Consider the following 56,829-nt stretch of genomic DNA (forward strand, 5'->3'; position numbering starts at 1 on the left):
TGGGTTTGGGTGGATGGCATAGCGGCTGAGCTGCATGGCAAGACGATTGACCTGACGAAGTTGAATGCGAAGATAGGGTTATACTTTTACTATTTTAATGGTGATCATAATATATTCCTCCTGAACTCCGCCCAGGGGCAAGTTTTTGATAGCGGGACTCTCTACACCTCGGTAGACCCCAATACGCGCGACACCGAGATCAACCTGACCAACGGCAAGCTAACCTACGAGGGCAAGGAGCACACCGTAAGCCTCTACTACAAGGGTAAGGCAGACAAGATGGTAGGCGACTAGCGATCGCCGAGGCCATAGTACCGCTCCGTCCTGGGGCTTGGTGCTCATGTATTCATTAAGGGGGAGAAGTGGCTGAGAAGCATCAGCCACCTCTCCCCCTTCATTATGGCGCAGGAGAGAGGGCCTCAGGCGTGCGGTGGAGAGATCCGTAGGGATGCCGTCGAGGCCTCTTCTAGAGGCTCCCTAGAGACCCAAATAGGATCGCAAGTGAGACCCAAGTAGGATCGCCATCTCGAGCCTATCTAAGCCTCGATCGAGATATAAGTAGGATCTCCACCGAGACCTCTTCTAGAGGCTCCCTAGAGGCCCAAGTAGGAGCGAAAATTCTTATAAGTTACTAGTGGATAGACTGCTAACTTACAAGGAAAAATCTTATAAGTTAGTAGCCAATGAACTATTAACTTACAGCGAAAAATCTATAAGTTAGTAGTCTGTAGGGCTACAAGTGGTTAAGCCACGAGGCATCAGTTACAGGTCGAGCTAGAGCATCCGTTGGGATGTAAATGAACACTGAATAGGGAAACGAAATCCCCGATAGAGGCCTACCAGCTGGGCTTCTATCGGGGATCTCTATTCCCTCTAAATAGCTTAGGCTACGAAGGTCAAGAGAGAGCTAGGCCTCCTCCTCGGCCCCGACCTCTATAGGGCCTGAGGTAGAGCTCTCGGGGAGGCTCTCTCGATCGACAGAATGATCGACTCTGGCAACCTCAGGCATGGTCTCTGTCCGAGCCTTGCCCTTCTTGAAGGCCAGGACTGCCACATAGATAGCCCCCACGATGAGGGCAATCTGCACGACGAGGCGCAGCAAAATGAGCACCAATCCATAGACAGCTACCAGCGAGGCGATCATATACACCAGGGCAAATGCTGTGAAGGAGAGCCCCCTATTGCGCCCCATGGCCTGCACATTCCTCCAAGTAGAGAGGAAGAGGCCGACCCCCAGCGAGAGGGCCAGCGTCAAGATGGTCAGCACCTGGGTCAGAGTCTCAGAGGCATTGATGGCAGAGCAGAGCATCACCATACCAGCCGTAAGGGGGACGCAGATCGCAAGGCTGATAGCCATCGGCTTGAGCGAAGCCCTCCGCCGAGCATGATCGCCGAGCAAGAGCCTCTCATAGAGCCTAATGCTGACTAGCTGGTAGGCTACAAAGAGCACGAAGGGAATGGCCCTAAAGAGAGAGCCCCAAAAGCCATAGAGCTCCTTGTCGCACCACCAAAAGGCCTCGTTGCCCATGATCCAGAAGGCCCACACCTCGAGCAGAGAGGCCAGCAGGATGCACACAGGGACGACGTAGAGGGCTATGCGCCTGAGTAGCGTAAAGGTTAAGCCCAAGAACATGAAGGCAATAGCCGCCACAAAGAGGGAGGCAATGATCCAATAGGGGGTCATCGTGCCGAAGAACCTCCCCAGGGTCGTATGGTTCGTCCTGGAGCTCGTATCCCCGAGTATATCCTCCACTCCCTCGGGATTGTCAGGGCTGAAGAGCAGGTAGCGGCTCGAGATCGCATAGAGCTCACCCAAGTAGTAGAAGGCAGTGTAGTCGGAGTTTCCTCTCAGGGTGCGTTGTACCTGAACAACATGGCCCATGGGTAGCTTGAAGGCCTCCTCGCCTGGGACTTCGATGGTCTGATCCTTAGACCATCGGATCGTATAAACGCTAGCCGAGTCGATGAGGTTATCATCGACGATATAGCTCTGAGCCTGGGCCAAGCTCAGAGATAGGATGCACAGGGCAAGCAGAGTAATTATTCGCTTCATATCGACCGAAAGTTAATGTTTGTACGCCACTCCAAAGGTAGTGAAAAGAAAGTTGCACCGGGACGAGACCTAGATCGATCTCTCATGCCAACTGGTCATCCTCCTCGAGCTCATCCACATCCCGATATAGGGCGATTTGGATAACTTTGCGACGAGTTTGCTTGCCTCCCCATCCGGGATGAGGAGTAAGAGGCGAGCCCAACCAAACGCTTATCCCCTTTGACGATGGTTACACTACTGGCATTACTCCCTATTGCACTGCTCATTGTCCTCATGCTTGCCCTGAAGATGAGGGGGGACAAGAGTGCCCTCTGCGCTCTAGCGACAGCTGCATTCCTGGCCCTCATGGTTGTCCCTAGACTGGAGGGCTTCGCCCCCTACCTCCCGCAGGGCTACTCCGCCTCGGGGGTCGGATGGGCCTTCGTCGAGGGTGTGCTCAAGGCCGTGCTCCCCATCCTCCTGATCATCATGATGGCTATCTACAGCTACAATGTGCTGCTCGAGAGCAAGCAGATAGAGGTGATCAAGGCACAGTTCACCCGTATCTCGAGCGACAGACGGCTACAGGTTTTGCTCATCGTTTGGGGCTTCGGGGGGCTACTCGAGGGTATGGCAGGCTTCGGGACAGCCGTTGCCATCCCTGCTGCGATCTTGATCGGCTTAGGCTTTGCTCCAGGATTCTCTGCCCTAGTTTCCCTCATAGCCAATAGTGTGGCCACTGGTTTTGGGGCTGTCGGAGTCCCCGTCATTACTCTAGCCAAGGAGGCCTTTGGCCAGGAGGTTACGACGCTAGAGATCCAGGCTACAGCGGGGGATGTGATCCTTCAGCTCTCGGCCCTGATGTTCCTCGTCCCCTTCGTTATCCTCTACCTCACCGACAGCAGGCGGTCAATGCTCTTGTCGAACCTGCTCCTCTCGCTCTCTGTCGGGGGGATCTCCCTCGCAGTACAATTTGCCTCGGCCTACTTCATCGGGGCGGAGACGCCTGCGATACTCGGTAGCCTTGCCTGCATCCTCTTCATCCTCATCTATGCTCGTCTCAGAGAGCCCAGGCGGAGGGAGGAGGGAGAGGTTAGGCCTCAGGGCGGGCTACGTGCCTGGGCAGTGTACGGCTGCATCCTCCTCTTCATCCTCATAGCCAGTCCCCTAGGCGGAGGGGTAAGCCTATGGCTCAGGACGCACGGGGTCTCGGAGATCAAGCTCCCTATCTACACCTCGGGCGAGATCTTCCGCTTCGGGTGGCTCTCGAATGCAGCTCTGATGCTTCTGCTGGGTTCGTTCGTCGGAGGCCTACTCCAGGGACTAAGGCCGATCCAACTCCTTCGTCTTCTGGGGCAAACGATATGGTCGCTTCGCTTCTCGGCGACGACGATTGTCAGCCTCGTTGCCATGAGTGCGATCATGAGCTATAGCGGGATGATCACGGCTATTGCCCACACACTGGTCGAGACGACTGGGGGCTGGTATCCACTCTTCGCCCCTTTGGTCGGAGCTCTAGGCACTTTCGCCACAGGGAGCGACACCTCGTCTAACATCCTCTTCGGGAGGCTTCAGGCCCAGGTTGCCGATCAGCTCTCGATGGATAGAGCCTGGCTTGCTGCGGCCAATACTGCGGGGGCTACTGGGGGCAAGATCATTTCGCCACAGAGCATTGCCATCGCTACTGCCGCTTGTGGTCAGGGAGGGAAGGAGGGAGCAATCCTACGCTCGGCCCTACCCTATGCCCTCCTCTACGTCCTCATCGTGGGGATTACAGTTTACTGCTGCGCAGCCCTAGCCTTGCCTCACTAGCCCTCTACAACTGGATTAGAAGATACAACAGGGGCTGCCCACAATGTTATGGGCAGCCCCTGTTGTATCGAGAGCGAAGAGGCTCTTAGAGGGCGAAGATGAGCGAAGAACCAACAGACCAATTCGAGAGGGAGAGGCTGGCAGGGGCTTCACCCCCCAGCTCGCTAAGCTTCAGCTGCCTTGAGCCCAAATAATATCCACCGTCTAAGCGAAAGCCTAGTCTCTCGGTGAAGCACCACGAGGCAGAGAGCTGCGCTCGAGCGACGATCCTATTCACTGCGCTAAGGCTCGGCCCTGTCTGCGGCTCTTGACCCTTGCCGAGAAAGGCCTCTAGGGCAAGCATAGGCTCTAGCCTCAGCCGTCTGTCGATGAAAGAGAACTCTCGTCCCACTGCGACCCCAAGGCTCATACTGGCAGCCTGCACAGCAGTAGAGCCTTCACCCTCGGGATACTCCAACCGATGTCGCTCAGCCCGAGCCTCTAGATGAGCGGTGTAGTGCCGTTGGGGGCTTGCATAGCGTAGGCCTAGCCCAATGCCAGCCGAGACCAAATCGGCCCGTAGACCTCGAGAGGGGAGCTGCGGGGAGTGGGAAGCATAGCGCACAGGCACTAGGAGACAGAGGTCTAAGTCGTCGAAGAGCCTTTGCGACCCAGCCATCGCCCCCCTCCTCTGCTCCCTCGGGAATAAGAGGTCGGAGAGCCAATAGCCGAGATGTCCGCTCAGGATGCCCACACCAGCCCCCGTTACTACATCGCCAATCCAGTGGCGATTGTTGAGGATACGCCCTACCCCTGCTGCACTGGCTGCAGCATAGGCAAGGCTCGAGAGCCAGGGATACCTCGCCCCATACTCCAGGTGTAGGAGCGTGGCAGAGGTAAAGGCCATAGCCGTATGGCCCGAGGGGAAGGAGTTGCGAGACGAACCGTCGGGGCGTTGTACAGCCGTGAGCTCCTTGGTCGTTGAGACAACGATCAGCATCGCCCCACTAGCGAAGAGGTCGCCCAGCAGCATTTGCCTGAGACTTCGGCTCGAGCCCCCGACCTTCGCCAGGCGAAGGCCTAGCTGCACAGCCAAGGGGGCAAACTGAGTGTAGTCATCGAAGTGGTGGCGAAACTTCGGCACATAGGCTTGGCGTATATCTCGCACATGGGAGTTGTATAGGTTGTACCCCAAACCAATACCAATGAGTGGCAAGCCGCTACGAAAGGCATGATGCATAGGCGAGCCCTCGAACCCTGCCTCTCGGGCTATGCTGTCGAGGGGCTGCTGTGCCTGGGCCATAGGCCAGGATAGCATCAGTGCCGCAAGAATTGTAAGAAGTCGCCTCATCGCTCTCATCCCCTCTATCTAGTATCCCCTCGTAATCATCCCACTGCCGAAGCAGATCCGCCCCTCAGGGTCGTAGATCACGGCATACTGCCCAGGGGCAATGCCTTGTAGAGGCTCTCGGCTATCAATGCGGTAGCTGCCCCTCTCTACATCATAGACGAGGAGCCCGTGAGACATCTCTGGGGTATGGCGGATCTTGAAGCAGATCTCCATAGGCCGACGCTCCTCGGCTGGCAAGACTGCATCCGAGGGGCTATTCCCCTCACGACGCAGCTGCCAAGACCATGGATCTAGACTGATGAACTGGCAGCCCTGCATCTCTACGTGCTCTCCGTACTGATCCTTAGGGTCATAGCCCTGGCTAACGAGGATGATATTTCGCTTAATATCCTTCTTGACCACGAACCAAGGCCCTCCACTGAGGCCTAGCCCCTTACGCTGACCAATGGTATGAAACCAGTATCCGTTGTGCTTACCCAGTACCCGCCCAGTCTCTCGCTCGATGATACGCCCAGGCTTAGTGCCTAGAGCTCGACGAATGAACTCATTATAGTTCACCTTACCCAGGAAGCAAATCCCCTGACTATCCCTGCGCTGAGCACTAGGCAGCTGCGCCTGTGCAGCGATCTCTCGCACTTGGCTCTTGAGCAAGTGCCCCGTAGGGAAGAGGAGCTTCGAGATTTGAGCGAAGTTGATCTGAGCCAAGAAGTCCGTCTGATCCTTAACCGGATCGGGAGCGGTAGAGAGGTAGAGCTGATCACCGACATAGCAGGTCGTGGCATAGTGCCCTGTAGCGATGAAGTCGTAGGCATGCCCCCACCGCTCCTCGAAGCAGCCAAACTTGATCAGCTTATTGCACATCACATCGGGGTTGGGGGTGAGGCCTTTGCGAACCGTATCGATCGTGTACTGCACCACACGCTCCCAGTACTCATCGTGCAGCGAGACGACCTCGAGCCGACAATCATACCTATGCGCCAGCATCTCCACGATGGCGAGGTCATCCTCCCACGAGCAGTCCTCAAAGCCATCTTGATCCATCCCGATCTTGATGTAGAAGAGGTCGGGCTTGAAGCCCGCCTCGCAGAGCAAATGCACGACGACGGAGCTATCCACGCCTCCAGAGACGAGAGCAGCAATGCGGGGATGAGAAAGGCCTGAGCGACGAATACGCTCGAGTGTGGGGGAGAGTTCGTTCATAGAGCTATGGTCTAATATGCGGGACAAAGTTAGCCTTTTCTACCAGCACCTAGGACAGGCACTTCTACAAACCAGGGCAACCGCCCTAAACATTGCGCCAGAGATGAGAGAGGCTTTATGCTTCGTCAAAGCCTCTAACGGCGGAGGGTCATGTAGTGCCGACGATCCTCATCACTGAGGCGTTCGATAGCATAGCGCAACGTCGTGCGGGGAAGCTCTAGGGCATAGAGGTAGAGGGTATGCAGGAGAAGGGCACGATCTCTCTTGCCCACCTCTCGCAGCATCCACCCAGAGGCCTTGTGTATGAGGTCATGGCGATGATTCCGCAGCCGAATAGACAGCTCAATAGCTTCCGAATAGCTGCCCCGTCGGATAAGGCCCAGTGTCGCTACGACAGCGATCCTTTGTCGCCAGAGATGATCCTCCTTGATTAGTTCCAGAAGCCGCTGAAGCCTTTCGTCCGAGGGTAGATCAAGCAGATGCAGGCCCAGGATAGTGGGGGCGGAGCTATCGACCAAGTCCCAGTTGTTGCAGTAGTCTACACGATCGAGGTAGTACTGACATAGTTGCTCCCTCGTCTGGCTCGAGGTAGCCCCACAGGCTCGCTGGACTAGGGCTACGAAGCCCAGCCATCTGGCATCGTGCAGTGGGTTCGTAATGAGGCTCTCAATAGTGCCGAGAGAGAGCGGCCCGAGCTCCTTGAGCAGAGCCCTAAGCTTGGGTACGGAGATGCCTGCGAAGCGATCTCCATGGGCATACTCTCCCACCCCAGTCTTGAAATACCGTCCGAGCATCCTAGCCCGCTCCTCATCCCCCTCTTCTTCCAACCATGCGAGGATCTCTGGAGCTCTATCCCCAGCCTCAAGTAGGTCTTGCCAGTCAAGCCTACGGATGGCCATGCGCTCGACATAGCTACACACAGGCTCGAGCAGCACCTTACGCTCTCGGCAGAGGGCAACGAGAGCCTCAACCAGCTCCCTAGCTAGACCTTGCCCCTGATAGGCATCCTCCACAACGGTATGCTCGGCCATGAGGATGTACCGATCCCTAAGCTTGTAGCTGAGCCACCCTGCGACACAGCCACGAGCCATATCCCGACACACGAGGCGGCCATCGGCGAGGCTACCCTCTCGAGCGATCTTCATTATGGAGTGTCGGTTACAGTGAAACTCCCTTCGCCTCTTGCTCCTGGGGCAGTACGGAGGCAATCCGACTAGCCCCCTCTCGGGAGGCATAGAGGATATTCATAGGGGCCTCACCGAGGTCGCTGACCCGATAAGCAGGATGGATGGTAAGGCGTATCTTGTGAGGGTGTGGCAGGAGCTTACCACGCTGCAGGATGTCATACGCTCCATCAATACTGATTGGGAGCAGAGGTACATCAAGCTCCGAAGCCATGAGGAAAGCCCCCTTCTTGAAACGATGCATTCGCCCTGTAGGGGTACGACTTCCTTCGGGGAAGATGAAAATGGAGTACCCTCGAGAGAGTGCCCCTCGAGCCTCCTGCATCGTTTGTGTGATGGACGAGGGCTTGGTGTCATCAACGAAGATGAAGCCAGCACTCTCGCAGGCCCAACCCACCAAGGGGAGCTTGCGCAGGCCCTCTTTGAGCACCCACTTGAACGGCAGTGGGACATAGCCATATAAGGCAAAGATGTCGAAGGCACTCTGATGGTTAGCGATCACGACATAGTTCCCAGACCGAGGCAGATGCTCCCGAGAGCGGATCTCGATCGGGCACAGATGCAGCCACAGAGAGACTCTCGACCAAGCCATTCCCACATAGCGACTGGCAGCATCGCCTAAGCCTATACTACAACCAAGGATGATGAGCAGTGTGGTGAGGATGGTCACCAAGAGGAAGAGGGGTAGACCAATGGGGAAATAGTACAGGAGAAAGAGTGTACGCCAGAGGGGGTTCTTCTTAGTAGTGGTCATTGTATGATGGACATATAGGGGTTAAAGGATAGGGCTACAAAAGGGGGATTATGCCTCCAGGAGGTATTGGGCTAGGGCCTCCACGGCTCGGGCACGATGGCTGATGCGATTCTTCACCTCTTCACCCAGATCGGCGAAGGTCTCCTCGTAGCCCTCGGGGCGGAAGACGGGGTCGTATCCAAAGCCTGCCTCACCCGAGGGGCTTTGGGTGATCTCACCCTTGACCTCGCCTGTGAAGCAGTGTTCTCCCCTCTCGTCGATGAGTGCTATCACCGTACAGAAGTGTGCTTTACGGGGCGACTCTAGCCCCTGGAGCTCATGGAGGAGCTTGTCAACATTGTCCTTGGAGCTACAGTGTGCTCCTGCGTAACGGGCCGAGTACACGCCTGGGGCTCCGTCCAGCACATCAACCATAAGCCCTGTATCATCTGCAAAGCAATAATACCCATAGCGTTCGTAGACGAAGCGAGCTTTGAGCAGGGCATTCCCCTCGAGGGTGTCGGCTGTCTCAGGGATGTCTTCATGACAGCCAATGTCCGACAGACTAAGGATCTCTACCCGCCCCTTGAGGATGGAGCGAATCTCGGAGAGTTTATGCTGATTATTCGTGGCAAAAACTAGTTTTTTCATTACTTTTGTTCGGATGGTTCATTCGTCATTTCTCTGCCTCCAGCAGGGGCATAATCCCCACTTCGGACAGAGCTTGGCAAAAATAGTGATTATTATGTACATCGAACGACTGAGAGAGTATTGCCTCTCTCTACCCCATGTCTTGGAGAGCTTCCCCTTCGACGAGACAACGCTCGTCTTCAAGGTCGGGGGTAAGATCTTTGCTCTGATTGGCTTGGAGCACTCCCCAGGGTATATTTGCCTCAAATGCGATCCAGACGAGGCCATTCGACTTCGAGAGCATTACAGTGCAGTCGAGGCGGCTTATCATATGAACAAAACTCACTGGAATGGCATCACCCTCGGCCGTGATATGCCCCTCGAGGAGGTTAAGAGGTGGGTCAAGCACTCTTACGACCTAGTCTACTCCCGACTAAGTAAACAAGCCCGACAAGCACTCATCGACAACACTACAACACAATAGATCTATGGACACTCAACACATCTACCACATCCTCACTCTAGAGGCTGTCCCAAGTACCAACACCTACCTGCGTGAGCTCGTTGCTCGAGACCCCTCGCTCCCCAACCTCTACAGCGTCCACACTCTCGAGCAGACAGAGGGGAGGGGACAGAGGGGTAATCAGTGGTACAGCAGACCGGGACAAGACCTTGCTATGTCTCTCCTGCTGAGATCTAATTGTCTCAATGCCAAGGAGCAATACGCTGTCTCCGAACTCGTGGCATACGCAACGCTCAAGACCATTGCTCGCTATCTGACTGAGGAGCAAGCTGAGCAGCTGAGCGTCAAATGGCCGAATGATATTTACTACGGCGAGAGGAAGATCGCAGGCATCCTCATCGAGCACAGCATTACGGGTAGCAAGGTAGACTACTCCATCGCTGGCATAGGTATCAACCTCAATGGCACAGACTTCCCGGAGGATCTGCCTAACCCCATCTCCCTGCGCATGATCACAGGCGAGAGCTACGACAGCCGTGAGGTACTCGAGAGGCTACTTAGACGCTTCGGGTGGATGCTCGAGGAGTTTCTCATGGGGCACTATGCAGAGGTTCACCGCCTCTATATGAAGCGGCTCTACCGTCGTCATGGCCTCTACCCCTACCACGATGCCCAAGGGAGGTTTATGGCCTCGATCAAAGATGTCCTGCCCAATGGCTGTCTCGTCCTCGAACGAGAGGATGGTCAGGTCGTCGAGTATGCTTTCAAAGAGGTAGTCTTCGATGCTCACTAATGCAGATATTAAGTTCATCCGAGGGCTAAGCAAGGCTCGCTCCCGAGCTGAAGAGGGGCTCTTTGTTGCCGAAGGGCCTAAGCTAGTGTCAGAGCTCCTCGGGGCATTCCCCTGTAGGCTGCTGATTGCATCCGAGAGACTCCGCTCCAGCCTCTCATCATGGCTCTCGGGGCTTCCCCCCGAGATGTATCCTCAGCGCATCGAGACTGTCCCCGACAGCTTCGACTTCTCCCGCATCAGTGGCCTCGTAGAGTCTCAGGGAGTAGTCTCCTTGATGGAGATCCCACGAGAGGGTCTGCAGAGTACCCCATCCTCTCCTTTGGCCCTACTGCTCGATGAGGTTCAAGACCCTGGCAATATGGGTACAATCATCCGTACAGCGGACTGGTTCGGGGTAGAGACGATCTACCTCAGTCCTGGCTGTGCCGACCCCTTTGCGCCCAAGGTCGTACAGGCCACTATGGGAGCGTTGGCACGTGTTCGCCTCATCAAACTAGACGATGTAGCCGCCTGGCTCGACAAGTATTCAGGGATAATCTGTGGTACTTTCCTTGAGGGGAGCTCGCTCTACAGAGCGAGCCTCAGTCCAAGCCCGGCCTCCCCTGTCCTCGTCGTTATGGGCAATGAGGGTCGAGGCATTAGCCCCACCGTCGAGAACCGAGTACACAGACGCCTCACCATCCCTGCCTATCCCAATGAGGGGAGGCATACGGAGTCTCTCAACGTAGGCATAGCTACAGCCATTATCTTGAGCGAATTACGCCGCCCATCCTTCGTACTTGGACTACAAGGCGAGCAACCAACCAGCCGATAGTACTATCTTTGCCAAAGACTAAGCCTGCCCACCGACAAAGCCTTGGCAGCCTAAGCCTCTAGATATGACAGATCCTAAGCTTATTAGCTACATCATTGACTTCCTCATCGGCCCCATCTACCCCGCAGAACAGGCCGAGGATGGGTATCGCAAGCGGTTTAACCTCGTCGGTTATACTCGAGACCCCGAGGAGATGAAGCAGTACCCGATCGTCATCTATCCGAGCACCTTCTTCGACTTAGGGGTCTACGGCTCCGAGCGTTCGATGCCTAGCCTCCCCCTGAGCCAATGGAGGGGCATCCCTCTGCTCTTCGGCTCAGCAGAGGAGGGGCAGCTAGGGCCCGATGGACCCATCATCATCTACGCAGACCTTATAGCTAGTTGCTTCTTCTTGATCAGCCGCTATGAGGAGATGTACAAGCGATCGGAGCGGAACCAGTATGGATGCTTCCCTGGGGTCTCTTCCCTAGGCTATAGGGCGGGCTTTGCCGAGCGGCCCATCGTAGACGAGTATGGAGCTGCCCTCAGGGAGCTCATCCTCGAGCATAACCTCCTGGAGCGATATGGAATTAGCTGGGAAGCACGCCCCCACACTTTCTCGAGGGTTTTCTTGACTCACGACCTCCTACGGCCTGCTGTCGAGGCACAAGACCTCAAGGGCTGGCGCATCGCCCTGCGCCCACTACTTAAACATTTCCCTCGCCTCTTGGCACATCTGACCCCTGCCTCCCTCGAACGCACCTGGGTACTTCCCCGAGGTTTAGAGCGCAACCTCAAGCTCCAGCGGGCCAGTGCGGAGGAGGTCGTGCGAACCATCTTCTTCGTCCGATCGGCTAGCAGGAGACATTCCCCCCTACCGACCTATCACATCGACAGCCGCTTCATCGCACAGCTGGAGCAGGTAGCCCGCAGGCATGGAGCTAAGGTAGGCCTTCTATGTAGCCATCGCTCGGCAGAGAATCCCGAACAGCTAGAGGTCGAACGTCGTCGGTTGCGCAAAGCGATCCCTGGCAGCGCAGAATGCTCCCGCTTCGCGCAGCTAACCCAGCGAGAGCCAGAGGATATGACGATGCTTTACTCGGCAGGGATGCGACATGACTTCTCCATGGGCTATAACGACGTAGCGGGCTTTCGCCTAGGCACTTGTCGGGCTGTGCGCTTCATCAACCCCAATACTAGACTGCTCACGGATCTCATGCTGCACCCTATCTGTCTTCGTGATGAAAGCCTAGCGGAGTACCTCAAGCAAGAGGAGGGTATCGAGGAGGCCAAAGCCTACTGCCTCAAGATGATCGAGCTGGTTGCTCGGTATCATGGAGACCTCACGATCGCCTGGTCTGCCCCACATTTGCATCCGCACAAGCATACAGCCTTCTATGATCTCTATAAGTATATCATCGAAGAGGTAGAGCGCATTACCCTGAATGACCCGAGGCTCCATACCCCTCGAGGCAGTCGAATGCGTAAGAAGAAATAGACAAGTATTTGCATGAATAGAGACATATTCCCCCCTCTCCAGCTTCGTAAGCCCTCCTGCCTACCCTACATCCTCATTGCAGGCCCATGCAGTGCCGAGACCGAAGAGCAAACCTTCGAGACAGCTCGAGCTCTCAGCCAAATGGGGGTCTGTCTCTTTAGGGCTAGCCTATGGAAGCCCCGTACTCGACCTGGAGGCTTCGAGGGAGTGGGAGAAGAAGGAATCCCCTGGCTCAAGCGTGTGCGAGACGAGCTGGGGATGCAGGTAGCTACAGAGGTGGCCACGGCCGAGCATATATCGCTGATGCTCGCATCGGATTTCGACACCTTTTGGATCGGAGCACGCACAACATCGAGCCCCTTTGCGATGACCGAGATCGCCCAAGCCCTAGAGGGTAAAGAGGTTACCGTCATGGTCAAGAATCCAATCAACCCTGACATAGAGCTGTGGGAAGGGGCTCTGCTCCGTCTCTGGCGAGCAGGTCTGCGCAACATTGCAGCCATACACAGAGGCTTCAGCCTCTACGAACGAGGCCAGTATCGCAATCCCCCTCTATGGCAGATCCCCCTCGAGCTCAAGCGAAGACACCCTCAGCTCACTCTAATAGCAGACCCTAGCCACATCACTGGAGCTCGAGAGCAGATTGCCTCCATGTGCCAAATGACTCTAGAGATGAACTACGATGGGCTCATCATCGAGACGCACCCGACCCCTGAGAGAGCCCTCAGCGATGCAGCCCAACAGATCACCCCTAAGGAGCTCGGAGAGCTTATCTCTCACCTCAAACCTCTGCAGAGCAGCGATACTGACAGCCTACCTCTGAAGTATTGGCGTGCAGAGATCGACCTCATCGACGAACAAATACTTGGCTTACTCGGTAAGCGTATGCAGCTCTCTAGAGAGATCGGGGCATTTAAGCGAGAGCGAGATCTCTGCATCGTCCAGCCCAATCGCTTTAGAGCACTGCTACAGAGACGTCTAGAGATCGGCAAAGGGCTGGGACTATCGGAGGAGTTAGTCCTCAAGCTCTTCAGCCAAATCCACGAGGAGTCGGTTCACCTGCAGCATCATCTCGGTCATGACAAGGCATAAATGCTTGATATCGCTGGGGAGTAACTATCGTCCCAAGGAGCAGCTCGAGCAGGCTCGTCGCCATTTGCTCCCCCATCTGTTGTATGTCCGAATTAGCCAAGAGGTTTATACAGACCCGATCAACTTCCCCTATTCATCAGCATTATTTCTCAATCAAGTGCTCTATGGAGAATGCGACCTTCCCCTCAATGAGCTCCAAAAACATTGCAAAGCTCTTGAAGAACATCTCGGGCGGACTGATGCTGGGCGTAGAGAGCACCCCGAGCGCATGCCCATGGATATAGACATCGTTATATGGGATAATGAGATCCTCAAGCCCAATGACTTCTCCCGAGGCTATCTGCTCGAGGGGATCGCCTCTCTTGGCTTTAACGCCTCTCGCCTGGAGTGTGAGGGATTGCCTCTAGATCTCTAGCAGGAGCCCTAGATGAAGAAGGCGAAGGTCATCGTCCAAAGCATGCCGAGGGCACAAGAGAGCGGGCAAAATACCCTCTGAATAACCCTACAACATAAGCAGTCTGAGTTACTTCGATGTTTAATGAAATAATTAGACTAATTGTTGTACCTTTGCGCCCATAGAAGCTCAGCAAATTACACAACATAAAACTTCTAAGAAGAAATGGTAAACTACAAAGACCTAGGGCTAGTAAACACTCGTGAGATGTTTGCTAAGGCCGTTAAGGAGGGGTATGCTATCCCTGCCTTCAACTTCAATAACCTCGAACAGCTGCAGGCAATCGTTGGCGCAGCTGTCGAAACCAACTCTCCTGTGATCCTGCAAGTCTCCAGCGGTGCTCGTAAGTACGCTAATCAGACGCTCCTGCGCTTCATGGCACAGGGGGCAGTAGAGTACGCTAAGGAACTCGGCTGTAAGAACCCTCAGATCGCACTGCACCTCGACCATGGCGATAGCCTCGAGCTCTGCAAGAGCTGCATCGAGATGGGCTTCTCATCTGTGATGATCGACGGCTCTCACCTCCCCTATGATGAGAATGTTGCTCTGACTCGCTCTGTGGTAGACTATGCCCATCAGTATGATGTAACGGTAGAGGGCGAGCTAGGTATCCTGGCAGGTGTAGAGGACGAAGTGGTAGCCGAACACCACACCTATACACAGCCTGAGGAAGTTGTGGACTTCGTTACGAAGACTGGTGTAGACTCTTTGGCTATCTCTATCGGTACTTCTCACGGAGCGAACAAGTTCACTCCCGAGCAGTGCGAGCGTGATGCCAATGGTATCCTCGTACCTCCCCCTCTGCGCTTCGATATCCTCGAGGCTATCGAAGAGCAGCTGCCAGGATTCCCCATCGTGCTGCACGGGTCATCATCTGTACCCCAGGACGAGGTAGCCAAGATCAACAAGTATGGCGGTGCCCTCAAGGATGCCGTAGGTATCCCCGAGGAGCAGCTACGTCGCGCCTCTAAGAGCGCAGTCTGCAAGATCAACATCGACTCCGATGGTCGTCTAGCCATGACTGCGGCAGTACGTGAGGTATTTGCCAACAAGCCCGAAGAGTTTGACCCTCGTAAGTACTTGGGCCCAGCTCGCGACTCCCTCAAGAAGCTATACAAGCACAAGATCGAGAGCGTACTAGGGTCGAACAATCGTCTCTAAACCACTCTCACCCAATAGGTGTCAGCCCCAGCCCCATCAAGGAGCTGGGTCTGACGTTTGGATGGACTCTAACCACTTCCTCCTCACTCCCGTACGAGGGATAGCCTAGAGGGGATGACTGAGCCCTAGACCAGAATGATCGAGGGCCTCTCCATTCACTGGAGAGGCCCTCAATCGTTAGATCATACAGATCTGCAAATAGAAGGCTAGAAGCCTACTGCGTCCAAACTACACGAAAATACTGAGAGAGAATCCCTACGGCTCTATCTACCTCCTCAGGCGATGGCTCATGCGTATCCTCCAAGGCATAAGGCTGCCCGAGGGTTTCATACTTGTGCTTGCCGTAGGTATGGTAGGGTAAGACCTCGAGTCGCTCGATATTATCGAAGCCTCCGAAGTGTTGGCCCAAAGCATGCAGATCCTCCTCTCGGTCGCTATAGCCAGGCACAAGGACATAGCGTAGACGAACAGGCTTGCCCATCTCTGCCAACTGCTGAGCTGTTTCGAGCGTCCGTTTATTATCGAGCATCGTGAGGAGCTTGTGCCGCTCGGGATTGATCTGCTTACAGTCCAGCAGGACAAGGTCTACAAGCCTCCAGAGCTCTCGAACGTATTCGTTATGAATGCTCCCATTCGTATCGAGGCATATATGTATACCTTCGCTCTTGAGATCTCGACAGAGTGGGATCAACTCCTTTGCCTGTACGGTGGGTTCGCCACCACTAAAGGTGATACCTCCTCGCTTACCGAAGAATGGCTTCTCATTCAGTGCTCTACGCATGATCTCGGCAGGCTCGACGAGTTTGCCATCTCGACCAATCGGGATGGTGTCGGGATTGGCACAGTAGAGACAGCGGAAGTTGCAGCCCTGCAAGAAGACGACGAGCCGGATACCCGGCCCGTCGAACGTTCCCAATGATTCGAATGAGTGGACTCGAAGCATTGTCTTTGATCTATCTAATTCGCTTGTGGAACGACCTAGAAATCACTTCGAGCTGATGCTCACGGCTGAGTTTGATGAAGTTAACAGCATACCCAGACACACGGATCGTCAGCTGAGGATAATTCTCCGGATGCTCCATAGCATCCTCGAGCATCTCTCGGTTCAGCACATTAACGTTGAGGTGATGTGCACCCTTGGTGAAGTAGCCATCCATCATTGCGATAAGGTTCTCGATCTGCTCCTCCTTGTTCGATCCCAGTGAGTGAGGGATGATACTGAAGGTATTGCTGATGCCATCCTCAGCATCGCTATAGTCCAGTTTAGCAACCGAGCTCAGCGAGGCAATAGCACCGTGATTATCACGTCCGTGCATGGGGTTTGCACCAGGAGCAAAGGCCATGCCAGCAGCACGCCCATCGGGTGTAGCACCAGTGTTCTTGCCATACATTACGTTAGAGGTAATCGTGAGCACCGACATGGTTGGCTCAGCTCCCTTGTAGATAGGCAAGTCTCGCAGCATCCCAGAGAAGAGGCTGGTCAACTCCATTGCAATGCTGTCTACACGGTCATCGTCATTGCCATAGCAGGGGAATTCGCCCTCGATTGTGAAGCCCTCGGTCAGGCCCATCTCATTGCGCTTGGGTGTAACGGTCGCATACTTGATCGCCGAGAGCGAGTCGGCAGCAATAGAGAGACCAGCGACACCGTAGGCGAGGTTGATGCGTGGGTTCGTGTCTATAAAGGCCATCTGAGCACGTTCGTAGTAGTACTTGTCGTGCATGTAATGGATGATGTTCATCGACTCGTTGTAGATGCGTGCAATCTCCTTCAGTACAACCAAGTAATTGGCCCATACCTCGTCGAATTTGAGGACCTCTCCCTTGAGCTCGGGTATCCCCTCGAGCATGACTGTACCCGTTGCCTCACAGCGTCCGCCGTTGAGAGCGAGCAATAGGGCCTTCGCAAGGTTTGTTCGAGCACCAAAGAACTGGATGTGCTTGCCGATCTCCTGAAACGATACGCAGCAGGCAATCCCATAGTCATCACTCTTGCGGGTCGAGCGCATGAGATCGTCGTTCTCATACTGGATCGAAGACGTGTCGATCGAGACTTGAGCGGCAAACTGCTTGAAGCCTTCGGGTAGGCTAGGCGACCAGAGAAGCGTGATGTTAGGCTCTGGACTTGGGCCTAGATTGTAGAGGGTATTGAGGAAGCGGAAGCTCGTCTTCGTTACCTTGTGGCGACCATCGAAGAGACGACCACCAATAGACTCCGTTACCCAAGTGGGGTCTCCAGCGAAGATCTCGTTGTAGGCATTCATGCGCAGATGACGTACCATGCGCAGCTTGATGACAAACTGGTCAATCAACTCCTGTGCCAGCTCCTCACTCAGTCCATAGTGCGTCTGATCGTAGTGAATGTAAATATCCAGGAAGCCTGATACATTCCCCAGCGACATCGCTGCGCCGTCTTGATCCTTCACAGCGGCCAAATAGGCAAAGTAAACCCACTGAACTGCCTCCTGGGCTGTATAAGCTGGTCTACGTACGTCGAAGCCATGATCAGCAGCCATCTGTATGATCTCGTGCAGGGCTTTGATCTGCTCGGCAACCTCCTCACGCAGACGAATGCGCTCCTCCGTCATAGGCCCTGTCAGAGCAGCTAGATCTGCTTGCTTCCAAGCGATCAGTCGGTCTGCACCATAGAGGGCCAAGCGACGATAGTCGCCGATGATGCGGCCACGGGCGTAGTTGTCGGGCAACCCAGTCAGATAGCTCAGCGAACGGAACTTACGGATCTCATCCGTGTATACATCGAATACCCCGTCATTATGTGTCTTTCTATAGTGGGTGAAGATATCGGTTACTCGAGGATCAACCTCGAGGCCGTTCTCTTTGATGGCCTTCTCAACGACCTTATAGCCACCAAAGGGCTTCATCGCACGACGCAGCACCTGGTCGGTCTGTAGGCCAACGACTACTTCGTTCTCCCTGTCAATATAGCCTGGTGCAAAGGCGGTAATGCCCGAGATCGTGTGTGTATCGATGGAGCGCACCCCATTGTTGTCTCTCTCTTCCTTGAGTGCTTCAAGGCATAGAGACCAGATCTTCTTTGTCTTCTCTGTTGGGCCAACAAGGAAGCTAGCATCCCCATCGTAAGGGGTGATGTTTAGGGCAATAAAGTCGCGAACATTGAGCTCGTGCTCCCATGCACCTCCTATAAAGATTGGTTTAGTCTGTTCCATCATCTAGTCAGGTTTGATTATCGGAATAATTGAATGAAAATTTGAAGACAAAGATAGTATTCAGTCTAAAAATATAGCGAACTACACTCATATATACCTATTTTTAAGGAATAGTTCTCTATTCTTTTCTGAGCTCAATCCCTAAACTTAGGTATCCCTCTTGAGGAGCATGGCGAGCTATCTAGGCCTTATATGTAGATAGATCCTCTATACGTCTCACTTGGATTGACCATCTACACCTTTCTGTGCCTCTAGTTATACCTCCACCACGATATCTATTGGCAACTCCATTGAGATCCTACTTACATCTCCATTGAGGCCCTACTTAGACCTCTATCGAGATCCTACTTACATCTCCATTGAGGACCTACTTAGATCTCCATCGAGATCCTACTTACATCTCCATTGAGGACCTCTCTAGGGTTAAGGTAATGAAGCATCCATCAGATCTACATCCGGATACCTCAGTCCCCGGTCATGATACCTAGCCTAGATAAGCACAAGCCAAACGATACTCGCAGACAGATACAGGCGTGGTCAAAAAAGATTATCTTTGCTCCCCAGCCTTACAGGCTAGGCAATGGGGCCTAGAAGCCCTCATCCCTTAGGCTTGCCATCGATAAGGTTTCGTGGCAGCCACTCAGTATATAGATAGAATTTCAATGAAATATAAGACTACGTCTAGCAATCGAGGTTGCTGTGCGATGAACCAGCAGGGCTGTCGAGGTTGCTCATCCAAGAAGCAGAGCGTGTACGATTGGCTGAGTGATATTCCCGAGGCACTTAGAAGCTCTGATATGGTCGAGGTACAGTTCAAGAATACTCGCAAAGGCTATTATCTCAACAGCGAGAAGCTCGAGATCAGCAAAGGAGACATCGTCGCCGTAGAGGCATCACCTGGCCATGACATCGGCGAGGTTACCCTAACAGGCAAACTCGTAGAGCTAGCGATGAAAAAGCATCGCTTCCGCACGGACAGGGGCGAGATCCCCCGCATCTATCGCCTAGCTCGCCCCAATGACCTAGAGCGATGGGAAGAGGCCAAGTCTAGAGAAGAGGGTACCATGATCCAAGCTAGACAGATCGCAGCCGACCTCAACCTCGAGATGAAGATCGGCGACGTAGAGTACCAGGGGGATGGCAATAAGGCTATCTTCTACTACATCGCAGATGGGAGGGTGGACTTCAGACAGCTCATCCGAGTGCTGGCCGATACCTTCCACATACGTATTGAGATGAAACAAATCGGGGCTCGCCAGGAGGCAGGGCGTATCGGAGGTATAGGCCCCTGCGGACGAGAACTATGCTGCTCTTCATGGATGAACAACTTTATCTCGGTCAATACCAGTGCGGCTAGACTCCAGGACCTCTCGCCCAACCCACAGAAACTCACTGGAATGTGCGGCAAGCTCAAGTGTTGCATGAACTACGAGGTCAATACCTATGCCGAGGCACAGCGATGCCTGCCCAGTAAGGAGGTGATCCTACAGACCAATGCTGGTGAGTATCACCACTTCAAGACCGATTACCTGCAGCGTCTCGTTACCTACAGCACTTCACCACACCAAGCCTCTGGGCTCGTTACCATCTCTGCACGTAGGGCATTCGAGATCATCTCGATGAATAAGGAGGGTGAGCGACCTGAAACCCTAGAGAGTAATGCGGCTGATGGCAAGGCGAATAAGCACTCGGCAGATATCCTCTCGGACAATAGCCTCACCCGATTTGACAAGAAGCGTAAACCTGCAGGCAAGCCTAATCCGAAGGGTGCACGAGGTGCATCCTCTGCCAAATCCTCAGAGCGGATGAATGGCAGTGCCCGACCTATCAGACGAGAGGCCTCGTCTACAAATCCCAATCACCCCACCCCACCCCCTGGAGGCATCCGAGAGCACAACCGCCGTCAGATGCGTGAGCGTACTGAGGGGGGGGCTGTGCCACAAACCTCAACCGAGAGGGCAGTTCGGCCCAGGGGGCAAGGGCGTGCCCCTAGAGCCTCATCGCTTCCTCGTAGTGGGGCGAACAGCAGCGAGGCTGAGAATTAGAGATGCTAAGTTTTTCTTTCAGCCCAGTCTTATGCTCTGCTTGACCGCTCACCCTCGTCCATTCCGTAGACCCAAGAGAGCCCTAGCATGCGCCCTACTCCTCTTGGCTCTGAATGCCTGTACCTCTACAGCCACTCGAGCCAAGCACATGGATCTCATCTCTATCCCCCAGGGGGCATGGGAGGAGGATAGCCCCGTAGGCCTAGAGCTTCTACTCGAGCGTCATCGCCCTCCGAGCTCTTGTCTATTAGGCATTCGCTATGACAATCGACTGGACTATATGCACCTCGACCTCGAGGCGAGGCTGGTACGGGATGGGCGATGCTTCATGATCGACACCCTACGCCTATCCCTCGCCGAAGAGCCAGGAGTGAGAGCCTCTCGAGGGCAGACAGTCCTCGAACATAGCCTACCCCTAGGGCACAAGCTTGAGGTACCCGTTACTGGATTATATCGTCTCGAGGTTCGCCCCATCGAACCCTCGCCACTGGTAGGTGTTATAGCTCTAGGAATAGAGCTATCCCAGTAATGAGACAACCCAGCTATGAGTTATCAGCCTGCGAACTTAGACGATCAGCCCAACCATTCGGACGAGGTATATTACTACATCAGTGAGAGCCATGACCCCTTCTACAACATCTCGCTAGAGGACTATCTGTATCAGGCTCGTCGAGATTGTGATCGGATCTACTTCTTTTGGATCAATACTCCCTCTGTCTTCATGGGTCGCTATCAGTGTGCTCAGGCCGAGACCGACTGGGTATATCTACAGGCACAGCACATCCCGATCCTGCGCCGCAGCTCCGGAGGAGGCACGGTCTATCACGACACAGGCAATCTAAACTATACCTGCATCCTCAATAGTCCTGAGAGGAATGGCTTCGACCTCAAGGCTTTCCCTCGACCGATCATCAATGCTCTTGCCCATGAGGGGGTGGAGCTTACCCTATCGCCCCGAGGCGATCTGCGCTTCGAGGGGCTCAAGGTCGGAGGCTCTGCCGAAGCGACCCGCCAGGGACGAATGCTCTATCATATGTCCCTACTCTTCAACGCTGACCTCGACCAGCTAGAGCGGGTATTGAGTGTCCCAAAGCAGGAGGTCGCTCGCTCTCGGGTCTCCTCTGTCCGCTCTCGGGTGTGCAACCTCAGCTCTGTGCTTCCACGTCAGAGGACAATCCTAGAGTTTAGGGATCTCATCCTCGAGGAAATCCACCGCCAGTACCCTGAGCTTAGACCCTTGGAGCTAGATGAAGAGGAGGCTAACGCATACATCCATCGAGTACGTGAGCAGCGGTTTGCCAATGAGAGCTGGATTCATTCATCCATCGGGCGCAAGGCATAGGCCTATCGCCCCTCAGACAGGATCATTATGTGGACAGACTTTGCTTCTCTACTCAAACGATATTTCCCTAATGATAAGGTGCAGAAGATCACCATCAGTGCAGGCTTCAGCTGCCCGACCCGAGACGGCAGCAAGAGCTTCGGCGGGTGTACCTACTGCAACAACAAGAGCTTCTCACCCTCGCACGCCATTAGACAGAAGAGCATCACCCAGCAGTTGGACGAGGGAATTGCCTTTTTTAGGCGTAAATACAGCTCTATGAAGTTCTTGGCCTACTTTCAGTCCTATACCAATACTTACTCGGATGTAGCAGACTGCATCGCCAAGTACGAGGAGGCTCTCGCCCACCCCGAGGTCGTAGGGCTGATCATCGGCACTCGCCCAGACTGTATGCCCGACGAGCTACTCGCTTACCTCTCGAAGCTTAGCCAGCGCACCTTCGTCCTCGTAGAGTATGGCATAGAGAGCACCCTTGATCGGACCCTCGATCGGGTGCAGCGTGGCCACAATTGGCAATGCAGCGTGGAGACGATCTGGCGCACACATCGCTCAGGTATCCTCACAGGGGCACACCTAATCCTAGGCCTACCTGGCGAGAGCCGAGCCGAGATGCTCGAGCATGCCGACAGGTTGAGTACCCTACCCATCACTACGCTCAAGATCCATCAGCTGCAGATTATCAAGGGGACTATCATGGCTAGAGAATACCTGCAAGACCCGAGCGACTACCACCTCTTCACCGAGGCTGAGTATGTGTCCCTCTGCGTGGAGTTTATCAAGCGTCTGAGGCCAGATATTGTGATCGAACGCTTCGTCTCTCAGTCCCCTCCCGAGCTCATCCTCGCACCCCAATGGGGCTGGAAGAACTATCAGTTTACCGAAAAGATCAGAGCACAACTGCTCTCAACCACCCAAGCTAATGAGTAGAATAGTTACCAAGACAGGAGACAAGGGGAGCACAGGCATCTTCGGCGGAGAGCGTGTTCCCAAAGATCATATACGCATCGAGGCCAATGGCACGATGGATGAGCTCAATGCTCATCTAGGTCTCATCCGTTCGATGATGGAGAGGCAAGACCCTAGGCATAGCTTCCTCGGATCACTTCAGATGCAGATCATGCAGATGATGAGCCTCATTGCTACCCCCTCGCATCGTCGAGGGGAGAACCCCAACAGCTTCTCTCTCGAGTGGCTCGAGGCCCTCGAGAGCGAGACCGCTCGCCTCATCGAGCAGACCCCGAACAATGGATACTTCATCCTCCCTGGGGGGACTCAGCTCTCGGCACAGATGCAGCTTGCCCGCACAGTCGCCCGACGAGCCGAGCGCAGGCTGTGGACGCTTGACCGAGAAGATCCTCTTCCCGAGGGCCTAATCCCCTGGGTCAATCGCCTCAGCGATTACCTCTTCGTCTCGGCTAAGTGGGAGATGGCCGCACAAGACTGGCCAGAGGATATATGGCAAGCCTTCAGCTACAAACGTAAGCGCAGAGAGAGCCATGACTAAGCTCCGTCCATTAATGTTTGTGGGCACGGGTAGCGATGTGGGTAAGAGCATCATTGCCACAGGGATGTGCCGCATCTTGAGACAGGATGGCTATCATCCAGCCCCCTTCAAGGCACAGAACATGGCCTTGAACTCCTTCGCCACCCCCGAGGGCCTCGAGCTCGGCCGTGCCCAGGCAGTCCAGGCCGAGGCAGCAGGCATCCCACCACATACGGACATGAACCCCGTGCTACTCAAGCCCAGCAGCGAGCGACGCTCTCAGATCGTCCTCAATGGTAAGCCCATCGGAGACAAAGATGCCTACGAATACTTTCGCACCATAGGGCGAGGAGAGCTCAAGGCAGAGGTTCAGGCGGCCTTCGACCGACTAAGCCAACGCTATAACCCCATCGTTCTCGAGGGCGCAGGGAGTATCTCAGAACTGAACTTACAGTCCTCCGATCTAGTCAATATGTCCATGGCCGAGTATGCTGGAGCAGCAGTTATCCTTGTGGCAGACATCGACCGAGGGGGCGTATTTGCCTCTGTCTATGGCTCGGTGATGCTTCAGAAGCCCGAGCACCGAAGACTCATCAAAGGGATCCTAATCAACAAGTTTCGAGGGGATATTCGCCTTTTCGAAGAGGGGAAGAGGATGCTCGAGAAGCTCTGTCAGATACCTGTAGTAGGCATAGTGCCTTACTTCAGGGATATTCATATCGAGGAGGAGGACTCGGTTGCCCTCTCCAAGCGAGAGATGTATGCCCGAGAGGGAAAGGTCAATGTAGCAGTCGTCTTGCTACGCTACCTCTCAAACTACACCGACTTCGCCCGCCTAGAGCAAGACCCTCGGGTGCACCTCTACTATACCAACAATGTGGACGAACTCTCTGAGGCCGACATCATCATCATCCCTGGGAGCAAGAGCACTCTGTCGGATCTGTATGAGCTACGTCGCAATGGGGTCGCCCAAGCGATCATACGAGCTAGACGAGAGGGGAAGAGCATCCTCGGCATCTGCGGAGGCTACCAAATCATGGGTCGTGAAGTCTGCGACCCCAATGGGGTCGAGGGAGATATTCCTCGCCTACCAGCCCTGGGCCTCTTGCCCACAACAACGACTATGGCTGGGGAAAAGATCACTCGACAGATGCGCTTCCGATTCCTTGATCGGAGCGAAGAATGCCTAGGATACGAAATCCATATGGGACGTACAGAGCCTGTAGAGGGCGCAGAAGTCTCTCCCCTTGCTCATCTATCGGATGGACGAGACGATGGCTATTGGCTGGATGATCGCTGTATGGGCACTTACCTGCATGGTATCCTGGACAATCCGAGCTTCATCGACTACCTGCTTGCCCCTTATGCCGACCGCATTGATGGCTCGCATGAACCTCTAGACTACGAGGCCTACAAGAACCAACAGTATGATCTACTGGCCGATCACTTGCGCCAACACATCGACCTGCCACTCATCTACCAACTCATCTCAAGCGATGATTAACGGACACGGAGACGACCTACACCTCTACCCTGACGTTTGGGCCAACTTCAGCTCCAATGTCTATGCCGACACGGACAATCATGCCCTTATAGAACACCTCGGCCGCATGCTCACCTCTAGTCTCGGATCTTACCCCGAGCCTGAGCCCTACGAGCTGCAAGGTATGCTGGCGCAAGCACACGGACTCGATGCTGAGGAAGTCTTGGTTACGAATGGAGCAACAGAGGCCATTTACCTCATTGCTCAACACTACAAGGGGCAATGCTCTAGGATCTTGCAACCGACCTTCAGCGAATATGCCGATGCCTGCCTGCTCCATGAGCACCATCTATCGGACGAGGGGGCAGATGTCCTCTGGCTCTGTAGCCCCAACAACCCAACAGGTAGGTGCGAAGCAGAGCATCAGTTAGAGCAGGAGATCATCCAGGGAAGAAGCCCGATCGTCATCGATCGTAGCTACGAATACTTCTGCGCTCGAAGCCTGCCCAAGAGGGTCATCCGCCCCGATCTTCTCTACATCCACTCGCTCACCAAACGCTACAAGATACCTGGGCTCAGACTGGGGTACATCATCGGCCATCGAGAGACCCTAGCACAGGTGAGGCAGCTGAGGCAGCCTTGGTCTGTGAATGCCCTGGCAATTGAGGCGGGGAAGTGGATCGCGTCGAATGGCTTCCCCGAGAGCATTGACCGCCAAAGGCTCTGGAGGGAGCGAGATCGCCTGGCAGGAGCATTAAGAGAAATCCAAGGGATCGAGCTAGAGGAGACGGACACCCACTTCATGCTGCTGAAGACCCCCTACCCTGCCACAGAGCTAAAGGAATACCTAGCTCGAGAGCATGGTCTACTGGTGCGTAATGCCTCCAACTTCTTGGGGCTCAGCCCCCAGCATCTACGGATTGCGACCCAAACGCCTGAGATGAATGACGCCCTCATCAGAGGGCTCAAGGCATACATCGAGCAGCAGCATACCCCACCTCGCCACGTATGATCACCCTGGCTTCGATACTTCTAGTCGCATGGCTACTCGATCGCCTCCTGGGCGATCCAAACTCCTGGCATCCGATCGTTGGGATGGGGAGATTAATTGGCTGGGGGGAGAAGAGGCTCAATCGAGGACGGCTTCGTGGACTCAAGGGAGGGCTCTATAATGGCAGCTTGGTCGTCGCCTCTTTCATCTTCTTAAGGCTACTCTTCGATAAGATCCTTCCTCAAACTGAGAGCCTCCTCGGGACGTGGGGATATGAGGTCCTTGTTTGGTCGCTAGAGGTTGTGGGAGTCTTCCTCATGCTCTCGGGGACAACGCTCGTCCGAGAAGTCAAGGCTGTCTTCCTTGCCCTAGAGCAGAGCCTGGAGGCTGGACGCCGACAAGTCGCTCGGATCGTCGGGCGAGACACTCAGCAGCTCGATACCCAAGAAGTCCGAACGGCTGCCCTAGAGACGCTGAGTGAAAACTTGAGTGATGGGGTTATCGCCCCCCTCTTTTGGTGGATGCTCCTTGGTCTGCCTGGGATGGTAGCCTACAAGATGATCAATACCCAAGATTCGATGATCGGCTACCGTAACCAGCGTTATAAGGCCTATGGCTGCTTCTCGGCCCGACTGGATGACCTAGCCAATTACGTTCCTGCTCGTCTGACGGCTCTGCTCATGCTCCTCTCGGCCGGTCGCCTCGATCTCATAGGCTTTGTACTGAGGAATGGACCTCGACACGCTAGCCCCAACTCAGGCTACCCCGAGGCAGCTCTAGCGGGGATCTTGGGCTGTCGCTTCGGTGGTCCGCACGATTACTTCGGCCAGAGGGTAGACAAACCCTTCATCGGCGAGGAGGATCGTCCACTCGCCTATTCCGATGCCACTCAATCGATCCGCATCAATCGTCTCAGTGAGGTCCTCATGCTAGTGCTCTCTGTCCTGGGGCACTATGCCCTGAGCTAAAGGATGGGTTGCCCCTGCAACAGACATCTCCCTTGCGACACAGAATAAGAAAAAGCAGTGCCTCGGTCAAGAATGATTTGACCGAGGCACTGCTTTTGGCTGAGTATCTCAAAGACAAGTCCAAGGGACTAAGCTCTCGCTGTCCCTAGGCCGAGACTAAGCCTTTCTCTTGCTGATGAAGATGTGTGCCAAATAACCTAGCACTACAAGTGCCAAACCTGAACCAAGCAGGAGGTTGTCATCTGAGGGATTGAAACCAGCTATAATTAGGAGAAGGGCTCCTAGCAGGAGTACGCAGATACCGATATACTTCATTGCGGCTAGAGTTTTGAGAATGTTTGTACTTTACTTACCGAACACAAAGAACGCAATAATTCCCCACATAGGGAAATCTTTAGAGGGCTTTTTCGCCCTCTGAGGGCTAGCCCCTCAGATCCTTGAGCTTCTTCTGTAGCTCCTGACGGGCAAAGAAGATACGGCTCTTGACCGTACCGAGGGGGATGTTGAGCGTCTCGGCAATCTCATGATACTTGTAGCCAGCGACAAACATCGAGAAGGGTTCTTTGAGCAGAGGGCTCAGCTCGGCAATAGCCTTCGTGATCTCCTTAATATCCATCGAACCTTCGGGGGTGCTCTCCCCACCTTCGCTCAAGAGAGGCACATTGTAGGCATCCACATTGCTATCTATGACGCTCTGCGAACGGACGATCTTATGGTAGTTATTGATAAAGATATTGCGCATGATCGTCAGCACCCAACCCTTGAAATTGACGTTGTCTACGAACTTCTCTCTATTCTTCAGTACCTTGAGAGTGGTATCCTGCATCAGATCCTCGGCATCGGCTTCGTCGGCAGTGAGTGTGCGGGCGAAGTTCTTCATATAGTCTTGCATACCAAGTAGCTTCTCCTGAAATTGGGCTGCAGTCATTGTCTTATCTATTTGATGATTTATACTTATTTGCTGGGGCAGTCTAGACTGCCTCGACACGAAGGTAGTTATAATGCCTAGGATGTTCGATAGACAGCATCACTCTATCTATAGATAGAGGCTATACAGAGCGATCAATCCACCTGTAAGACTAGGCCCTTGAGGTATTCGCCCTCAGGGTGATAGATGCTTACGGGATGATCTACGGGTTGGGTCAACTGATGCAGGATGCGTACATGACGCCCCGAGGCAGCTGCAGCGGTGAAGACAGCGAGGCGAAACTCCTCCCTAGAAACGGCCTGCGAACAGCTGAAGGTGAAGATCAGACCACCTCGTGCCACCTTGCGAAAGGCTTGTGTATTGATCTTTCGATAGCCAATGAGGGCATTCTTGAGCACCTTGCGATGCTTGGCAAAGGCGGGAGGATCGAGGATGATTAGGTCATACTCCTGCTCCGGCATCTGGTCAAGGAAGGCAAAGGCGTCTTGTGTGATCGAACGATGACGAGGGCACTGCTCACCGAAGTTGAGCCTTACATGCTGATCAACCAGATACATGGCCTTGGCCGAACTATCCAGCGAATCAACCCGCTCTGCCCCACCCCGCAGAGCATAGAGAGAGAAGCCCCCCGTATAACAGAAAGCATTGAGTACCCTCCGGCCTGCGGCATAATGCTCCACAAGATAGCGATTGTCTCGCTGATCAATGAAGAAGCCAGTCTTCTGCCCCCTAATCCAGTCAGGGATGAAGCGAATACCCTGCTCCCAAATAGGCTCATTCTCTGTATGCCCAATGAGGAAACCATCCTCACTAAGCTCTCTCTCTAAACGAGTGGGCAGCGTGCCCTCACTCTTGTAATAGACAGCCTCTAGAGCTGGGGCAAGCTCTAGAGGCTGAGCATAGACCTCCATGAGAGCTTGAGCGATCTCGTGCCGAGCATGGTGCATCCCGAGACTATGGGCCTGCACCACAGCTGTAGAGCCGTAAATATCAACGATGAGCCCAGGCAAGCTATCCCCCTCACCATGCACTAGTCGGTAGACATCGTTGCGCTCTGCCTCGGCAGCCTGGGGACGAATAAGGCCTGCTGCATGGCGCACATGTAGGGCACTAAGCAGGCGTTCCCGCCAGTAGTCCTCGGTGATGGGCTCGAGAGAACCGAAGCGAAGCATACGGATAGCTATGCTTCCCCCACCATAGTGCCCAACGCCGAGCTCTCGACCCTGGCTGCTGAGGATGTTTACTAGAGCTCCATCGTAAACCTCCCCCTCTACGGAGGCAATAGCTCCAGAGAAGATCCAGGGATGGAAGCGAAGCAAAGACTCCTCCTTGCGTGGAAGTAGCCTGATAGTAGGATATGCGTTCATAAGAGAGCGTAATGAATGGGATTGGGATAAGGGAGCTCAATGAGACGGTTGTAGATCTGTAGTGAGGCCCAGGCATCTAGGGCGGCATACATCTGCTGGGCGGGGGAGAGTTGAGCGGCCTCCCAATTGCTCATGCGCTGCGACTTGCTCAGATAGCCCGAGCAAACGATGGCGTAGATCTTCTGTAGGCCCTGCTCACGAATACCAAAACCTGGGCAGAGCCTCTGTAGCTCAACGAAGCCAGCTGGCTCGAAGGGGCTCAGCCGCTTGAGCGAGGAGAGGTCATCCTTGAGGCTCAGACCGACCTTGAAGAGGTATGGATCTTGTAGGAGCTTGATGAGCTCGGGGTGCAGCCCAATCTTGTTGAGGCGGAAGAGGAAGCAATGCTCATCCGTCGAGAGTTGTAGCAGCGACACCTCGTAACGTTTATGTGCTGAGAAGGAGGGGCGTGTCTCCGTATCGATCCCAATAGCCTCGGACTGCTTGAGCTGCTGCACAGCCTTGCGCACATCGCTCTTGCGCTCGACCAGGTGGATCTCTCCTGGGAAGAAGATACGCTCGAGCTTACTCAGCTCCTCCCCCGAGATCGTGGAGGCAAAGGAGGTGCGCAGAAGCTCTCGCATCTTAGTCCTCCTGGTAGGCGTCCTCTTCTGCGTCGTCATGTTCGGATTGATATTGTACATAAAGTCTGTGCATAGCCATTTGGGCTGTGAGGAGCTGCTCGCCCCAATACTCTCTGAAGAGGGCCAGGCAGCGACCGATCGCTGCGGGCAGGGCCAATTCGTTGCGCTCCTTGACAATACCCAGCAGATTGCCCACGTGCTGGTAGACGTCGGCGAGGCACTCGGAGATGAAGCTCAGCGTTGGGGTCTGCTCGCCCTGAGCATCCTCTGCGCTCAGGCGCAGGAAGGTGTCCTGCTCACCGAGCACATCGGCCAAAGCCCCACGCACACGCTCGTAGCCATATTCGGTAATGTATTCCTCTATATAATCTTCCTCTGGGCTGTAGAGATATTCGGGCAGGCGCATTGTCTGCAAATACAGTCGTGGGAGGATCTGTAGCAGTCCTAGCACGAGCTCTCTAGCCTCTGTAGGTGTCTCGACGAGCGTGGCAAACTCTACTCCTACGGCAGTAAAGTCTATCAGCTCAGGTGAGTAGATATTGTATACTGGTGAATTTGTATTCATAGGCTACAAAGGTACTACATCTCGAGCAGGCAGCATGAACTCTAGCGATAGATCTTCGCTCTACCGCTCATCGAGGTTCGCCCTCGATAGGCCTTCGATTGAGCTCTCAATAGGGTCGAGCCCGAGCCCTCATCTAGCCTCTCTCCCAAGCTCTCGATAGCATCGAGACTGAGACTCAAATAGGATCACAACAGAGACTCAGATAGGATCTCCATCGAGGTATAAGTAGGATCGCAACAGAGGTATAAGTAGGAGCAAAAAAGGACATTCAGTTAAGTCTATGGGATACATAAGTAGCAGCAAAAAATCTTGTAAGTTAGCAGACTACAGAGAGACGACTGGCAGCTCCAAGAGAGAGCTCGATGGAGTATCATCTATCGAAAAATGGACCTTAGGAGGGGATAGGCAGAGTCGCTCCGTACGAGATCTATGCCCTATACAGCAACTCTGCACAGAGCATTTGCAGAAGAAGTGTGGGGCTAATTGATTATATTTGTGCGGCAAAGGGATTAGCAAGAAGTTCACTAAAGACTATACAACAAGATGGCCAACATCAAGACAATACTCGAGTTTGACCGAGCCCAAATATCTAGGCAGGAGCATATCCTATTCGATAACTTCAGCCTTGCGATCCAAGAGGGGGAGTTCGTCTATCTAGTCGGGCCAATAGGTTCGGGCAAGAGCACGTTGCTCAAGAGCATCTACGCTGAGTTGCCCATCAAGCGGGGGAGCATCCGCCTCTTCGGCCAGGAGCTCAAGGATATTAAGCCTCACCGGTTACCCGAGCTGAGGCGACAAATTGGGATCGTCTTCCAAGATTTCGAACTGCTTGCCCGAATGACCATTTGGGAGAACCTCGACATCGTCCTGCGTGCCTGGGGCGAGAACAATCGCATTACCCGTAACGAACGCATCAAAAGAGCCCTCACAGAGGTCGGTTTAGAAAATAAAGGCTACAAATATCCGCACCAGCTCTCGGGCGGTGAGCAGCAGCGTGTGGGCATCGCTCGAGCTCTGCTGGGAAATCCTAAGCTCATCCTAGCCGACGAACCTACGGGCAACCTAGACCTGGAGAGTGGCCTCGCCATCACACGCCTACTGCACGAGCTGAGCCGTACCAAGGGCACGGCCGTGCTGATGGTTACCCACAATACCGTACTGCTACGAGAGCTCCCTGCTCGACAAATCAACCTGTACCCGACAGACTTCTCTGACGACTCTCTCGGAGCAAACGACTAGGCGATCTTTTGTGCTAAAGCATCCATTTACATCCAATAGTACTGCATTGAAAATAATGAAGTTCGGAGGCACTTCCGTTGCCTCAGCACCTCGCATCCGCCATGTAGCGGATCTGATTACAGCCACAGACGAACCCAAGATCGTGGTTCTCTCGGCCATGGCCGGGACAACGAATACCTTAGTCGAGATCAGCCGCCAGCTCGTGGAGCGTCATCGACACGAGGCCCTCATCCTATTGACCAAGCTCAAGCGCAAGTACGAGCAGGAGACCCAGGCCCTCTTCCCCAATCCTCAGAGCTACGACAAGGCTTGGACTTTGGTCAACGAAACTTTCTTCTTCCTCGAGCAACTCTGCTACCAAGAGAGCTTCACCCTCTATGATGAAAAGAAAATCCTCGCCCGAGGAGAGCTCCTAAGCACAGCGATGATGCTCCGCCATCTCGAAGACAGAGGGATCAAGACCGCAGGCCTCCCAGCCCTAGAGTATATGCGCACGGATAAGAATGCCGAGCCTGACCTGGAGTACATCGAGATGCATCTGAGGCAGATACTCTCCCGATGTCCCAGCGATGTCAATCTCTTCATCACCGAAGGGTACATCTGTCGCAATGCCTTCGGAGACATCGACAACTTACAGCGTGGGGGGAGCGATTATACTGCCTCCCTGGTCGGAGCAGCTCTCAGAGCAGACGAGATACAAATATGGACAGATATCGACGGGATGCACAACAATGACCCTCGAGTAGTCGAGGCTACCGAACCTGTGCGCCGACTTCACTTTGAGGAGGCTGCCGAGCTGGCCTACTTCGGAGCGAAAATCCTACATCCAACCTGCATCCAACCGGCCAAGGCTCGCAGCATCCCCGTACGCCTGCTCAACACTCTAGTCCCCGAAGCTCCAGGCACCTTGATCTCGACCGATACAGACAAAGATCTGATCAAGGCCGTTGCCGCCAAGGATGACCTAACGATGATCCGAGTACGCAGCTCTCACCAACTCTCAGCTTGGAGCTTCGCCAGCAAGGTCTTCGCCGTCTTCGAGCATCTGCGCATACCAATTGACATGATTGCCTCGACAGAGCAGTCCATCTCGCTGACGATCGAGACCAGCCGCCTCGTCCCTGAGCTGGAGGAGGAGCTAGAGCAGCTCGGGACTCTCGAGATCGAGCGCGGGATGACCATCGTCTGCATCGTCGGCGACCTAGAGTCTGAAAATATCGGCTTCGAAGCTCAGATCCTAGAGGCTCTACGAGAAGTACCCATTTGGATGATCTCCTACGGGGGGAGCGACTACAACGTCTCCGTCCTCGTCGAGGCCTGCAACAAGCGGACTGCTCTCAAAGCCCTGAGCGACCACCTCTTCATCCGTCGTTCCTCTCAGGCATGACAACTACGAGGCCAATCTCAAAAGCCAGGCTATGGCTGGGTCTGCTACGCCCTCGGACGCTCTTCTCGTCGCTGAGTGCAGTCCTTGTGGCTATATTCTATGCGGCCCGCTCGGGTATGCCTCCAGTGCTGGAGAGCTGCCTCCTCATAGGTGTGGCTCTAGGGGCACAGATCTCGAGCAATATAGCCAATGACCTCATCGACTTCAAGAGAGGGGCGGACACGCTCGAGCGCAAAGGGCCGCTGAGGCCGCTGAGCCGAGGGATGCTCTCCGAGAGAGCGGTGAGGCGAATGCTTCTCCTCTTCCTTGGGCTCACCCTTGCCCTCGGGCTGTGGCTCATAGCCCTGAGCTCGTGGTGGTTGCTGACGGTGGCTTTAGTCGTACTCTTGGGTGTCTTCGCTTATTCAGGGGCTGGCATCTCGCTAGCCTATAGGGGGCTAGGTGATGTGGCCGTCCTCATCTTCTTCGGCATCGTACCTGTAGTCGTTGGCTACTACATCCTCGAGGGGACGATCCTGGACAGTACCCTCTGGCATCTAGCCTTTGCGATCGGCCTCTCCAATGTCAATATCCTCGTTGTCAATAACTACCGAGACTATGCCGAGGATGCCCAGGTGGGCAAGCGCACCCTGGTGGTCATGATGGGCAGAGACTTCGCCCCGAGGCTCTACCTGAGCTGTGGAATGCTCTCGATGGGGCTACTCTACCCAATCTATTCGGCCTGGGCTATGCCCCTGCTGCTGGGCTATGTCCTCCTCTTCTCTAGCACCTACCGCTCACTCCAAAATAACGAAGGCGAGCAGCTCAACCGAACGCTCGCCCAAACAGCCCGCAATGCCTTTGCCCTCTCGATCATGATCGGGCTGATGCTCCTAATCCGGTCTCTATCCGCCTAAAGTATGCGCTACAAACGCCTCCACCAGATCCTCCTCTTACTGAGCTGTCTCTCTCTATTGAGCTGCTCGACCCTCAGTCGTACCAAGCGCAAGCCCTCGGCCTCAGCCCTCTCGACAGAGCAGATTGCCTCGATGATCAAGCGTGGAGAGAAGTTGCTCGGCAAGCCTTATAGGCATCGCCACTCCTCAGGCTGGACACTCGACTGCTCTGGCTACGTGGGCTATCTATTCAGTACTCTAGGTATTAAGATCCCTCGCACCTCATCAGCCCTAAGCCAGTATGTAGACCGAGTCAAAGACCCACAGCCTGGGGACTTGCTTTTCTTTAAGGGACGCAATACACGCAGCTCTAGGGTAGGCCATGTAGCTCTAGTCGTGGAGAATAAGGATGGAGATCTTGTGATCATGCACAGCACAAACAATGGCGGGATCATACGCCATCGGCTCAAGGGAAGTACCTACTTCAAGAAGCGTTACCTACATGCAGGTAGAATTCCTGCACTCTCGAGACTAAGCCCTGATTCACAGCGAAAAAAGAAGAAAAAGGAGCAGGTAAGAGAACGGGTTAGGGTCAAGGAGCACAAAGCTGGGGAAATGATCAAGAGCGAGCCACTGGAGCTGAAGACTCGACCTAGTGTGAGCTATCTAGAGGAGCGACACATCCCCTCCTTCTAGAGATCAGACCCATGTGAGGGTTTGCGATCATCGCTTCGACAGCGAACGGATAAGTCGACCGAGACCCATCATCCCAAAGAGCAGCAGCACAATGATTACCCCGGAGGGGATAGATAGATAGTAGCTCAGCACCAGCCCCAAAACATTGGCTACAAGGATCAGGAGAATAGAGCCCAAGACAATCGTGCGAAAGCGAGAGGTAAAGAGGCCAATAGTGCTCTGAGGCAACGTCAAGAGCGACATCAACAGCATGATCCCCACAAGCCTGATACTCAGCACGAGAGCGATCGAGACGAGGATGAGCATGGAGAGATTCCATCGGTCTGCCCTCAAGCCCCTTGTTTGGGCGAAGTCCGCATCGAACATACTGTAAAGGATCTGCCGATAGTATCGCACAAACACAAAAACCAGTATCAGGGCAAAGAGAGCCAAAGCCCACAGATCCTCCCTAGAGACCAGGAGGATATTACCAAAGAGATAAGAGGATAGGCCCGAGGTATATCCAGGCGTAAGGGTCATGAAGAGCACTCCTAGAGCCATTCCCAGTGCCCAAACGCCCGCAATAGCGGAGTCTTCCCGAACCATATCTCGACGGCTTAGGCGACCGATCCCTACGGCAGAGAGCACTGCAACCAAACAGGCCGATAGGATGGGGTTAATCCCCAAATACAAGCCTAGACCCAACCCACCGAATGAGGCATGGGTGATCCCTCCACTCACAAAGACAATACGCCGAACGACAATATAAGCCCCCACAATGCCACAGACAATGGCAGAGAGCAGAGAGGCCCAGAGGGCATTCTGAAAGAATTGATACTGAAGTACGCTCTCCATGGCTAGTGTCCTCCATCAGGCCCATGCTCCATATGGTGAGCACGAACCTCCTGGATGATTAAGAAGAGCTCGGGCTTGAGCTCCTCTGGCAGCTCGATCTGACGTAGCTGGAGGCTTCGTACCCATCCGGCCACATCATCCGCCTCGAGGGTGATCAGGATCTCCCTAAACTCCTCAACCTCCTCACTGCTATAGTCCTCTGCCGAGCGAGCAACAAAGCGATCTAGCTCCTCATCGTCATAGTAGACAATCTTCGTACTGACAGAGGCGAGCAGGCTATCTCGCTCACAGGTCATGTGCATTCCACAGCACCCGCCAGCGGATTTGTAGGGCTGTGGCTCAGCCTCCTCGTCTATACTAGTGGGAAAGAAGTACCGTTGTACCAGGGCTATCAGAGCCACAACGATACCCAACCCCAATAGGGCAACCAATGCCCAAATGATACTATCCATAAATTGACGAATGTATGACGTTATAATATACCTACTTCAAAACCTAAACCCTCAAGCTCCTGCCAATAGGCTGGGAAACTCTTGGAGACCGCCTCTGCCCCCCCAACACATACAGCCTCAAAGCCTAAGCTGGAGGCTAGAGGGGCTAGAGCCATGGCGATCCGATGATCCCCATGCGACCAAATATTGGCCGAGGGAGTATCTACTATATCAACTACCCCATCCCAAGAGATCTCATCAAGGGCGACCTCTAGGGCCACGCCTAGGGCCTTCAATTCTTGAGCAAGAGCCTCAATCCGATCGCTCTCCTTAAGCCTTAGATGAGCCACACCTTGTAGCCTAAAGGGTCTACGCTGTCCAACGGAGGCAGCGACGAGACTTGGGACGATGTCCGGGCACTCCCGACAGTCCGCCTCAAGAGCCTCTACTTCACCCCAAGGAGTACGCCGCAGGACGATCCCCCCATCCGAAAGGTGGTCAGAGGCAACCCCTAGAGCAGCGAAGAGCTTCGGCACATGATGACCATCCCCCTGTAGGCTAGGTATCGCAAGTCCCTCGAGCCTCAAGCCATCGAGAGATGGATAGAGGGCCACAAGTAGATAGGCGTAGGAGGCTGCCGTCCAGTCTTCTTCGGGGGAGGCAGAGACGGATCGGGAAGGCTTCAGAGCCCTATCCGAGAAACTAAATCGGCCTCCGTTTTGTTCCCCCTCTACCCCATAGCGACGCATGACCTCCAAGGTCATGGTTGCATATGGAGCAGAGCTCACAAGCTGGGCAGAGGCATCAATCGTATAGGCCTCACTCCCCAAGAGCAGAGGGGCAATAAGCATCAAGGCACTGATATACTGCGAGCTCATGGAGGCATCCACAGAGACACAGCCCGATCGGAGCTCCGACGGATAGATCAAGAGCGGAGGGTAGCCCTCCCGCTCGAGGTAATCGATCCGTGCCCCGAGAGAGCGCAAGGCCTCGACCAAGGGGGCAATAGGCCTCTGATGTTGCCGCCCCAGCCCTGAGAGCTTTGTCGGGCACTGGGCATCTGCTGCAAGCACTGCGGTCATCAGACGCATAGCCGTCCCGGACTCTCCGACACAGACCTCACCCATCCCGTGCTCGACCTGCAAGAGAGCTGTATATAAATACCTTATATCCTCTGGCAAAAGGCATAGCTGCGCCTCCGAATATCGAGGAAGAGCCCGGAGTAGATGTTTTAGGATCATCTCTCGGGCCATGAGGCTCTTACTAGGAGGCAGGGCAAAGGTCTTCCCCTCTCCCCTCAGACCTTGACGCCCCAAGCTTATTCGAATGTCCATAGTATATCTCCTACCTCCTGCGAATGAATAGAAAGCGGACATGCTGCCAAAGGGTTCGCCCGAAGCCATAATAGCGGCACATGATCTGCCAACGCTCATATAGGGAGCGGCGATGGTTAGCCGTAGTAGCCCCCTCGCTGAGATAGAGGCTTAGTACCTCATCTACTCGATGTACAGACTTCGCCCCCCTCAACACTCGGATACACCAATCAAAGTCTGAGGAGAAGCGGTAGCTCAAGTCGTACTGAGGAGCTAAACTTCTTCGAGCGATGAACGACTGATGGCAGACCAACATGCCCTGCTCGAAGCTCCTCCAAGTCAGCTGCTTCGGAGGGCTAAGCCTTCGTAGTCCCAAGTCTTGACCCTCTTGATCTATCAGGCGAGTATATCCATAGAGTACGTCAGGCAGAGACTCTTGAGCCATAGCCTCTTGTGCTAGATGTGCAACCGTATTGACTGAGGGCAGGAGATCTCCAGCATTCAAGAACCACACATAAGTGCCCTGAGCATAGGATAGGCCCTTATTCATCGCATCATAAATCCCTCGGTCTGGCTCACTATGCACCTTGGCTCGAGGGGCAAGCTCTCTCACCAGGCAGAGAGTGCCGTCGGTAGAGGCTCCGTCAATGACTAGGTACTCCATCCCCTCATAGGTTTGATTCTGTACGCTGAGTAGGGTCGGAGTGATCGTTTGTTCTGCATTGTAACAGACGGTGATGATCGTAACGAAAGGGACTGACATAGAGGCTAAATAGAGACTGGGGTTCTATCCTCGAGGGAGGCATGATACAACTTCAATAGATCAGGAGCAAAGCGGCTATAATCAAGCCACTCGACCGAGGAGTGGCAAACCTTAGGAAGATATTCGTCCTCAGAGGTGAGGAGCTGGACTAGCTGAGAGGCCATCTGCCGAGCGTCATAGGGCCGAGAGAGGAAGCCATTCTCCCCTGGGCGAACAAGATCCTCCGCCCCATGGCCAGCGAAGCTCAGCACGGGAGTGCCACAAGCTAGAGCCTCACTGAGGCTTTGTCCAAAAGTCTCGTAGAGAGAGGTCGAGATGACCACATGGCTCAAACGATATAGATTGATGAGGTCTTCCTCCTGAGATATGCTGCCTAAGTGTTTTGCATCTATAGGGAGGGCAGCCAAGATCTTAGCATCTCGCTCTTGGCCCACGAGCAATAAAGTCGTTTGTTCTGCTAGAGAAGCTGCCTGAAAGGCGAAATGCTCAAGCATCTCCCTCAGGAGGACTGCACCCTTACCCCGATCATCCAGGCGAGCAGCAGCGACCAAAATATACTTGCGACTGGGACAATAGCCCTCGAAAGTTCTCGTCTCATCGACCTCTCCAGGGCAGAAACAGGAGAGATTTAGAGGATTAGGCAAGACTTCAGGCTTTGAGAAGCCTTGGGAAAGGCATCCTGCTGACGCAAGGGAAGCCTCAGCTTGACTGACAGCGATGAGATGAAAGCCTCTGAGCGAGGCCCTCCGCTTACGAGAGGCAACATATTGCGAGAGGTCATTCTTCCTTCGACTAGAGAGCAATGGACAATAGCCACACCCCTCAGATATACGAGTACATAAGAGACTCTCCCTCTCCTGCCATACGAAGGGGAGGTGACAGCCACCCAGCACAGGCCAGAGGTCATGCATAGTCCAAAAGACGGGCTTTCCTAGCTCTCTAAGCCCCTCAAGAGCCCCAAGTCTAAGCATACCATGATTGACCCAATGTAGGTGAATAACATCTGCCCAGGAGGCCCATTCATGCCTCGAAGGGTCATAGCCCCATCGAGCACTAGAGAAGCGAAAGAGATTTCGACAACTCCTCCCGTTACGGAGCAAGATCTCGAGTCGCTCGAGACGATTATACCACCAAGATCTACTGAGGCTACCCCTCCGACTAGAGAGGGCCTCTACCCTCCTCTGCATCTCCCGAGAGAGGTTGTCCAGTTCGTGTAAAACAAGCACTCGGACATCGACACCATAGCGACTAAGGGCCTCATAGTTACGCCTACAGGCAATAGCTGCCCCTCCAGAGGTCAAGGAGGTTGTGATCAACAAAACCTTCATCGCTGTCGGAATATTCGCTGACGAACAAAGGCCTCTGCCTCGGGGCTAAGACCTAATACATACCCAAGACCTAGAGTGGCCAGCAATAGGGCTGCCGAACGCAGGATGAGATCAATCCAACTATTGTTCCACGAGGGGAGCAACCAGCCAAGTAAAAAGAGTACTCCTACCAAGGGGAGAAGGAGGAGCTGACGGGTAGAGAGCGGGTGGATGCCTAGGCGATGCCAAAGCAACCCTTGCTGCAATCCATAGCAAACGAGGTTGCTTAGGAGCGTAGCAGCAGCAGCCCCTTCCACTCCCCAGAGAGGGATGAGGTAGAGGTTTGCCAGGAAAGCTACTGCACAGAAACCTAGGGTATAATATAAATTCCAGTGATAATAGGGAGAGCAGCTGACGATCGGGTGAGAGCCCGTTAGAGTGATCTCTACGATCTTGGCAAGGGCAAGGAGGAGGAAGGCATGCTTCCCACCTCGGTACAGCTCTCCTTGGGGCATGATGCTGTAGATGTTATCTATATTGGCCCACAGCAGAGCGAAGATGACCAAGCCAACGAAGAGCTGGTAGTATGAGGTCTGCTGATATAGGGTGCTCGTGCGCTCATGGTCTCTGTCCTTCATAGCCTGGGCGATGTGAGGCGTTGTAATGCTGATGATCGCTCGGGTGGGAATGTCTATAAATGACGCCATAAAGAAAGCAATGGAGAAAATCGCTGTAGAGCCCAGCCCTCCCTCATCTACAATGGTTACCATCAATAGATCCATCCGAGTAGCAAGCATCGTCCCGACGGTGGAGAGGACTGCTAAAGCAGTAAATCGACCAAAGCCTCGACGCATCTGCTGGGGCACAAACGCCCAGTCGTGTTTGAGGCTCAGAGGGATTAGCCGTCCGAGATAGCCTAGTGCTATCACGCAACAGAGGACATACACAACAATCAAGCCCCAAACAAGCCCATCGAGGCTGAGCCAATGAGCTGCATAGAGGAGATATAGCCCTAGCATCAAAAGACGAAGAAGGATCTCTCGGATGGTCTTCGGGGCGGATAAATGTAGCAGCTGTATGGCATACAGCTCCCATATCGTCCACAGAACAATTGCTAAGGACAGAGGCAAGACAAGCCAATAATAATCGACAAAAAGGGCACTATTACGGCCGAACACCTCTGAGATGGGGAGATGCAGCAAGCCATAGAGGGGGAAGGCTACGAGGCAACCCAAGAGGGCAACCACAAGGACATAGAACAAGAAGCCATGATGCACCTGCCGTCTGCCACCGTCAGCACTAGAGCTCTCGTCTTTGAAATAAGGGAAATAACGATTGATGGAGGTAGTCAAACCCAACAGCCCTAGTCCTGAAAGCAGCGTTGCCACCTCGATGACTAGACGAGTTAGCCCCACCTCTTCTGGACTAAGATACTTAGTCAGAACAAAGAGTGTCGTAAAGAGCCCAATCCCAGCACCAACGAAAGTGATCAGTGTAGAGCGAGCCCCCTCTCGTGCGATCGTATTAGCCATTCGTTCTCAACAAGCTAAAGCGGTCGGACAGACTGAGCAGGTAATGATCGGCCAGCACCAATGCGGCCATAGCCTCGACTATAGGGACGGCTCGAGGCACGACGCAGGGGTCATGACGCCCCTGGACGCATAGGCTAGTCTCTCTACCCTCCCGAGTCAAAGTGCATTGCTCCTGAGGGATGCTGGAGGTAGGCTTGAAGGCAACAGATAGCCATATCCGCTCTCCATTGCTGATTCCCCCAAGGGTGCCTCCCGAATGATTGCTCCGATGACAGGGCTGCCCCTCACTATCCAGCCCCATAGAATCATTGACCTCAGAGCCCCGCTGGCTAGATAGGGAGAAGCCCTCACCGATCTCGACCCCCTTGACCGCATTGATGCTCATCATCGCATAGGCTAAGCGAGCAGGGAGCTTATCGTAGAGAGGTTCGCCCCAACCTGCGGGGACACCATCGATGACGAGACGGATCACTCCACCCAGGCTATTCCCCTCATCTCGAGTCTGCCGAATGAGCTCTATCATCTCCTCGGCGAGAGGCTTATTGGGGCAGCGGACAGCATTCTCCTCTGCTAGAGAGAGCCGCTCTATGGGCCAATACTCCGATCCAGGGCTTAGGTGTAGAGGGCCGATGGAATAAGTATAGGCCTGCAAGCGAATACCCTGAGCCCACAAAAGCTGACGAGCTATACAGCCCGCAACAACACGTGTTACAGTCTCACGGGCAGAAGCTCTGCCTCCCCCTCGATGATCTCGAATACCATACTTTTGCTCGTAAACGTAGTCTGCATGCCCAGGGCGATAAACCTCTCTCAGATGGTCATAGTCTGCCGAACAAACGTCCTCGTTATAGACAACAAAGGCAATAGGCGTACCCAGGGTCTTACCCTCGAATAAGCCTGAGAGCCAATGCAGGCGATCGACCTCTTGGCGGGGGGTAGAGAGGGTACTCTGTCCGGGGCGTCTACGAGCCAGTTGATTATCAATCTCTTCGAAATCGATCTCAAGGCCTGCAGGTACACCATCGAGCACACCACCTATGACAGGCCCATGAGACTCTCCAAAGGTAGTCAAGCGAAGCAAACGTCCGAAGGTATTCATACACAGCTAGACAATTAAGAGAGGCTGCGCCATAAACCAGAAAAACTTGATTTACGACGCAGCCCCTTCGCTACAATGATGCGAGTTATCGTCTCATAAGAGAAAGAGACTGCTTAGCAACCACAGTTGCCACCGCAACATCCGCCTGAGGACTCGCCAGAATCCGAAGAGCCACAGTTGCAACCACCGCCACAGCCACCACCATGAGAGCCGAAGAACTTCTCGATCTCCTGGCTAGTAGCTTCATGCTCGTCAATGATCTCTCCGATGAAGTGGAGGGTCTCACCAGCCAAGGGGTGATTGAAGTCCATGACGACTACATCCTCACGTACCTCGAGGACACTTCCCTGAAGCGTATGACCATCTGTGGTCTGCATAGGGATCGTATTGCCTTCGAAGACCACAGCCTCATCGAACTTGCCTGCCTCATCAACGAAAATATCCTTGGGCAGCTCCTGCACAGCATCTTCGATACGCTCGCCGTAGGCCTGCTCACAGCTGAGGACGAAGTCGAACTTATCCCCGACGTTCAAGCCTAATAGGTTCTTCTCAAACTCAGGCAGCATCATGCCCATACCATGGATATACTCTAGGGGACGCTCTTTGGTTGCCTCCTCCATCAGCTCTCTCTCATTCTCAGAGCCGACATACAGCTCGTACGTACATGCGACGAACTTATTGGGTGAAATACTCATAATCTGTTAGTATAATTTTATCGCCTCAAAGTTAGCTAAAAAGTGCCAACTAGTCCATAGCCCGTCGACGTTCTCTAGCTGCTTTGCGGATCTCCTCTCTTTTTTTGCGTACTTCCTCTCGCTTTTGTCGAGCGATCTCTCCTCTCTGCTTAGCCGCAGACCTAGTGTACTCGCGCACGAAGCGTCTATTCTCCTGGAGCAAGCGTACGGCTTTGTCTATGGGTAGGACAGATTGGCACTTCTTGTAGTAGGTACGCTCGAGCTCTGCATCCTTGACCCGACGATCAAGCTCTGCGCTAAAAGCCTTCTCAAGCTCCTGGGGGCTGAGCTTAGAGTCCTGAGCCTTGCCCTTAGTACCATGGCCATGACGATAGAGGCCAGAGGCGTGGCTCTGCTTCCAGAGCTTAAATCGCTCCTGATCCAGTTCGTCAAGGATGGGCATGAGGCTATTAGCCTCCTGGTCAGTGAGCTCTAGTGCTTTGATGAGGAAGGCTCGCTTGTGCTTGAGGATCTCCTCCCTCCTGGGGTGAGTACCCTCCTGAGCGAAAGTGCTCAAGAGACCTATAGCGAGGGCGATGAATAGCAGGGTTATTCGTTTCATAGTTTGAAAGTTATTGGATTCAACACTTTACAGATCCTGTAGCTGTGCCAGGGCCTGCTCTTGGGCGATCGTCTCGACCTCGAGGGCATAGCTCTCATAGTACTGGATATACTCCTCATCCGAGACATCATAGGCACTGGCGACGGGGCGAGGCTGCTCAGGAGACGAGGTCTCGGGAGCGATGAGCTTAAAGCCCAAGTAGATGCTCACAAAAGTTGCAGCCAAATAGAGCGAGGGCTTGACCTTCGTCCACAGCCCTACTAGGGGTGTGGGAGGAGCTGCCTCGGCATCGCCTTGCACAGCATCGATGCGAGCCATGATATTGCGCTCGAGATCCTCGAAGTAGTCCTCTGGCACACTGTAGTGCGCCTGGCTCTGCTCGGCCTTGGGAAGCTGAGCCTCGTAGTCGAAGGGTTTATCTTGTTTCATAACGTTTGATCTTGATCTCCTCGAGCCTATGTCGAGGTTCTATTGATTGAGATGACCCAAAGGTAAAAAGGTTTAATCCTCGAGTGCAAGCTGCTCTCGAATCTTATTGGCGGCATGGTGATAGGAGGCCTTCAATGCCCCCGTAGAGGTTCCTGTCAGGCTCGAGATCTGCTCATAGGGCATCTCATCATAGTAGCGCAAGCGAAAGACCAGCTGCTGCTTCTCGGGCAGGGAGAGGAGGGCTCTCTGAAACTTCAGCTCATAGGCATCTGCATCGAAGTACTGGTCGGCGACCAAACGCTCCATCATCCGATCGAGCAGCTCCTGATCCCCTCCATCGTGCAGCAGCTCCTGCTCTCGCCTCTGTCTACGGACGAAGCTGAGCCCCTCATATAAAGCTATCCGATAGAGCCAGGTAGAGAGCTTGGCCTCGCCTCTAAAGCCCTCGATAGCATCCCAGGCCTTGAGGAAGGTATTCTGTACAAGATCATTGGCGTCATCATGGCTGTAGACTATGCGACGCATCTGCCAATAGATCTGGCGACTATAGAGCTTGACCAGGAGAGCAAAGCCTCTGCGACGGCTCTCGGGGTTCTGAAGCAGCTCTCTCAGCTCCTCCTCTGTAATCAAAGGGCTCATGACAGATGAGGCTCTAGGAGAGCTGTAGACTCAGTAAGACGGATGAGCTGCCCCTGGGTATCAGCTGTCAAGCATAGCGTATCGCCAGGGGACAGCTCGCCCGAGAGGATAAGGTCGGTCAAACGATCCTCGACCTCTCGCTGTAGCACACGTCTGAGGGGTCGAGCACCATAGCTAGGATCATACCCCAGGGCTGCAATAGCATCCTTGGCTAGATCATCTAACTCCAGGGCATAGCCTGCTCGGGCAATGCGCTCCGAGAGGGGGCGAAGCTCGACCTCGACGATCCGACGCAGGGCTGCCTCGTCGAGGGAGGCGAACTCGACGATCTCGTCGAGGCGATTGAGGAACTCAGGGCTGAAGGTCTTCTCCAGCGCTCGGCGCATAATCCCCTGCTTGCGCTCTGCCACCCCCTCGGGATAGAAGCCGACCCCATGGGCGAAGGACTTAGCCTCTCGAGAACCGACATTGGAGGTAAGGATCACGATGGTATTGCGAAAGTCTACCCTACGCCCCTCGCTATCGGTGAGCGTCCCCTCGTCAAGGATCTGTAGCAGAAGGTTGTACACCTCAGGGTGTGCCTTCTCAATCTCGTCGAAGAGGACGACGGAGTAAGGCCTGCGCCTTACCTGCTCGGTCAGCTGCCCTCCCTCTTCGTAGCCCACGTAGCCTGGGGGAGAGCCTATGAGACGAGAGACAGCGAACTTCTCCATATACTCGCTCATATCTACCCGTATCATGGCATCCTCTACCCCGAAGAGCTCCTGGCTAAGCTTTTTAGCCAAATAGGTCTTGCCGACCCCAGTAGGCCCGAGGAAGAGGAAGGAACCAATAGGCCTACGCTCGTCTCGAAGCCCAAGGCGACTGCGTTGGATCGCTCGGACTACTCGCTCCACTGCTGCGTCCTGGCCAATGACCTGACCTTGCAAGACCTCAGCCATACAGCGCAGACGCTCGGCCTCTCCCTGGGCGATCCGCTCCGTAGGGATGCCACTCATACGGGCAACAACGGCAGCGACCTCCTGTAGGCCCAGCATCTTGGGCTCGATCGGCTGCTGGTGCTTACGATCTTCCTTAAACTGAGCAATCTGCTCCTCTAGCTCCCTCTCTCGAGAGCGATACGAGGCGGCCAACTCGTACTTCTGCTCCTTGATGCACTCGAGTTTGAGCTCAAGTACCTGCTCGAGCTCGAGCTCTAGGCCACTAAGCAGAGGGTCTGCGGCTACGACTTGCCCTCTAGCATTGGCACCGACCTCGTCCAGGATGTCAATAGCCTTGTCGGGGAAGCATCGCTCCGTAAGGTATCTAGCAGACAGCTCGACGATAGCCTCTAGGGCTTCGTCGCTGTAGCGCACCCCATGATAGTCCTCATAGCGAGATTTGATCTGCTCGAGGATCGCTCTCGTCTCCTCAGCCGTATTGGGGGAGAGCATCACTCGCTGAAATCGACGCTCTAGAGCCCCATCTCGCTCGATGTACTTGCGATACTCAGAGAGGGTGGTCGTCCCGATACACTGCAGCCCTCCTCTCGAGAGAGCGGGCTTGAGCATATTGGCCGTGTCCATCCCGCCAGTAGAGCCACCAGAGCCTACGATCGTATGAATCTCGTCGATGAAGAGGATGATGTCTGGTCTACTCTCCAGCTCTTGCATGAGAGCTTTGAGTCGCTCCTCATATTGTCCCCGATACTTCGTCCCTGCGATCATAGCAGCCAGGTCGATACTGATGATGCGCTTCTCCTGTAGATACAGGGGTACAAAGCGTTGGGCGATGCGCTGGGCTAGCCCCTCGACGAGGGCCGTCTTGCCGACCCCTGGTTCGCCGACGAGGATAGGGTTACTTTTCTTACGTCTCCCGAGGATTTGGATCATCCGCTCGAGCTCGGCCTCACGGCCGATCATGGGGTCAAGGCGTCCAGCCTTGGCATCAGCCACGAGGTCTCGCCCATAAGCATCGAGGGTGGGTGTATCAGTCTCTGCATCGCTTCGTCGCTTAAGGGTTGCTCTACCCTCTCCGTCCTCCTCCTCATCATCGTCGGTCTTGCGGTGGGCATTTTGAATGCCTCGCTCTGCCTCATCCAGGCGCAGGGCATCAACGGAGAAGCCAAAATCTAGATGGATGCTCTTCTTCTTGAAGAGGCTTTTGAGCCTATTGGGCATAGGGCTCAGGAGCACCGCTTGCAGCAGATGCAGGGGGCTAATGGCAGCCTCTTGCCGATGGGCACAGATCTTGGCCGCAATGGAGATACAGATACGAGCCTCTTGGTCGAAGGTAGGGACGGCTGCAGGGTCGCTGGGCTCCTCTGCTATTTTGGCAGAGAGGCAGTGGTCATACTCCTGGATCAGCTCCCCGATGCCAAAGCCCTGCTCCAGCAAGAAGTTGATCCCTACATTCCCGCCCTCCTTGAGCACGCCCCAGACCAGCAGGTCGGGGTCGATCTCTCGGATGCCTAGACGCTGGGTCTCCTCATAGCAGAGCTCCAGTGCCGAGCGGAAAGTATTTGTATAGTTATAAGTCATTTCGATCTTATGAATTGTATATATATTAAGATGCAGCAAGGGCTGCAAAGTTTATACGAGGGGGGATATTGAGACAACGGACATCCCCCTCTGCCTAGTATGCGGAGAGCAAAAACTATACCAAACCTCACCAGCCCCTTGCTCTGGCAGAGCTCGAGGCCGAGTAGGCGAGCCCGAGCGGCCGACGGGCGTCGGGGAGAGGCGGACTTAGGGCACAACCTCTCTCACGACGAGCCTCGCCTCTGAGCCTAGGCTGGGCCTAGATCATCGTAGGCATCGTGTCGTTGGAGGCATCCGAAGTCGAGATGAAAGCCTTGGGGTCTATCCCGAGCACCTCGCGCTTGAGTGAGAGGAGGTTCTTGCGCTGGATGATGATGAAGATCACCTCCCGCTCTAGACCCTGATACATTCCCTTGCCATGGAGGAAAGTACCTCGGACACCCATACGCCCCACCAGTGCGTCTCGGATCTCCTGGGGCTTGTCCGAGATGATGAATACAGCCTTGTGAGGGTTCTGTGGCTGGAGCACCTCGACGACCTTGCCATAGATGAAGATCGTGAGCCAGGAGTAGAGGGGGACCTTCCAGTCCCCGAAGCTGATGAGCCCCAGCAGGACGACGATCGAGTCGATGCCGATAATGAGGCTACTGACCTTCATATTCGTCCTACGAGAAAGCACTCGGGCCAGGGTATCCGTCCCCGCACAGGTGCTGTGCGAGAAGAAGATGAGGTAGACCCCTACCCCCAGGAGAGCTCCTCCGTAGAAGCTGCACAAGATCGGATCATCCTGCACAAGAGCCCTTCCCTGGCTGAGGTCTGCGATGAGGTCGGTGAAGACGGCCACGAGGACGAAGGTAATCACCGTCTTGATAGCCGACATATGCCCTAAACTGCGGGCGGCCAGCAAGAAGAGGGGGATGTTGAAGACCAAGGCAACCTTACCCACGGGCAGTCCATGGGGGAAAGCCTCCCAAATATCCTTGGTAATGTGGTTGATCACAATGCTCAGGCCGTACACCCCACCAGGGACGATGTTGAGCGGAGCGATGAAGAGAGAGTAACCAATGGCCAGGAGCAGAGAGCCCACGAGGATGAGCAGGAAGTCCTTCGCCAGGGCAATACGATCGAGCGGCATAGTAGAGATGATAGTTGTAGTGTGATAATGCTAAAGACAGAGGCCAGGCCTAGGCATTGCTCTCGGCAAACTCCATGAGGTAAGCCTTGATGAAGGCATCGATCTCGCCGTCCATGACTGCCGAGACGTTGCTTGTCTGATAGTTCGTTCGGTGATCCTTGACCCGTCTGTCGTCGAAGACATAGCTACGGATCTGCGCTCCCCATTCGATCTTTTTCTTATTCGCCTCGACCTCTGCCTGAGCTCGCCGACGCTTCTCCAACTCCTTGTCATAGAGCTGCGATCGGAGTAGCCTCAGAGCATTGGCTCGGTTGTCCGTTTGGCTTCGGCTCTCGGTATTCTCAATGATAATCTCCTCCTGCTCACCAGTCTCGGGGTCTCGGTACTTGTAGTGCAGGCGGACGCCCGTCTCGACCTTATTGACGTTCTGCCCTCCTGCCCCGCTGGAGCGGAAGGTGTCCCAGCTCAGATCGGCGGGGTTCACCTCGATCTCGATCGTGTCGTCTACGAGGGGGACAACGAAGACGGAGGCAAAGCTCGTCATGCGCTTACCCTGAGCGTTGAAGGGAGAGACACGCACCAGGCGATGTACCCCATTCTCACTCTTGAGGAAGCCATAGGCCTGCTCACCCTCGATCTGCATGGTCATGGTCTTGATGCCAGCCTCGTCGCCGTCCTGCCAGTTGGTAATGGTTACCTTGTAGCCCTGTCTGTCGCACCAGCGGCTATACATACGAGCGAGCATAGAGGCCCAGTCTTGGCTCTCTGTCCCCCCTGCACCGGCATTGATCTTGAGCACAGCTCCGAGCTTATCTTCCTCAGCACGAAGCATATTGCGCAGTTCAACATCCTCGACATGGGCTAGAGCTGCGGCATAGGCCTCATCGACCTCCTCTTCGCTGGCGACCCCCTCACGGTGAAAGTCTAGGGCGAGAGCTACCTCGTCGCACAGACGCTCGGCCGTGTCGTAGGCCTCGAGCCAGAAGCGTAGCTCCTTGACCAGTCGCATCTGTGCCTCTGCCCGAGTGCGATCCTCCCAAAAGGATGGATCTGCCGTGCGGAGCTCCTCCTCCTCTAATTGAATGCGTCGGCTATCGACGTCAAAGATACCTCCTCAGCGCAGACTTGCGCTCCAACAGGGCATCCAGTTGGTCTGTCGTTATCATACCTAATAGGTGTGGTGTATGTGATGAGTATATTGCTATTCTGTGGAGGCTTAAGCCTCCTCGTACATACGACGGATGGCCTCGGCATAGCGCTCGGCCACCACCTTGCGGCGGATCTTGAGCGTAGAGGTCAACTCGCCATTCTCGATAGAGAAGGGTTCGCTCAGCAGGACGAACTTCTTCACCTTCTCGAACTGGGCTACACTACCCAGGGCCTGCTCTAGATGAGCCGTGATAATGCGCTGCACCTCGTGGTTCTCCGCAAGGGTATGACGATCGACCTCGGTATCGAGGCCTCGAGCCTGAGCTTGAGCCGTAAGGATCTCCCAGTTGGGGTAGATCAGTGCACTCACGAACTTATACCCGTCGCCGATGATGGCGGTCTGCTCGAAGATCGGATCCATAGCCAGCAGTCCCTCGAGCATCTGAGGGGCAATGTACTTGCCGTTGGCCGTCTTGAAGAGGTCTTTGATACGCTCTGTGAAGAAGAGCGTCTTGCCCTCGAGCCTACCAGCATCGCCCGTGCGAAAATATCCGTCGGCGGTAAAGGCCTCGGCATTGGCCTCGGGGTTGTTGTAGTACTCGGTGATAATAGTCGGGCCCTTTAGTTGGATCTCACTCGTCTCGGGATCAATGCGCACAGAAACGTGATCGACCACCCGCCCTACGGACTGGATGTCGAAGCCCTTCTGAGGGAAGCAGCTCACCGTCGCCGTAGACTCGCTCAGCCCATAGCCGAAGCAGATCGGGATGCCCACCGACTGGAGGAAGCGATTGACCTCCACCGAGAGCGAAGCCCCTGCCGTGGGGAAGAAGCGTCCTCGCTGCAGCCCCAGCACCCTCTTGAGCTTAGCGAAGAGGGTATGCTCATAGAGCTTGTACAGCAGCTTGAGGTGCAGAGGGGCACGATGGCCCTCGTTGTAGTAGTGCAGGCGATAGGTCTCGCCGATGCGGCTGGCATGTCTGAGCAGGCGTTGGGCCATGGGCGAGGAGCTAGCGATCTTCTCCTGGACACCTGCGTAGACCTTCTCCCAAAATCGAGGCACATTGCACATCATCGTCGGGCGCACCTGGGGCAGGGCTTGCAAGATCTTCTTCGGATCGGAAAGAATGGCTACCGTCGCCCCGATGCGCAGACAATAGTAAGCCCAAATCTTCTCAAAGATATGACTATGAGGTAGGAAGCTCATACTCACATCCCTGCTCGAGAGGAAGGGGAACATCTTGATATGCTCCTCCAGCTGCTTCTTCAGATGCTCATGGCGCAGCAAGACACCCTTGCTGCGCCCCGAAGTCCCCGACGTGTAGATGATCACAGCAATATCTGAGTCGAGGGCTTGAGAGACCGACACGTTGGCCGCATTCTCATGCGCCTTGGCATCCCCACGGCGGATGAACTCATCATAGTAGACCGAGGTCTTGTCCTCGGGGTGTAGCACGACATTGCGATCGAAAATGACAATGCGCTCAATAAAGCCTCCTGTACGCTGTACCTCATAGGCATTGTTGTACTGGAACTGTTGCCCAACGAAGATCAGACGCAGACCCGAGTCTCGGACGATGAAGTCTACTTGCTCGGGTGAACTAGTTGCATAGAGAGGGACAGATATAGCCCTCATCATATACATCCCGATCTCTGCCTCGAGCCCATAGACACTATTGGACGAATAGATCCCGACCCTGTCCTGTGGCTGAATACCCTCCCGAGCCAATCCCTTGGCTGCATCAAGACAGCGGTCGGCAAAGGCCTCACCACTGAGCTCGAGCCAAGGGCCAAGGTCGGTCTCTTGGTACTTCACGATAGTCTTGTTTGCAAAGTTCGTTCGGAGGAACTGGGGGAACTCTGCCAAATGATATTGTCTCATTGTCTAGGAGCTTCTATGCGAATAAATATATGTGTACTGCCGAGGCCAAGGCGACAGCCTTGCCCAGGGGGCGAGGTATGCTCGATCGATACACGGCACACCACGTACAAAGATAGAGATTATTTGCCCAGCCCCGACACTCCGCCGCCCGCTAGATCTCGAGCAGGGCTGTGTCCTCGGCCGAGCAATTACTAGGAGCACAACGAAGGTACAAGGAGAAGCTCTATAGAGGTCTAAGTAGGATCGCAAATGAGACTCAAATAAGATCTCGATCGAGGTCTAAGTAGGATCGCAACAGAGATATAAGTAGGACCTAGATAGAGGTGTAAGTGGGGTCGCAGAGGCGGCTTGATTACAAGTGCATAATCTAGCAAGTTAGTAGTCGATGGACTTATAAGTAGCCACAAAAAATCTAGTAAGCTAGTAGTCGACGGAGACACAAAGTACCTCAGAGAACTGGGTTATGACCTAAGGAGAGGGCTACTGAGATCTAAAGGCAGAGCTCGGTAGCCCCCCTCCATGGATCGAGCCACTGGGCTAAAGCTCGAGGAGGGAGGGGCATCGGAAGAATGTTCGTACCTTTGGGCATTATTCATCAATTCACCGAACCAACTATGTTTTCAGGTATCGTAGAGGAGTGCGCTAGCGTCGTAGCACTCAAAAGAGAAGGGGACAATCTGCACATCACCCTGAGTTGCTCTTTCGCAAACGAATTGAGCATCGACCAAAGTGTTGCTCACAATGGGGTTTGCCTCACAGTGGTGAGCCTCGAGGAGGATCGCTACACCGTAACAGCCATCAAGGAGACTCTAGACAGATCCAACCTCGGCATCCTACAGGTTGGCGACCTCGTCAATCTCGAGCGCAGTATGGTATTGGGTGGTCGTCTCGATGGGCATATCGTCCAGGGGCATGTAGACCAAAAGGCTGTCTGCACTGAGGTGCGTGAGGAGAACGGTAGCTGGTACTATAGCTTCCATCACGAGACCGACCCCGAGATGGCAGCCAAAGGCTATGTAACGGTGGAGAAAGGCTCTGTCTGCGTCAATGGCGTGAGCCTTACCGTATGCAACTCAACTGTAGACAGCTTCGGTGTGGCCATCATCCCCTACACACACGAGCATACCAACTTCTGCCGCATTGAGGTGGGGACGGAGGTCAATATCGAGTTTGACATCATCGGCAAGTACCTCTGCAAGATGCAGCAGTACATCCGCTAAGGCTCTCCCTCTGTCGTGCGCCAGCTCCTAGTCTACTGTAGCCTATGCCTGCTTGGCCTCTGGGGTCATGATCGGTCTTGGGCTCAGAGCCCAGGGCTTCCCTTCACTAGGGTAGCTGAGCTGCGCACCGTAACTTACCATTCTCCAACATCCTCCCCTCAAATGGCTGGGATGCTCCCCTGCATCCCACTGCATGAGGAGGGGGCGTTGAGGATCTCTTTTGACCTGCTAGGGGGCGAGAGGAGCATACTTGCCTGCAAACTCATCCACTGCAATGCTGACTGGCAACCCTCAAGCCTTAGCCCCATGGAGGCCATGGAGAGCTCCCTCGAGGGCGAGCTCCTCCTGCCAAGATCAAGTACCAGTACCCGACAGCCCTTTCAGCATTATGAGCTGGAGCTATCTCAGTCCTCCATACGCTTCAGGTATTCGGGCAACTATCTGTTGCACATCTATGACCCGATCAGCGCAGAGGATGCCCCCCTTCTGAGCCTACCGATACTCGTATCCGAGCAGCGTGGCGGTGCTCGGCTCTCCGTCAGCCCCTACTCGAGACTGGGCGAGCCAAGCAGGACACAGCAGTTCGTCAGCTGCGACCTCTCAGCCTCAGCCCTAGGCATCGGGCAGGAGGATCAAGAGCTTCGCATCGTTGTCCTGCAAAATGGGCGTTGGGAGAGCAGGCAGAGCTACCCCACGATCCGAGCCAGTCTCATAGACGAGCAGCAGGCCTACCATCGGGAGCAAGTGTTGGCCTTCGAGGGAGGGGCAGAGTATTACCGCCTAGAGCACACTGACGATCTAGAGACTACGGTTGGAGTCGTTGCCCACACGAAGGACGAGGGTCTATACCACCTCCAGGCCTCCACGAGGTACCTCAAAGCCAGTGCCCCCTATGTCTACGATGCCGACCTCGATGGTCGAGAGATCATCCATAGCACCTCAGAGGAGCAAACAGCCCTAAGGATAGGCTATCATGAGGTGCACTTCGAGCTTATGGCTGAGAGCCCATTGCAGGGCCAGGTAGTCCTCGAGGGACGAGCCTTCGACCATCTACCCTGGTCGAGCCGCACCTTCGCCTACGACCCCGTTCGCCATAGCTACCGCCTCAGCCTCCTCCTCAAGGCTGGCTATCAGGAGTATCAAATGAGCCTGCTAGATACAAAGATGGGTATCGCTAGCGCGATACCCATCATGGGGAATCATTCCGAAACCACTAATACCTACTCGGCACTCGTCTACCTGCGTGATCCTCAGACTCAAACGGATCGTCTCATAGACCTTGTTGAGCTACGCTACATCCCCATCCGATAGGGTCTAGTCGCTTGGAGGAGCTCTTCGGCCCGAGAGCGCATACTCATCTCCACGAGAGAGAGCAGCAGTCCTGCATTCTGAGGGTCAATGATCCTAGGAGCGAAGATCTCGAGGACTTCTATCCGCTCCGAGCCCCAGGAGTAGAGCTGCATGAGGCGACTGATCTGCTCGCAGGAGAAAGAGGCTGACGAGGCCGCCGAGCGCATGAGCTTGAGCTGATCTGTGCGGAAGGGGGTCTGTCGCAGCGAGACCAAGAGCTCCTCGAAGTGAGCCCCTCCAAGAGGCATAGGCCTGACTCCCCTACCCCCTCTCATCATCCGCTCTCGCTCCCGAGCAGCACGATCGAGGATGAGACGAGCCTCATCTTTCTTGAAGCTAATCAGATTGATCAAGACATAGGCATCCCCCTGTAGCAGTAGGTTGGGGGCAATGATCTCCAAGACCTTGAGGCGTGGGCCATCGAAGGCAAAGAGCTTCATCAGAGCCTCTGCCTGGGCTGTGCTGAAGACAGCCCCCCGGCGTGCATCTGAGATCATCCGCAGCTTATCTCTCTCGAAGGGGGCTCTGCGTACCTCGGCATAGAGGCGGTCGAACCAATCAGCATTCGTTCGCTCTCGAGGGTCATAAGCAGGGGGATAAGAAGGCCTATCTATGACAACAGGAGGGATAGAGCCTGAAACCGAAGGTATCGTCCGCTCGGGATAACGGCGACGCATGACAGAGAGGGCCTTATCCTCAAAGATCAACAGCCAAGCCTCCGCCGGAGACAGGTGGTAGTAGATCCATTCATCACGATTGCCGTCGAAGGCCTTCTCATCAGGCTGCCCCACGAGACGAATTACCTGCTCAGGGCTCATGCCTACCTCCAAGGCCATGATCTTCCCACGGATATTACGGCCACAGGCAGCTAGGAGGAGGAGGTAGCATAGGCTCACCAGGCCTATCTTGATCGCTTGTTTCATCAACATATCAATGTAATTTATTCGAAAGGGAACGAAAGGGGGCAGAGCCTAGGCCTACGGCCTTCGGTCTGCCCCGAGATGAGTAGGCTCGAGCCTCGATAGAAGTGCCTCTACTACTTCTTGGCCGTTGTAGCAGCAGGAGCTCCCTCCTTGATGCCTAGCTCAGCCTTTACCTTGGCCGTGATATCAATAGCATCGGCACCCATAGTCAGCATCAAGCCAGACTCCATCACATAGGTAATTCCTTGGCTATCGGCTACCTTCTTGATAGCAGCTAAAACTTTCGCCTGAATAGGGGCAAGCAGTTCACTCTCCTTCTGACGGAGCTGCTCCTGGAGCATTTGGTACGAACGCTGGATGCGGCCCTGCTTCTCACGAATGTCTTCCTCACGGATCTTGCGGCTCACCTCAGAGAGCTTGTCCCGCTCCTCTACAAAGGCCTTGACCATCTTGTCGAGGTCATCGCTCATCTGCTTAATATCAGCCTCTGACTCCTTGCCCAACTTTTGGAGGACTTCGTCAGCAGCCTTAGTATCGGGCAATGCCTGCATTACTTCTTGCGAGTTTACAACCGCAATCTTCTGCTGAGCCATAACTGTGAGTGGCAATGCAAGCAGCAGGGACATCAATAGTTTTCTCATTGTCTTGATAGAATTGATTAGAGTGATTATTTGATTGTTTCTATATTTCTAAAGCACCCGAGGGCCAAAGATATTCATTATTTACTTAACACCCAGCAGCGAGAGCACATGTGCGCTCATATCTATCGAGGGATCAGCATAGACGATCTTCGAGCTAGAGCGATCGATGATGATCTGATAGCCTTCCTTCTCAGCCAAGGCCTTGAGGGCTGTCCAAATCTTCTCCTCGATGGGCTTCATCAGCTCCTCTCGCTTCTTGGCGAGCTCACCCTCGGGCGAGAAGAACTTGCGCTTGAGCTCGTAGGCCTCCTTCTCTGTAGCGATGATCTCCTGCTCACGGGTACGCTTCAGTTCGCCCGAGAGGCGAGCGGCATCGTCCTGATAGCTCTGATAGAGCTTCTGTGCCTTCTGCTCCAGCTGTTTGACCTGCTTCTGCACCTTCTCGGCCATCTGCTCCATAGTCTTATTGACCGTCTCATGAGCAGGGTGCTTGGAAAGGATGTACTGCATATCGACCAACCCTACCTTTTGGGCACTTAGGCTACCCATAGTTAGGAGTACAAGGGCAAAGGCCCAAACCAATTTCTTCATAGTCTCTTACCTTTTGCTCCTCGAGCCCCCGTAGGGTCTCAAGGAAGATTTAACTTAGTTTAAAGATCTCTACCGATGAGGAAGTGAACGTTGCTCCCCCCTCGCTCGCTAAATGGATTGGGGCGATCGAAGCCGTAACCCCAATCAATACCCAAAAGACCAATCATAGGTAGGAAAATACGTACTCCTACCCCAGCCGAACGCTTCAGATCGAACGGATTGTAGTGGCGGATCTCTCGCCAGGCATTACCCGCCTCTAGGAAGCCCAGTACCCAGATCGTAGTAGACTGTTCGAAGATCAGTGGATAGCGCAGCTCCATCCCTGCACGAAAGTAGGCATAGGCGAAGTCATAATTGCTTCCAGCGATAGAACCATTCTTGTAACCACGCAGTCCAATGGTCTCGTTCATATAGCTAGACATAGACGAAGACATCATATCTCCCCCCATGTAATATGTACCAAACGGAGAACGCTTGTATTTATTGTAGCTGTTGATGATTCCCCCATCCATTCGGGCCATCAGTACGGGAGTACGCTTGACAGTCATGGGGTTAAGCAGGGGCACAAAGACCTTGCTCGAGAAACGCCACTTGTGATACTCTAGGAAGCGATAGCGATCCGAGGGGTTGAGTTTAGGATTGGAATAGTCCGTCTTGTCAAAAAGAGAGTATGGTGGTGTCAGAGAGAGCGATACGGAGAACTCTGAGCCACTACGAGTGAAGAGAGGATTGTCCGTAGAGTTACGCTCGAGGCGAAGCTCAAGGTTGATATCGTTGGCAGAGCCGTGGTGAAAGTCCTCGAAGGTGTTGTAGACCCAGTTATTGAGCCTATAGTACGTATAGTTGAGCGAGCCATAGATCTGAAACCAGTTGTCCGGCCAGCTGAGGCGACGACCATTACCAATAGAGAGGCCCAGCATCGTCAGGGACTTGTCCGAGTCATAAGCATTCTCGTAGAGGGCTGTCCCCATGCCGCTATAGGCATCGTATGCCTGGTAGCTATTGTATCCTCCGTAGCCATAGCCTCCATAACCATACCCCCCATACATCCCATAGGGGTTGTAAAGGCCGATGTTGCGAGCCTGGTCGCTGTAGTAACGCTGGTCAATGGCCGTAGTCTTAGACCAGTAAGCACTTACGTTGAGCAGGTTAGGACGCTTCTTACCGAACCAAGGATCGGAGAAGGTTAGGCTCAACTGATGGTAGTAGCGGGCATTGGTCTGCCCCTGAATGGAGAGCTTCTGTCCATCACCTTGAGGGATGATCCCCTTGTACATACTTGGGCGGAAGAGATTCTGAATAGAGAAGTTCGAGAAGGTAAAGCCAATGTTACCAATGAGCCCCGTCTGACTCCAACCGAAGGAGAGATTCATCTGGTCATTGCTCTTGGGCACAAGGTCGTACTCGATGTCCACAGTCCC

55 protein-coding genes (2 of these 55 running past the window's edge) are annotated in these 56,829 nt (G+C 54.4%); 23 read left to right on the forward strand and 32 right to left on the reverse strand.

What is annotated here, in order from left to right; all coding sequences use genetic code 11:
* Positions 1–294, forward strand: the 3' portion of a protein-coding gene (locus HQ37_RS00320; RefSeq protein ID WP_036878662.1) for a hypothetical protein. The gene continues 180 nt to the left of window position 1, outside the view; only the last 294 of its 474 coding nucleotides appear in the window; its start codon lies off the left edge, out of view; the stop codon is at positions 292–294.
* 613 nt (positions 295–907) lie between these two features.
* On the opposite strand, the gene HQ37_RS00325 is transcribed toward HQ37_RS00320, so the two are convergent.
* On the reverse strand, positions 908–2,053 hold the full coding sequence (locus HQ37_RS00325; RefSeq protein ID WP_036878665.1) for a hypothetical protein: 1,146 nt from the start codon (positions 2,051–2,053) through the stop codon (positions 908–910).
* Positions 2,054–2,278: 225 nt separating this feature from the next.
* Between HQ37_RS00325 and HQ37_RS00330 the strand changes: the two genes are divergently transcribed.
* Complete coding sequence (locus HQ37_RS00330; RefSeq protein WP_036878667.1) at positions 2,279–3,844, forward strand: L-lactate permease; 1,566 nt, start codon at positions 2,279–2,281, stop codon at positions 3,842–3,844.
* Positions 3,845–3,929: 85 nt separating this feature from the next.
* On the opposite strand, the gene HQ37_RS07990 is transcribed toward HQ37_RS00330, so the two are convergent.
* The 5 genes from HQ37_RS07990 to HQ37_RS00355 all read right to left on the reverse strand — a co-directional run bounded on the left by HQ37_RS07990 (position 3,930) and on the right by HQ37_RS00355 (position 8,942).
* The gene (locus HQ37_RS07990) at positions 3,930–5,126 is read right to left on the reverse strand and encodes a phosphatase PAP2 family protein (protein ID WP_160215053.1); all 1,197 of its coding nucleotides are present in this window, start codon (positions 5,124–5,126) and stop codon (positions 3,930–3,932) included.
* A gap of 66 nt (positions 5,127–5,192) precedes the next feature.
* Positions 5,193–6,374, reverse strand: a complete 1,182-nt coding sequence (gene mnmA, locus HQ37_RS00340; protein ID WP_052080642.1) for a tRNA 2-thiouridine(34) synthase MnmA — start codon at positions 6,372–6,374, stop codon at positions 5,193–5,195.
* A 134-nt stretch (positions 6,375–6,508) separates the two neighbouring features.
* The gene (locus HQ37_RS00345; protein ID WP_052080643.1) at positions 6,509–7,519 is read right to left on the reverse strand and encodes a GNAT family N-acetyltransferase; all 1,011 of its coding nucleotides are present in this window, start codon (positions 7,517–7,519) and stop codon (positions 6,509–6,511) included.
* Between the two features lie 13 nt (positions 7,520–7,532).
* The gene (locus HQ37_RS00350; protein WP_036878669.1) at positions 7,533–8,312 is read right to left on the reverse strand and encodes a lysophospholipid acyltransferase family protein; all 780 of its coding nucleotides are present in this window, start codon (positions 8,310–8,312) and stop codon (positions 7,533–7,535) included.
* A 48-nt stretch (positions 8,313–8,360) separates the two neighbouring features.
* Positions 8,361–8,942: a non-canonical purine NTP diphosphatase gene (locus HQ37_RS00355; protein ID WP_036878673.1), complete on the reverse strand. Its 582-nt coding sequence runs from the start codon at positions 8,940–8,942 to the stop codon at positions 8,361–8,363.
* Positions 8,943–9,036: 94 nt separating this feature from the next.
* Here HQ37_RS00355 and HQ37_RS00360 point away from each other — a divergent pair, with 94 nt between their 5' ends.
* The 7 genes from HQ37_RS00360 to HQ37_RS00390 all read left to right on the forward strand — a co-directional run bounded on the left by HQ37_RS00360 (position 9,037) and on the right by HQ37_RS00390 (position 15,175).
* Positions 9,037–9,405, forward strand: coding sequence for an MmcQ/YjbR family DNA-binding protein (locus HQ37_RS00360; RefSeq protein WP_036878677.1), 369 nt, complete (start codon positions 9,037–9,039; stop codon positions 9,403–9,405).
* Between the two features lie 4 nt (positions 9,406–9,409).
* Positions 9,410–10,177: a biotin--[acetyl-CoA-carboxylase] ligase gene (locus HQ37_RS00365; RefSeq protein ID WP_036878679.1), complete on the forward strand. Its 768-nt coding sequence runs from the start codon at positions 9,410–9,412 to the stop codon at positions 10,175–10,177.
* A complete protein-coding gene (locus HQ37_RS00370) occupies positions 10,167–10,991 on the forward strand; it encodes an RNA methyltransferase (protein ID WP_052080644.1) in 825 nt (274 codons plus the stop codon). Before HQ37_RS00365 ends, HQ37_RS00370 begins: the two co-directional genes overlap by 11 nt.
* A gap of 64 nt (positions 10,992–11,055) precedes the next feature.
* Complete coding sequence (locus HQ37_RS00375; RefSeq protein WP_052080645.1) at positions 11,056–12,468, forward strand: hypothetical protein; 1,413 nt, start codon at positions 11,056–11,058, stop codon at positions 12,466–12,468.
* A 12-nt stretch (positions 12,469–12,480) separates the two neighbouring features.
* Entirely contained in the window at positions 12,481–13,560 is a 1,080-nt protein-coding gene (locus HQ37_RS00380; RefSeq protein ID WP_036878681.1) for a bifunctional 3-deoxy-7-phosphoheptulonate synthase/chorismate mutase type II, read from the forward strand.
* The gene (locus HQ37_RS00385; RefSeq protein ID WP_081951692.1) at positions 13,547–13,975 is read left to right on the forward strand and encodes a 2-amino-4-hydroxy-6-hydroxymethyldihydropteridine diphosphokinase; all 429 of its coding nucleotides are present in this window, start codon (positions 13,547–13,549) and stop codon (positions 13,973–13,975) included. Before HQ37_RS00380 ends, HQ37_RS00385 begins: the two co-directional genes overlap by 14 nt.
* A 204-nt stretch (positions 13,976–14,179) precedes the next feature.
* Complete coding sequence (locus HQ37_RS00390; protein WP_036878683.1) at positions 14,180–15,175, forward strand: class II fructose-bisphosphate aldolase; 996 nt, start codon at positions 14,180–14,182, stop codon at positions 15,173–15,175.
* A 214-nt stretch (positions 15,176–15,389) separates the two neighbouring features.
* Here the strand turns inward: HQ37_RS00390 and pflA are convergent, their stop codons facing one another.
* Entirely contained in the window at positions 15,390–16,118 is a 729-nt protein-coding gene (gene pflA / locus HQ37_RS00395) for a pyruvate formate-lyase-activating protein (RefSeq protein WP_081951693.1), read from the reverse strand.
* 10 nt (positions 16,119–16,128) lie between these two features.
* On the reverse strand, positions 16,129–18,363 hold the full coding sequence (pflB, locus tag HQ37_RS00400; RefSeq protein WP_036878938.1) for a formate C-acetyltransferase: 2,235 nt from the start codon (positions 18,361–18,363) through the stop codon (positions 16,129–16,131).
* Positions 18,364–19,025: 662 nt separating this feature from the next.
* Between pflB and HQ37_RS00405 the strand changes: the two genes are divergently transcribed.
* Genes HQ37_RS00405 through cbiB form a run of 8 tightly spaced genes read left to right on the forward strand, consistent with a single transcriptional unit; the run spans position 19,026 to position 26,675 of the window.
* Positions 19,026–20,408 carry a regulatory iron-sulfur-containing complex subunit RicT gene (locus tag HQ37_RS00405; protein WP_081951694.1) on the forward strand — a complete coding sequence of 461 codons (1,383 nt, stop codon included), beginning with the start codon at positions 19,026–19,028 and terminating at the stop codon, positions 20,406–20,408.
* A gap of 31 nt (positions 20,409–20,439) precedes the next feature.
* Positions 20,440–20,937 carry a hypothetical protein gene (locus HQ37_RS00410; protein ID WP_036878687.1) on the forward strand — a complete coding sequence of 166 codons (498 nt, stop codon included), beginning with the start codon at positions 20,440–20,442 and terminating at the stop codon, positions 20,935–20,937.
* Between the two features lie 15 nt (positions 20,938–20,952).
* Complete coding sequence (locus HQ37_RS00415; RefSeq protein WP_052080647.1) at positions 20,953–21,750, forward strand: lipoate--protein ligase family protein; 798 nt, start codon at positions 20,953–20,955, stop codon at positions 21,748–21,750.
* Between the two features lie 27 nt (positions 21,751–21,777).
* Positions 21,778–22,677, forward strand: a complete 900-nt coding sequence (locus HQ37_RS00420) for a TIGR01212 family radical SAM protein (protein ID WP_036878689.1) — start codon at positions 21,778–21,780, stop codon at positions 22,675–22,677.
* On the forward strand, positions 22,670–23,254 hold the full coding sequence (locus tag HQ37_RS00425) for a cob(I)yrinic acid a,c-diamide adenosyltransferase (protein WP_036878691.1): 585 nt from the start codon (positions 22,670–22,672) through the stop codon (positions 23,252–23,254). The genes HQ37_RS00420 and HQ37_RS00425 overlap by 8 nt, the downstream gene beginning before the upstream one ends.
* Positions 23,247–24,737, forward strand: a complete 1,491-nt coding sequence (locus HQ37_RS00430; RefSeq protein ID WP_036878692.1) for a cobyric acid synthase — start codon at positions 23,247–23,249, stop codon at positions 24,735–24,737. The genes HQ37_RS00425 and HQ37_RS00430 overlap by 8 nt, the downstream gene beginning before the upstream one ends.
* Positions 24,730–25,728: an aminotransferase class I/II-fold pyridoxal phosphate-dependent enzyme gene (locus HQ37_RS00435; protein ID WP_036878704.1), complete on the forward strand. Its 999-nt coding sequence runs from the start codon at positions 24,730–24,732 to the stop codon at positions 25,726–25,728. Before HQ37_RS00430 ends, HQ37_RS00435 begins: the two co-directional genes overlap by 8 nt.
* Complete coding sequence (gene cbiB, locus HQ37_RS00440) at positions 25,725–26,675, forward strand: adenosylcobinamide-phosphate synthase CbiB (RefSeq protein ID WP_036878706.1); 951 nt, start codon at positions 25,725–25,727, stop codon at positions 26,673–26,675. The genes HQ37_RS00435 and cbiB overlap by 4 nt, the downstream gene beginning before the upstream one ends.
* A 156-nt stretch (positions 26,676–26,831) precedes the next feature.
* Here the strand turns inward: cbiB and HQ37_RS08410 are convergent, their stop codons facing one another.
* The 5 genes from HQ37_RS08410 to HQ37_RS00460 all read right to left on the reverse strand — a co-directional run bounded on the left by HQ37_RS08410 (position 26,832) and on the right by HQ37_RS00460 (position 30,158).
* Positions 26,832–26,990 carry a hypothetical protein gene (locus HQ37_RS08410; RefSeq protein ID WP_200879440.1) on the reverse strand — a complete coding sequence of 53 codons (159 nt, stop codon included), beginning with the start codon at positions 26,988–26,990 and terminating at the stop codon, positions 26,832–26,834.
* A 106-nt stretch (positions 26,991–27,096) separates the two neighbouring features.
* Complete coding sequence (locus HQ37_RS00445) at positions 27,097–27,603, reverse strand: RNA polymerase sigma factor (protein WP_036878709.1); 507 nt, start codon at positions 27,601–27,603, stop codon at positions 27,097–27,099.
* Positions 27,604–27,737: 134 nt separating this feature from the next.
* Positions 27,738–28,970 carry a class I SAM-dependent rRNA methyltransferase gene (locus tag HQ37_RS00450; protein WP_036878712.1) on the reverse strand — a complete coding sequence of 411 codons (1,233 nt, stop codon included), beginning with the start codon at positions 28,968–28,970 and terminating at the stop codon, positions 27,738–27,740.
* Entirely contained in the window at positions 28,967–29,653 is a 687-nt protein-coding gene (locus HQ37_RS00455) for a 3'-5' exonuclease (protein WP_235264606.1), read from the reverse strand. The genes HQ37_RS00450 and HQ37_RS00455 overlap by 4 nt, the downstream gene beginning before the upstream one ends.
* Positions 29,595–30,158 (reverse strand): DUF5063 domain-containing protein, encoded by a 564-nt coding sequence (locus tag HQ37_RS00460; protein WP_036878717.1) that lies wholly within the window; start codon positions 30,156–30,158, stop codon positions 29,595–29,597. The genes HQ37_RS00455 and HQ37_RS00460 overlap by 59 nt, the downstream gene beginning before the upstream one ends.
* Before the next feature lie 543 nt (positions 30,159–30,701).
* On the opposite strand from HQ37_RS00460, the gene HQ37_RS00465 reads away from it, so the two are divergent.
* Genes HQ37_RS00465 through HQ37_RS00480 form a run of 4 tightly spaced genes read left to right on the forward strand, consistent with a single transcriptional unit; the run spans position 30,702 to position 34,355 of the window.
* On the forward strand, positions 30,702–31,397 hold the full coding sequence (locus tag HQ37_RS00465) for a cell division ATP-binding protein FtsE (RefSeq protein ID WP_052080648.1): 696 nt from the start codon (positions 30,702–30,704) through the stop codon (positions 31,395–31,397).
* Between the two features lie 46 nt (positions 31,398–31,443).
* Positions 31,444–32,784, forward strand: a complete 1,341-nt coding sequence (locus tag HQ37_RS00470; protein ID WP_036878720.1) for an aspartate kinase — start codon at positions 31,444–31,446, stop codon at positions 32,782–32,784.
* Complete coding sequence (menA, locus tag HQ37_RS00475) at positions 32,781–33,680, forward strand: 1,4-dihydroxy-2-naphthoate octaprenyltransferase (RefSeq protein ID WP_036878723.1); 900 nt, start codon at positions 32,781–32,783, stop codon at positions 33,678–33,680. Before HQ37_RS00470 ends, menA begins: the two co-directional genes overlap by 4 nt.
* 3 nt (positions 33,681–33,683) lie before the next feature.
* Complete coding sequence (locus HQ37_RS00480; RefSeq protein ID WP_052080649.1) at positions 33,684–34,355, forward strand: C40 family peptidase; 672 nt, start codon at positions 33,684–33,686, stop codon at positions 34,353–34,355.
* Between the two features lie 27 nt (positions 34,356–34,382).
* Here HQ37_RS00480 and HQ37_RS00485 read toward each other — a convergent pair whose 3' ends face one another.
* The 15 genes from HQ37_RS00485 to HQ37_RS00555 all read right to left on the reverse strand — a co-directional run bounded on the left by HQ37_RS00485 (position 34,383) and on the right by HQ37_RS00555 (position 50,683).
* Positions 34,383–35,189: a metal ABC transporter permease gene (locus tag HQ37_RS00485; RefSeq protein WP_036878725.1), complete on the reverse strand. Its 807-nt coding sequence runs from the start codon at positions 35,187–35,189 to the stop codon at positions 34,383–34,385.
* A 2-nt stretch (positions 35,190–35,191) separates the two neighbouring features.
* Positions 35,192–35,641 carry a hypothetical protein gene (locus HQ37_RS00490; protein WP_036878727.1) on the reverse strand — a complete coding sequence of 150 codons (450 nt, stop codon included), beginning with the start codon at positions 35,639–35,641 and terminating at the stop codon, positions 35,192–35,194.
* Positions 35,642–35,661: 20 nt separating this feature from the next.
* Positions 35,662–36,954, reverse strand: coding sequence for a 3-phosphoshikimate 1-carboxyvinyltransferase (locus tag HQ37_RS00495; protein WP_052080650.1), 1,293 nt, complete (start codon positions 36,952–36,954; stop codon positions 35,662–35,664).
* 10 nt (positions 36,955–36,964) lie between these two features.
* Positions 36,965–37,696 carry a glycosyltransferase family 2 protein gene (locus HQ37_RS00500; RefSeq protein WP_036878729.1) on the reverse strand — a complete coding sequence of 244 codons (732 nt, stop codon included), beginning with the start codon at positions 37,694–37,696 and terminating at the stop codon, positions 36,965–36,967.
* Positions 37,697–37,701: 5 nt separating this feature from the next.
* On the reverse strand, positions 37,702–39,024 hold the full coding sequence (locus tag HQ37_RS00505) for a glycosyltransferase (protein WP_052080651.1): 1,323 nt from the start codon (positions 39,022–39,024) through the stop codon (positions 37,702–37,704).
* A complete protein-coding gene (locus HQ37_RS00510) occupies positions 39,021–40,535 on the reverse strand; it encodes a lipopolysaccharide biosynthesis protein (RefSeq protein ID WP_036878734.1) in 1,515 nt (504 codons plus the stop codon). Before HQ37_RS00510 ends, HQ37_RS00505 begins: the two co-directional genes overlap by 4 nt.
* Entirely contained in the window at positions 40,528–41,634 is a 1,107-nt protein-coding gene (gene aroC / locus HQ37_RS00515) for a chorismate synthase (protein WP_036878737.1), read from the reverse strand. Before aroC ends, HQ37_RS00510 begins: the two co-directional genes overlap by 8 nt.
* 113 nt (positions 41,635–41,747) lie before the next feature.
* A complete protein-coding gene (locus HQ37_RS00520) occupies positions 41,748–42,329 on the reverse strand; it encodes a peptidylprolyl isomerase (protein ID WP_036878739.1) in 582 nt (193 codons plus the stop codon).
* Between the two features lie 49 nt (positions 42,330–42,378).
* Positions 42,379–42,930, reverse strand: coding sequence for a hypothetical protein (locus tag HQ37_RS00525; protein ID WP_036878742.1), 552 nt, complete (start codon positions 42,928–42,930; stop codon positions 42,379–42,381).
* A gap of 27 nt (positions 42,931–42,957) precedes the next feature.
* The gene (locus HQ37_RS00530; RefSeq protein ID WP_036878746.1) at positions 42,958–43,359 is read right to left on the reverse strand and encodes a hypothetical protein; all 402 of its coding nucleotides are present in this window, start codon (positions 43,357–43,359) and stop codon (positions 42,958–42,960) included.
* Between the two features lie 72 nt (positions 43,360–43,431).
* The gene (locus HQ37_RS00535; RefSeq protein ID WP_036878761.1) at positions 43,432–43,998 is read right to left on the reverse strand and encodes an RNA polymerase sigma factor; all 567 of its coding nucleotides are present in this window, start codon (positions 43,996–43,998) and stop codon (positions 43,432–43,434) included.
* Entirely contained in the window at positions 43,995–46,517 is a 2,523-nt protein-coding gene (locus HQ37_RS00540) for an ATP-dependent Clp protease ATP-binding subunit (protein WP_036878764.1), read from the reverse strand. Before HQ37_RS00540 ends, HQ37_RS00535 begins: the two co-directional genes overlap by 4 nt.
* A 259-nt stretch (positions 46,518–46,776) precedes the next feature.
* Positions 46,777–47,652 carry a YitT family protein gene (locus HQ37_RS00545; protein WP_036878767.1) on the reverse strand — a complete coding sequence of 292 codons (876 nt, stop codon included), beginning with the start codon at positions 47,650–47,652 and terminating at the stop codon, positions 46,777–46,779.
* A gap of 49 nt (positions 47,653–47,701) precedes the next feature.
* Positions 47,702–48,818 (reverse strand): peptide chain release factor 2 gene (gene prfB / locus HQ37_RS00550; protein WP_152566738.1). Its coding sequence is split into 2 segments (ribosomal slippage): positions 47,702–48,754 and positions 48,756–48,818, totalling 1,116 coding nucleotides; the frame shifts between segments, so codons are not numbered across the junction.
* Between the two features lie 50 nt (positions 48,819–48,868).
* Positions 48,869–50,683 (reverse strand): long-chain fatty acid--CoA ligase, encoded by a 1,815-nt coding sequence (locus tag HQ37_RS00555; RefSeq protein WP_036878773.1) that lies wholly within the window; start codon positions 50,681–50,683, stop codon positions 48,869–48,871.
* A 614-nt stretch (positions 50,684–51,297) separates the two neighbouring features.
* Between HQ37_RS00555 and HQ37_RS00560 the strand changes: the two genes are divergently transcribed.
* Positions 51,298–51,903, forward strand: coding sequence for a riboflavin synthase (locus HQ37_RS00560; protein WP_036878776.1), 606 nt, complete (start codon positions 51,298–51,300; stop codon positions 51,901–51,903).
* A 15-nt stretch (positions 51,904–51,918) separates the two neighbouring features.
* Entirely contained in the window at positions 51,919–53,214 is a 1,296-nt protein-coding gene (locus HQ37_RS00565) for a type IX secretion system plug protein domain-containing protein (RefSeq protein ID WP_152566739.1), read from the forward strand.
* On the opposite strand, the gene HQ37_RS00570 is transcribed toward HQ37_RS00565, so the two are convergent.
* The 4 genes from HQ37_RS00570 to HQ37_RS00585 form a co-directional block, all read right to left on the reverse strand.
* A complete protein-coding gene (locus tag HQ37_RS00570; RefSeq protein ID WP_081951697.1) occupies positions 53,196–54,182 on the reverse strand; it encodes a DUF4476 domain-containing protein in 987 nt (328 codons plus the stop codon). The two genes, HQ37_RS00565 and HQ37_RS00570, sit on opposite strands and share 19 nt — an antisense overlap.
* 107 nt (positions 54,183–54,289) lie before the next feature.
* Entirely contained in the window at positions 54,290–54,817 is a 528-nt protein-coding gene (locus HQ37_RS00575) for an OmpH family outer membrane protein (RefSeq protein WP_081951698.1), read from the reverse strand.
* An 81-nt stretch (positions 54,818–54,898) separates the two neighbouring features.
* Entirely contained in the window at positions 54,899–55,408 is a 510-nt protein-coding gene (locus HQ37_RS00580) for an OmpH family outer membrane protein (protein ID WP_036878792.1), read from the reverse strand.
* Positions 55,409–55,467: 59 nt separating this feature from the next.
* Positions 55,468–56,829 carry the 3' end of an outer membrane protein assembly factor gene (locus tag HQ37_RS00585; protein WP_036878795.1) on the reverse strand. Its footprint extends 1,371 nt past the window's final position, so only the last 1,362 of its 2,733 coding nucleotides appear in the window; its start codon lies off the right edge, out of view; the stop codon is at positions 55,468–55,470.

Source organism: Porphyromonas sp. COT-239 OH1446, from assembly GCF_000768875.1.
Taxonomy (GTDB): Bacteria; Bacteroidota; Bacteroidia; order Bacteroidales; family Porphyromonadaceae; genus Porphyromonas.

What these genes read in the sequence shown, in the direction of transcription:
- HQ37_RS00325 (WP_036878665.1), bottom strand. Translation starts at nt 2,053, where the DNA reads ATGAAGCGAATAATTACTCTGCTTGCCCTGTGCATCCTATCTCTGAGC.
- HQ37_RS00330 (WP_036878667.1), top strand. Translation starts at nt 2,279, where the DNA reads ATGGTTACACTACTGGCATTACTCCCTATTGCACTGCTCATTGTCCTC.
- HQ37_RS07990 (WP_160215053.1), bottom strand. Translation starts at nt 5,126, where the DNA reads ATGGCCCAGGCACAGCAGCCCCTCGACAGCATAGCCCGAGAGGCAGGG.
- mnmA (WP_052080642.1), bottom strand. Translation starts at nt 6,374, where the DNA reads ATGAACGAACTCTCCCCCACACTCGAGCGTATTCGTCGCTCAGGCCTT.
- HQ37_RS00345 (WP_052080643.1), bottom strand. Translation starts at nt 7,519, where the DNA reads ATGAAGATCGCTCGAGAGGGTAGCCTCGCCGATGGCCGCCTCGTGTGT.
- HQ37_RS00350 (WP_036878669.1), bottom strand. Translation starts at nt 8,312, where the DNA reads ATGACCACTACTAAGAAGAACCCCCTCTGGCGTACACTCTTTCTCCTG.
- HQ37_RS00355 (WP_036878673.1), bottom strand. Translation starts at nt 8,942, where the DNA reads ATGAAAAAACTAGTTTTTGCCACGAATAATCAGCATAAACTCTCCGAG.
- HQ37_RS00360 (WP_036878677.1), top strand. Translation starts at nt 9,037, where the DNA reads ATGTACATCGAACGACTGAGAGAGTATTGCCTCTCTCTACCCCATGTC.
- HQ37_RS00365 (WP_036878679.1), top strand. Translation starts at nt 9,410, where the DNA reads ATGGACACTCAACACATCTACCACATCCTCACTCTAGAGGCTGTCCCA.
- HQ37_RS00370 (WP_052080644.1), top strand. Translation starts at nt 10,167, where the DNA reads ATGCTCACTAATGCAGATATTAAGTTCATCCGAGGGCTAAGCAAGGCT.
- HQ37_RS00375 (WP_052080645.1), top strand. Translation starts at nt 11,056, where the DNA reads ATGACAGATCCTAAGCTTATTAGCTACATCATTGACTTCCTCATCGGC.
- HQ37_RS00380 (WP_036878681.1), top strand. Translation starts at nt 12,481, where the DNA reads ATGAATAGAGACATATTCCCCCCTCTCCAGCTTCGTAAGCCCTCCTGC.
- HQ37_RS00385 (WP_081951692.1), top strand. Translation starts at nt 13,547, where the DNA reads ATGACAAGGCATAAATGCTTGATATCGCTGGGGAGTAACTATCGTCCC.
- HQ37_RS00390 (WP_036878683.1), top strand. Translation starts at nt 14,180, where the DNA reads ATGGTAAACTACAAAGACCTAGGGCTAGTAAACACTCGTGAGATGTTT.
- pflA (WP_081951693.1), bottom strand. Translation starts at nt 16,118, where the DNA reads ATGCTTCGAGTCCACTCATTCGAATCATTGGGAACGTTCGACGGGCCG.
- pflB (WP_036878938.1), bottom strand. Translation starts at nt 18,363, where the DNA reads ATGGAACAGACTAAACCAATCTTTATAGGAGGTGCATGGGAGCACGAG.
- HQ37_RS00405 (WP_081951694.1), top strand. Translation starts at nt 19,026, where the DNA reads ATGAAATATAAGACTACGTCTAGCAATCGAGGTTGCTGTGCGATGAAC.
- HQ37_RS00410 (WP_036878687.1), top strand. Translation starts at nt 20,440, where the DNA reads ATGCTCTGCTTGACCGCTCACCCTCGTCCATTCCGTAGACCCAAGAGA.
- HQ37_RS00415 (WP_052080647.1), top strand. Translation starts at nt 20,953, where the DNA reads ATGAGTTATCAGCCTGCGAACTTAGACGATCAGCCCAACCATTCGGAC.
- HQ37_RS00420 (WP_036878689.1), top strand. Translation starts at nt 21,778, where the DNA reads ATGTGGACAGACTTTGCTTCTCTACTCAAACGATATTTCCCTAATGAT.
- HQ37_RS00425 (WP_036878691.1), top strand. Translation starts at nt 22,670, where the DNA reads ATGAGTAGAATAGTTACCAAGACAGGAGACAAGGGGAGCACAGGCATC.
- HQ37_RS00430 (WP_036878692.1), top strand. Translation starts at nt 23,247, where the DNA reads ATGACTAAGCTCCGTCCATTAATGTTTGTGGGCACGGGTAGCGATGTG.
- HQ37_RS00435 (WP_036878704.1), top strand. Translation starts at nt 24,730, where the DNA reads ATGATTAACGGACACGGAGACGACCTACACCTCTACCCTGACGTTTGG.
- cbiB (WP_036878706.1), top strand. Translation starts at nt 25,725, where the DNA reads ATGATCACCCTGGCTTCGATACTTCTAGTCGCATGGCTACTCGATCGC.
- HQ37_RS08410 (WP_200879440.1), bottom strand. Translation starts at nt 26,990, where the DNA reads ATGAAGTATATCGGTATCTGCGTACTCCTGCTAGGAGCCCTTCTCCTA.
- HQ37_RS00445 (WP_036878709.1), bottom strand. Translation starts at nt 27,603, where the DNA reads ATGACTGCAGCCCAATTTCAGGAGAAGCTACTTGGTATGCAAGACTAT.
- HQ37_RS00450 (WP_036878712.1), bottom strand. Translation starts at nt 28,970, where the DNA reads ATGAACGCATATCCTACTATCAGGCTACTTCCACGCAAGGAGGAGTCT.
- HQ37_RS00455 (WP_235264606.1), bottom strand. Translation starts at nt 29,653, where the DNA reads ATGTACAATATCAATCCGAACATGACGACGCAGAAGAGGACGCCTACC.
- HQ37_RS00460 (WP_036878717.1), bottom strand. Translation starts at nt 30,158, where the DNA reads ATGAATACAAATTCACCAGTATACAATATCTACTCACCTGAGCTGATA.
- HQ37_RS00465 (WP_052080648.1), top strand. Translation starts at nt 30,702, where the DNA reads ATGGCCAACATCAAGACAATACTCGAGTTTGACCGAGCCCAAATATCT.
- menA (WP_036878723.1), top strand. Translation starts at nt 32,781, where the DNA reads ATGACAACTACGAGGCCAATCTCAAAAGCCAGGCTATGGCTGGGTCTG.
- HQ37_RS00480 (WP_052080649.1), top strand. Translation starts at nt 33,684, where the DNA reads ATGCGCTACAAACGCCTCCACCAGATCCTCCTCTTACTGAGCTGTCTC.
- HQ37_RS00485 (WP_036878725.1), bottom strand. Translation starts at nt 35,189, where the DNA reads ATGGAGAGCGTACTTCAGTATCAATTCTTTCAGAATGCCCTCTGGGCC.
- HQ37_RS00490 (WP_036878727.1), bottom strand. Translation starts at nt 35,641, where the DNA reads ATGGATAGTATCATTTGGGCATTGGTTGCCCTATTGGGGTTGGGTATC.
- HQ37_RS00495 (WP_052080650.1), bottom strand. Translation starts at nt 36,954, where the DNA reads ATGGACATTCGAATAAGCTTGGGGCGTCAAGGTCTGAGGGGAGAGGGG.
- HQ37_RS00500 (WP_036878729.1), bottom strand. Translation starts at nt 37,696, where the DNA reads ATGTCAGTCCCTTTCGTTACGATCATCACCGTCTGTTACAATGCAGAA.
- HQ37_RS00505 (WP_052080651.1), bottom strand. Translation starts at nt 39,024, where the DNA reads ATGAAGGTTTTGTTGATCACAACCTCCTTGACCTCTGGAGGGGCAGCT.
- HQ37_RS00510 (WP_036878734.1), bottom strand. Translation starts at nt 40,535, where the DNA reads ATGGCTAATACGATCGCACGAGAGGGGGCTCGCTCTACACTGATCACT.
- aroC (WP_036878737.1), bottom strand. Translation starts at nt 41,634, where the DNA reads ATGAATACCTTCGGACGTTTGCTTCGCTTGACTACCTTTGGAGAGTCT.
- HQ37_RS00520 (WP_036878739.1), bottom strand. Translation starts at nt 42,329, where the DNA reads ATGAGTATTTCACCCAATAAGTTCGTCGCATGTACGTACGAGCTGTAT.
- HQ37_RS00525 (WP_036878742.1), bottom strand. Translation starts at nt 42,930, where the DNA reads ATGAAACGAATAACCCTGCTATTCATCGCCCTCGCTATAGGTCTCTTG.
- HQ37_RS00530 (WP_036878746.1), bottom strand. Translation starts at nt 43,359, where the DNA reads ATGAAACAAGATAAACCCTTCGACTACGAGGCTCAGCTTCCCAAGGCC.
- HQ37_RS00535 (WP_036878761.1), bottom strand. Translation starts at nt 43,998, where the DNA reads ATGAGCCCTTTGATTACAGAGGAGGAGCTGAGAGAGCTGCTTCAGAAC.
- HQ37_RS00540 (WP_036878764.1), bottom strand. Translation starts at nt 46,517, where the DNA reads ATGACTTATAACTATACAAATACTTTCCGCTCGGCACTGGAGCTCTGC.
- HQ37_RS00545 (WP_036878767.1), bottom strand. Translation starts at nt 47,652, where the DNA reads ATGCCGCTCGATCGTATTGCCCTGGCGAAGGACTTCCTGCTCATCCTC.
- HQ37_RS00555 (WP_036878773.1), bottom strand. Translation starts at nt 50,683, where the DNA reads ATGAGACAATATCATTTGGCAGAGTTCCCCCAGTTCCTCCGAACGAAC.
- HQ37_RS00560 (WP_036878776.1), top strand. Translation starts at nt 51,298, where the DNA reads ATGTTTTCAGGTATCGTAGAGGAGTGCGCTAGCGTCGTAGCACTCAAA.
- HQ37_RS00570 (WP_081951697.1), bottom strand. Translation starts at nt 54,182, where the DNA reads ATGTTGATGAAACAAGCGATCAAGATAGGCCTGGTGAGCCTATGCTAC.
- HQ37_RS00575 (WP_081951698.1), bottom strand. Translation starts at nt 54,817, where the DNA reads ATGAGAAAACTATTGATGTCCCTGCTGCTTGCATTGCCACTCACAGTT.
- HQ37_RS00580 (WP_036878792.1), bottom strand. Translation starts at nt 55,408, where the DNA reads ATGAAGAAATTGGTTTGGGCCTTTGCCCTTGTACTCCTAACTATGGGT.